The 55180-nt window shown below is 67.3% G+C and carries 54 protein-coding genes and 1 tRNA gene (2 of these 55 only partly in view); 32 read left to right on the plus strand and 23 right to left on the minus strand.

What is annotated here, in order from left to right:
- Positions 1–597, minus strand: partial view of an MFS transporter gene (locus ASE30_RS21135; RefSeq protein WP_057286235.1) — the start only. It extends 627 nt beyond the left edge of the window; only the first 597 of its 1224 coding nucleotides appear in the window; it begins with the start codon at positions 595–597; the stop codon falls past the left edge of the window.
- 99 nt (positions 598–696) lie between these two features.
- Here ASE30_RS21135 and ASE30_RS21140 point away from each other — a divergent pair, with 99 nt between their 5' ends.
- A complete protein-coding gene (locus ASE30_RS21140) occupies positions 697–1665 on the plus strand; it encodes a LysR family transcriptional regulator (protein ID WP_057286236.1) in 969 nt (322 codons plus the stop codon).
- On the opposite strand, the gene ASE30_RS21145 is transcribed toward ASE30_RS21140, so the two are convergent.
- The 3 genes from ASE30_RS21145 to ASE30_RS21155 form a co-directional block, all read right to left on the minus strand.
- Entirely contained in the window at positions 1655–2635 is a 981-nt protein-coding gene (locus ASE30_RS21145) for a quinone oxidoreductase (RefSeq protein WP_057286237.1), read from the minus strand. The two genes, ASE30_RS21140 and ASE30_RS21145, sit on opposite strands and share 11 nt — an antisense overlap.
- On the minus strand, positions 2632–3597 hold the full coding sequence (locus tag ASE30_RS21150; RefSeq protein WP_057286238.1) for an ornithine cyclodeaminase family protein: 966 nt from the start codon (positions 3595–3597) through the stop codon (positions 2632–2634). The genes ASE30_RS21145 and ASE30_RS21150 overlap by 4 nt, the downstream gene beginning before the upstream one ends.
- A 115-nt stretch (positions 3598–3712) precedes the next feature.
- The gene (locus ASE30_RS21155) at positions 3713–4645 is read right to left on the minus strand and encodes an N-carbamoyl-D-amino-acid hydrolase (RefSeq protein ID WP_200964462.1); all 933 of its coding nucleotides are present in this window, start codon (positions 4643–4645) and stop codon (positions 3713–3715) included.
- Positions 4646–5186: 541 nt separating this feature from the next.
- Between ASE30_RS21155 and ASE30_RS21160 the strand changes: the two genes are divergently transcribed.
- Positions 5187–6716, plus strand: coding sequence for an EAL domain-containing protein (locus tag ASE30_RS21160; RefSeq protein ID WP_235515313.1), 1530 nt, complete (start codon positions 5187–5189; stop codon positions 6714–6716).
- Positions 6717–6738: 22 nt separating this feature from the next.
- On the opposite strand, the gene ASE30_RS21165 is transcribed toward ASE30_RS21160, so the two are convergent.
- From ASE30_RS21165 to ASE30_RS21175, 3 genes are all read right to left on the minus strand, one after another.
- Positions 6739–6951: a DUF1059 domain-containing protein gene (locus ASE30_RS21165; RefSeq protein WP_057286239.1), complete on the minus strand. Its 213-nt coding sequence runs from the start codon at positions 6949–6951 to the stop codon at positions 6739–6741.
- 141 nt (positions 6952–7092) lie between these two features.
- The gene (locus ASE30_RS21170) at positions 7093–9201 is read right to left on the minus strand and encodes a bifunctional diguanylate cyclase/phosphodiesterase (protein ID WP_057286240.1); all 2109 of its coding nucleotides are present in this window, start codon (positions 9199–9201) and stop codon (positions 7093–7095) included.
- A 161-nt stretch (positions 9202–9362) separates the two neighbouring features.
- Positions 9363–10472, minus strand: coding sequence for a YcjF family protein (locus ASE30_RS21175; RefSeq protein ID WP_057286241.1), 1110 nt, complete (start codon positions 10470–10472; stop codon positions 9363–9365).
- Positions 10473–10880: 408 nt separating this feature from the next.
- On the opposite strand from ASE30_RS21175, the gene ASE30_RS21180 reads away from it, so the two are divergent.
- Both ASE30_RS21180 and ASE30_RS21185 read left to right on the plus strand, forming a co-directional pair.
- Positions 10881–11879, plus strand: a complete 999-nt coding sequence (locus ASE30_RS21180; RefSeq protein ID WP_057286242.1) for a hypothetical protein — start codon at positions 10881–10883, stop codon at positions 11877–11879.
- Positions 11876–12994: a glycosyltransferase gene (locus tag ASE30_RS21185; protein WP_057286243.1), complete on the plus strand. Its 1119-nt coding sequence runs from the start codon at positions 11876–11878 to the stop codon at positions 12992–12994. The genes ASE30_RS21180 and ASE30_RS21185 overlap by 4 nt, the downstream gene beginning before the upstream one ends.
- On the opposite strand, the gene ASE30_RS21190 is transcribed toward ASE30_RS21185, so the two are convergent.
- The gene (locus ASE30_RS21190; RefSeq protein WP_057286244.1) at positions 12991–14100 is read right to left on the minus strand and encodes an S-(hydroxymethyl)glutathione dehydrogenase/class III alcohol dehydrogenase; all 1110 of its coding nucleotides are present in this window, start codon (positions 14098–14100) and stop codon (positions 12991–12993) included. The two genes, ASE30_RS21185 and ASE30_RS21190, sit on opposite strands and share 4 nt — an antisense overlap.
- Positions 14101–14128: 28 nt before the next feature.
- Complete coding sequence (locus tag ASE30_RS21195) at positions 14129–14419, minus strand: metal/formaldehyde-sensitive transcriptional repressor (protein WP_057286245.1); 291 nt, start codon at positions 14417–14419, stop codon at positions 14129–14131.
- Between the two features lie 211 nt (positions 14420–14630).
- Between ASE30_RS21195 and ASE30_RS21200 the strand changes: the two genes are divergently transcribed.
- Complete coding sequence (locus tag ASE30_RS21200) at positions 14631–15233, plus strand: HutD family protein (RefSeq protein WP_057286246.1); 603 nt, start codon at positions 14631–14633, stop codon at positions 15231–15233.
- 23 nt (positions 15234–15256) lie between these two features.
- Positions 15257–16021, plus strand: coding sequence for a carbon-nitrogen hydrolase family protein (locus tag ASE30_RS21205; RefSeq protein WP_057286247.1), 765 nt, complete (start codon positions 15257–15259; stop codon positions 16019–16021).
- A 24-nt stretch (positions 16022–16045) separates the two neighbouring features.
- On the opposite strand, the gene ASE30_RS21210 is transcribed toward ASE30_RS21205, so the two are convergent.
- The 3 genes from ASE30_RS21210 to ASE30_RS21220 form a co-directional block, all read right to left on the minus strand.
- The gene (locus ASE30_RS21210) at positions 16046–17641 is read right to left on the minus strand and encodes a methyl-accepting chemotaxis protein (protein ID WP_057286248.1); all 1596 of its coding nucleotides are present in this window, start codon (positions 17639–17641) and stop codon (positions 16046–16048) included.
- Between the two features lie 185 nt (positions 17642–17826).
- Positions 17827–19239, minus strand: a complete 1413-nt coding sequence (locus ASE30_RS21215) for an MFS transporter (RefSeq protein WP_057286249.1) — start codon at positions 19237–19239, stop codon at positions 17827–17829.
- 84 nt (positions 19240–19323) lie between these two features.
- Positions 19324–21387 (minus strand): site-specific recombinase, encoded by a 2064-nt coding sequence (locus ASE30_RS21220; RefSeq protein WP_057286250.1) that lies wholly within the window; start codon positions 21385–21387, stop codon positions 19324–19326.
- A 199-nt stretch (positions 21388–21586) separates the two neighbouring features.
- On the opposite strand from ASE30_RS21220, the gene ASE30_RS21225 reads away from it, so the two are divergent.
- Positions 21587–22018, plus strand: a complete 432-nt coding sequence (locus ASE30_RS21225) for a DUF2809 domain-containing protein (protein ID WP_057286251.1) — start codon at positions 21587–21589, stop codon at positions 22016–22018.
- Between the two features lie 81 nt (positions 22019–22099).
- Here the strand turns inward: ASE30_RS21225 and ASE30_RS21230 are convergent, their stop codons facing one another.
- On the minus strand, positions 22100–22315 hold the full coding sequence (locus tag ASE30_RS21230; protein WP_082601664.1) for a hypothetical protein: 216 nt from the start codon (positions 22313–22315) through the stop codon (positions 22100–22102).
- Between the two features lie 228 nt (positions 22316–22543).
- Between ASE30_RS21230 and ASE30_RS21235 the strand changes: the two genes are divergently transcribed.
- Genes ASE30_RS21235 through ASE30_RS21250 form a run of 4 tightly spaced genes read left to right on the plus strand, consistent with a single transcriptional unit; the run spans position 22544 to position 24289 of the window.
- Complete coding sequence (locus ASE30_RS21235; protein WP_057286253.1) at positions 22544–23275, plus strand: TenA family transcriptional regulator; 732 nt, start codon at positions 22544–22546, stop codon at positions 23273–23275.
- Positions 23276–23309: 34 nt separating this feature from the next.
- Positions 23310–23609 carry a 2Fe-2S iron-sulfur cluster-binding protein gene (locus ASE30_RS21240; RefSeq protein WP_057286325.1) on the plus strand — a complete coding sequence of 100 codons (300 nt, stop codon included), beginning with the start codon at positions 23310–23312 and terminating at the stop codon, positions 23607–23609.
- A gap of 4 nt (positions 23610–23613) precedes the next feature.
- A complete protein-coding gene (locus tag ASE30_RS21245; RefSeq protein WP_057286254.1) occupies positions 23614–23940 on the plus strand; it encodes a hypothetical protein in 327 nt (108 codons plus the stop codon).
- Positions 23941–23944: 4 nt separating this feature from the next.
- Positions 23945–24289 (plus strand): 2Fe-2S iron-sulfur cluster-binding protein, encoded by a 345-nt coding sequence (locus ASE30_RS21250; RefSeq protein WP_057286255.1) that lies wholly within the window; start codon positions 23945–23947, stop codon positions 24287–24289.
- A 34-nt stretch (positions 24290–24323) separates the two neighbouring features.
- On the opposite strand, the gene ASE30_RS21255 is transcribed toward ASE30_RS21250, so the two are convergent.
- Both ASE30_RS21255 and ASE30_RS21260 read right to left on the minus strand, forming a co-directional pair.
- Complete coding sequence (locus ASE30_RS21255; protein ID WP_057286256.1) at positions 24324–25040, minus strand: GntR family transcriptional regulator; 717 nt, start codon at positions 25038–25040, stop codon at positions 24324–24326.
- A 79-nt stretch (positions 25041–25119) separates the two neighbouring features.
- Complete coding sequence (locus ASE30_RS21260; RefSeq protein WP_057286257.1) at positions 25120–25863, minus strand: sulfite exporter TauE/SafE family protein; 744 nt, start codon at positions 25861–25863, stop codon at positions 25120–25122.
- 231 nt (positions 25864–26094) lie between these two features.
- Here ASE30_RS21260 and ASE30_RS21265 point away from each other — a divergent pair, with 231 nt between their 5' ends.
- The 4 genes from ASE30_RS21265 to ASE30_RS21280 all read left to right on the plus strand — a co-directional run bounded on the left by ASE30_RS21265 (position 26095) and on the right by ASE30_RS21280 (position 30784).
- Positions 26095–27627: a hypothetical protein gene (locus tag ASE30_RS21265; protein ID WP_057286258.1), complete on the plus strand. Its 1533-nt coding sequence runs from the start codon at positions 26095–26097 to the stop codon at positions 27625–27627.
- 216 nt (positions 27628–27843) lie between these two features.
- Positions 27844–29253, plus strand: coding sequence for an aldehyde dehydrogenase family protein (locus tag ASE30_RS21270; protein WP_057286326.1), 1410 nt, complete (start codon positions 27844–27846; stop codon positions 29251–29253).
- Positions 29254–29282: 29 nt separating this feature from the next.
- Positions 29283–29762, plus strand: a complete 480-nt coding sequence (locus ASE30_RS21275; RefSeq protein ID WP_057286259.1) for a heme-binding protein — start codon at positions 29283–29285, stop codon at positions 29760–29762.
- An 11-nt stretch (positions 29763–29773) separates the two neighbouring features.
- Positions 29774–30784: a 2Fe-2S iron-sulfur cluster-binding protein gene (locus tag ASE30_RS21280; protein WP_057286260.1), complete on the plus strand. Its 1011-nt coding sequence runs from the start codon at positions 29774–29776 to the stop codon at positions 30782–30784.
- Between the two features lie 24 nt (positions 30785–30808).
- Here the strand turns inward: ASE30_RS21280 and ASE30_RS21285 are convergent, their stop codons facing one another.
- Positions 30809–31246 carry a universal stress protein gene (locus tag ASE30_RS21285; RefSeq protein ID WP_057286261.1) on the minus strand — a complete coding sequence of 146 codons (438 nt, stop codon included), beginning with the start codon at positions 31244–31246 and terminating at the stop codon, positions 30809–30811.
- Between the two features lie 209 nt (positions 31247–31455).
- Here ASE30_RS21285 and ASE30_RS21290 point away from each other — a divergent pair, with 209 nt between their 5' ends.
- From ASE30_RS21290 to ASE30_RS21315, 6 genes are all read left to right on the plus strand, one after another.
- On the plus strand, positions 31456–31671 hold the full coding sequence (locus tag ASE30_RS21290) for a molybdopterin-binding protein (RefSeq protein WP_057286262.1): 216 nt from the start codon (positions 31456–31458) through the stop codon (positions 31669–31671).
- A 127-nt stretch (positions 31672–31798) separates the two neighbouring features.
- Positions 31799–33286, plus strand: coding sequence for a DUF3300 domain-containing protein (locus tag ASE30_RS21295; RefSeq protein WP_057286263.1), 1488 nt, complete (start codon positions 31799–31801; stop codon positions 33284–33286).
- A 23-nt stretch (positions 33287–33309) separates the two neighbouring features.
- Positions 33310–34158 (plus strand): DUF2950 family protein, encoded by an 849-nt coding sequence (locus ASE30_RS21300; RefSeq protein WP_082601666.1) that lies wholly within the window; start codon positions 33310–33312, stop codon positions 34156–34158.
- A gap of 174 nt (positions 34159–34332) precedes the next feature.
- The gene (locus tag ASE30_RS21305; RefSeq protein WP_057286265.1) at positions 34333–35313 is read left to right on the plus strand and encodes a beta-propeller fold lactonase family protein; all 981 of its coding nucleotides are present in this window, start codon (positions 34333–34335) and stop codon (positions 35311–35313) included.
- 166 nt (positions 35314–35479) lie between these two features.
- Positions 35480–36256 carry a polysaccharide deacetylase family protein gene (locus tag ASE30_RS21310; protein WP_369819349.1) on the plus strand — a complete coding sequence of 259 codons (777 nt, stop codon included), beginning with the start codon at positions 35480–35482 and terminating at the stop codon, positions 36254–36256.
- A gap of 2 nt (positions 36257–36258) precedes the next feature.
- The gene (locus tag ASE30_RS21315) at positions 36259–37266 is read left to right on the plus strand and encodes a sterol desaturase family protein (RefSeq protein WP_057286266.1); all 1008 of its coding nucleotides are present in this window, start codon (positions 36259–36261) and stop codon (positions 37264–37266) included.
- A gap of 54 nt (positions 37267–37320) precedes the next feature.
- Here the strand turns inward: ASE30_RS21315 and ASE30_RS21320 are convergent, their stop codons facing one another.
- Both ASE30_RS21320 and ASE30_RS21325 read right to left on the minus strand, forming a co-directional pair.
- Positions 37321–37827 (minus strand): acyl-CoA thioesterase, encoded by a 507-nt coding sequence (locus ASE30_RS21320; RefSeq protein WP_057286267.1) that lies wholly within the window; start codon positions 37825–37827, stop codon positions 37321–37323.
- A 77-nt stretch (positions 37828–37904) separates the two neighbouring features.
- Positions 37905–39476 (minus strand): DUF1254 domain-containing protein, encoded by a 1572-nt coding sequence (locus ASE30_RS21325; RefSeq protein WP_057286268.1) that lies wholly within the window; start codon positions 39474–39476, stop codon positions 37905–37907.
- 299 nt (positions 39477–39775) lie between these two features.
- Between ASE30_RS21325 and fdnG the strand changes: the two genes are divergently transcribed.
- The 7 genes from fdnG to ASE30_RS21365 all read left to right on the plus strand — a co-directional run bounded on the left by fdnG (position 39776) and on the right by ASE30_RS21365 (position 48948).
- Positions 39776–42844, plus strand: a complete 3069-nt coding sequence (fdnG, locus tag ASE30_RS21335) for a formate dehydrogenase-N subunit alpha (RefSeq protein ID WP_156407725.1) — start codon at positions 39776–39778, stop codon at positions 42842–42844.
- 10 nt (positions 42845–42854) lie between these two features.
- A complete protein-coding gene (gene fdxH / locus ASE30_RS21340; RefSeq protein WP_057286271.1) occupies positions 42855–43754 on the plus strand; it encodes a formate dehydrogenase subunit beta in 900 nt (299 codons plus the stop codon).
- Positions 43747–44379 carry a formate dehydrogenase subunit gamma gene (locus ASE30_RS21345; RefSeq protein WP_057286272.1) on the plus strand — a complete coding sequence of 211 codons (633 nt, stop codon included), beginning with the start codon at positions 43747–43749 and terminating at the stop codon, positions 44377–44379. The genes fdxH and ASE30_RS21345 overlap by 8 nt, the downstream gene beginning before the upstream one ends.
- Positions 44380–44502: 123 nt before the next feature.
- Positions 44503–45435: a formate dehydrogenase accessory protein FdhE gene (gene fdhE / locus ASE30_RS21350; RefSeq protein ID WP_057286273.1), complete on the plus strand. Its 933-nt coding sequence runs from the start codon at positions 44503–44505 to the stop codon at positions 45433–45435.
- Between the two features lie 28 nt (positions 45436–45463).
- Positions 45464–46894, plus strand: coding sequence for an L-seryl-tRNA(Sec) selenium transferase (selA, locus tag ASE30_RS21355; RefSeq protein ID WP_057286274.1), 1431 nt, complete (start codon positions 45464–45466; stop codon positions 46892–46894).
- A complete protein-coding gene (gene selB, locus ASE30_RS21360) occupies positions 46891–48843 on the plus strand; it encodes a selenocysteine-specific translation elongation factor (protein WP_057286275.1) in 1953 nt (650 codons plus the stop codon). Before selA ends, selB begins: the two co-directional genes overlap by 4 nt.
- Positions 48844–48855: 12 nt before the next feature.
- A tRNA-Sec gene (locus ASE30_RS21365) sits at positions 48856–48948 on the plus strand.
- A gap of 304 nt (positions 48949–49252) precedes the next feature.
- Here ASE30_RS21365 and ASE30_RS21370 read toward each other — a convergent pair.
- Positions 49253–49792 (minus strand): TlpA disulfide reductase family protein, encoded by a 540-nt coding sequence (locus ASE30_RS21370; RefSeq protein ID WP_057286276.1) that lies wholly within the window; start codon positions 49790–49792, stop codon positions 49253–49255.
- Between the two features lie 23 nt (positions 49793–49815).
- On the minus strand, positions 49816–50925 hold the full coding sequence (locus tag ASE30_RS21375; RefSeq protein WP_057286328.1) for a transglutaminase-like domain-containing protein: 1110 nt from the start codon (positions 50923–50925) through the stop codon (positions 49816–49818).
- Between the two features lie 139 nt (positions 50926–51064).
- On the opposite strand from ASE30_RS21375, the gene selD reads away from it, so the two are divergent.
- On the plus strand, positions 51065–52126 hold the full coding sequence (selD, locus tag ASE30_RS21380; RefSeq protein WP_057286277.1) for a selenide, water dikinase SelD: 1062 nt from the start codon (positions 51065–51067) through the stop codon (positions 52124–52126).
- A 67-nt stretch (positions 52127–52193) separates the two neighbouring features.
- On the opposite strand, the gene ASE30_RS21385 is transcribed toward selD, so the two are convergent.
- Positions 52194–53111, minus strand: a complete 918-nt coding sequence (locus ASE30_RS21385; RefSeq protein ID WP_057286278.1) for a LysR substrate-binding domain-containing protein — start codon at positions 53109–53111, stop codon at positions 52194–52196.
- 170 nt (positions 53112–53281) lie between these two features.
- On the opposite strand from ASE30_RS21385, the gene ASE30_RS21390 reads away from it, so the two are divergent.
- The 3 genes from ASE30_RS21390 (at position 53282) to ASE30_RS29290 (ending at position 54425) form a co-directional block, all read left to right on the plus strand.
- Entirely contained in the window at positions 53282–53491 is a 210-nt protein-coding gene (locus tag ASE30_RS21390; RefSeq protein ID WP_156407726.1) for a DUF2917 domain-containing protein, read from the plus strand.
- 66 nt (positions 53492–53557) lie between these two features.
- The gene (locus tag ASE30_RS21395) at positions 53558–54208 is read left to right on the plus strand and encodes a 2-hydroxychromene-2-carboxylate isomerase (RefSeq protein ID WP_057286280.1); all 651 of its coding nucleotides are present in this window, start codon (positions 53558–53560) and stop codon (positions 54206–54208) included.
- A gap of 43 nt (positions 54209–54251) precedes the next feature.
- Positions 54252–54425, plus strand: a complete 174-nt coding sequence (locus ASE30_RS29290) for a hypothetical protein (RefSeq protein WP_200964459.1) — start codon at positions 54252–54254, stop codon at positions 54423–54425.
- Positions 54426–54456: 31 nt separating this feature from the next.
- Here the strand turns inward: ASE30_RS29290 and ASE30_RS21400 are convergent, their stop codons facing one another.
- Together ASE30_RS21400 and adh are read right to left on the minus strand one after the other, a co-directional pair.
- Positions 54457–54834, minus strand: a complete 378-nt coding sequence (locus ASE30_RS21400; RefSeq protein WP_057286281.1) for a DUF779 domain-containing protein — start codon at positions 54832–54834, stop codon at positions 54457–54459.
- 62 nt (positions 54835–54896) lie between these two features.
- Positions 54897–55180, minus strand: the end of a protein-coding gene (gene adh / locus ASE30_RS21405) for an aldehyde dehydrogenase (protein ID WP_057286282.1). The gene runs 1246 nt beyond the window's last position; only the last 284 of its 1530 coding nucleotides appear in the window; its start codon lies beyond the right edge, outside the window; it ends in the stop codon at positions 54897–54899.

The following is a 55180-nucleotide window of genomic DNA, read 5'->3' on the forward strand; positions in this document are numbered from 1 at the left end:
GCGGTAGGCAAGCCGCGTCGACGGCTCGAAGCGCGGCAGGCCGCGCCATAATGCCGCGCCCAGCGCCACGATGCTGGCGGCGGCGGCCGCGAACATCATGCGCCAGCCGAATTGTTCGGCCACGAAGCCGCTCACGACCCGCGACAGCAGGATGCCCAGCAGCAGCCCGGTCATGACGGTGCCGACGATCTTGCCGCGCTGTTCGGCCGGCGCCAGATGAGCGGCCGCCGGCACGATGTCCTGCGCCAGGGTGGCCGACAGGCCGATGGCGAAACTGGCGGCCAGCAGCAGGCCGATGGTTGGCGATGCGCCGGCCAGCAGCAGGGCCAGGCTCAGCACGGCGGCCTTGATGAGGATGATGCGCTTGCGGTCGTAGCGGTCTCCGAGCGGCGCCAGCATCAAAATGCCGAAGGCATAGCCCAGCTGGGTCAGCGTGGGAATCCAGCCCAGCGTTTCGGCGCTGGCGTGGATGTCGGCGCCCAGCACGCCAAGCATGGGCTGGCTGTAATAAAGGGATGCGACGCCCAGGCCCGCGCCGACGGCAAGCAGGAAGACCAGGCCGCGCGACAGGGACGGGTGGGAGGTGGGGGATGACATGATGGGTATCCGGTGGCTCTTGTGTACGGGGCAAATTCTGAGCTTCCCGCCCCGGGTTTGGTAGCCGACCGTTGGGTACATCCGTTATACGATAGGCGTATGACCAACTCCGTCCTCACCGCCGCCGCCGGCAGCGACCGCATGCTGCTGATCGAGACCTTCGTGCGTATCGTCGAAGCCGGCAGCCTGTCCGCGGCCGCCGCCCAGATGGGCGGAACGCAGCCGACCGTGAGCCGCCGGCTGCAACTGCTTGAGCGCACGCTGGGCGTGCGCCTGCTGCAACGGTCCACCCATGCGATCCGGCTGACCGAGGATGGGCAGCGCTGCTATGAACGGGGCAAGGAACTGATCGCCACCTGGCAGTCTTTCGAAAGCGAGGTGCGCGGCGCGGGCGACGAGCCCGTCGGCATGCTGCGGGTGGTGGCCCCGCACGCCTTCGGCCAGGACCAGTTCGTGGAGCCGCTGGCAAAGTATCTGCAGCGGTATCCGAACATGCGGGTGGAATGGCTGCTGCACGACCGCATGCCCGATCTGATCGCCGAGAACGTCGATTGCGCGATCAGGGTCGGCGCCGTGACGGATCCGTCGGTGATCGCCGTGAAGCTGGGCGAAGTGCCGCGCATCGTCGTGGGTTCGCCCGCGCTGCTGCAGGGCGCGGCCGTGCCCCAGGGGCCGTCGGAACTGGCGCGGCTGCCCTGGCTGGCCTTGCGCACCTTCTACCGCACCGAGGTCAGCCTGACGCATTGCGAAACGGGCGAGACCGGACGCTTCGGCATCCAGCCGCGCCTGTCCACCGACGGCCTGCATGCGTTGCGCAACGCCGCCGTGCTGGGCCTGGGCGTGGCGCTGGGATCGGCCTGGGCCATGACGGACGACCTGGCCGCGGGGCGCCTGGTGCATCTGGCGCGGGAATGGCGGGCGGATCCCCTGCCCGTCTACCTGGTGTATGCGCCGTCGCGATTCCAGCCGGCACGCCTGCGCCGCTTTATCGAGATCATGCGCGAGCACCTGCCGGCGGGGCTGGCGGCGGGCCTCGCGGGCGACGCCCGGGGGGCGGTCAGGGCGTGATGACGATGGCGCCCGTGACGGCGCGGCTTTCCGCGGCACGGTGGGCGTCCTGGATCTGCGCCAGGCTGTAGCGGGCGCCGATGACCGCGCGCACGGCGCCGCTTTGCATGGCGTCGAACACATCGGCCGCGTTGGCGCGGAATGTGTCCGTGTCCGCGTTGTGCGGAAAGACCGACGGCCGGGTCAGGAACAGGCAGCCCTTCTTGCTCAGCAGTTCCGGATCGATGGCCGGGGCCGGCCCGGATGCCGCGCCGAACAGCACCACCAGGCCAAACGGCGCGGCGCAGTCCAGCGATCCCATGAACGTGTGCTTGGCGACCGAGTCGTAGACCACGCGCGCCTTCTTGCCGCCCGTCGCCGCCACCACCTGCGCCACCCAATCGTCCTGTGTGTAGTCGATGGCGGCATCGCAGCCCGCGGCCCGGGCGGCCTCGCACTTGGCGGCGGACCCCGCCGTGCCTATCACCGTGGCGCCCAGCGCATGCGCCCAGCCGCTCAGGATCTGCCCCACGCCACCCGCGGCGGCGTGCACGAGCACGATGTCCCCGGCTTGAACCGCATAGGTCTTCTTCACCAGGTACTGCGCGGTCATGGCCTTGAAGAACACCGCCGCGGCTTGCTCGTCGGAGATGCCGGCGGGAATTTTCACGAGCTTGGCGGCGGGCACGTTGCGCCGGTCGGCATAGGCGCCCACGCCGGCGTTCATGTAGACGACGCGGTCGCCGACGCTCAGGTCCGTCACGCCCGGCCCCAGGGCCTCGACCACGCCGGCCGCCTCGTGGCCCAGACCCGTGGGGGTGGGCAGCGGGTACTTTCCGGTGCGCTGGTAGATGTCGATGTAGTTGAAGCCGATGGCCGTCTGGCGCAGTTGGACGTCTCCCGGGCCCGGCGCTGGCAGGTCGGCGCTGACGAGCCGCATGACTTCCGGACCGCCGAATTCGTTCAAGCTGATGGAACGTGCCTGCATCATGCGTTTTCTCCCGTCGTGGTGGCGGCCGAGTCTCGGACCGATTCGTAAACCAGCGTGGCCAGCGTCAGGTCTTCCAGCGCGCTGCCCACGGCTTTGAACACCGTGATTTCCTGGTCGCCGCGGCGGCCCGGGCGCTCCCCTCGCGTCAATTGGTGCAGATTGCCGTGGATGCCCTCGGGCGTCAGCACGCCGGCCTCGAATGCGGACAGCAGGTCGCCTGACTTGGTGGGCGCTTCGTCGGTGTCCACATAGACGGTGGTGCCGTCGAAGCAGGCGGCGTCGGTCTCGCGCATTTCGGGCTTGAAGCTGCCGATCAGGTCCAGGTGCGTGCCGGGGCGCAGCCAGGCGCCCTGGATCAGGGGCTGGGTCGACAAGGTGGCGCAGCTTACGATGTCGGCCTCGCGGCAGGCGGCTTCCAGGTCTGTCACGGCGCGGGCGTCAAAGCCCTGTTCGCGCAGGCGGCCGGCCAGCGCGTCGGCGCCCGCCGGACGCAGGTTCCACACCAGCACGCGCTGGATGGGGCGCACGGCGCGCATGGCCGCCGCGACCAGCCCGGCGATACGGCCGGACCCGACGATCAGGAGGGTGCTGGCGTCGGCGCGGGCCAGGTAGTCCGCGCCCAGCGCCGCCGCGCCGGCCGTGCGGTAGACGGTGACGATATCGCCGTCCACTTGCGCGATCGGCACGCCGGTGGTGGCGCTGTACAGGTTGTACGTCGCGTGCAGGCCAGGCAGGCCCTGGTGCGTGTTCTCCGGAAAGATGTTGATGATCTTGACGCCGAAATAGCCGCGCTCGCTCCAGGCCGGCATGATCAGCGAGGTGCCGTGGGCGTTGCCCGACTGGATGGCGTGGACGTGGCGCGCGGGCACCGTGGCGCTGCCGCGAAACGCTTCCCGCAGGGCGGGAATGACGGTGTCGAAAGACAAGGCGCCGCGGGTCTGTTCTGTGTCGATAAAGCGCATTGGATCGTTGCCTGATAGGGGTCGGTCAATCGAAGGGCCAATGGCAGTCTAGCAGCGCTTGCGGCGGCGCATGGAGGCAATGGCCCGCGATGACGCGGGCCATCATCGGCCGGTGCTAGTCGACTTTCGCCACGGGCAACGGCTCCCCGGCGCCGGTGCGTTCGACGATCAGCTTGTAGTGCTGCGGGCTGCGGTGCTTGGCGAAGTTGAAAACGTGGTCGCGGAAAGTCTTGCCCAGCCCCAGGTCGATGCGCGCCGTGATCACCTCGTCTTCCTCGCCGCTCGCGCGCGCCACGATCTCGCCCGATGGCGCAACGATCATCGAGCTGCCGATCATGTGGTGGCCGTCTTCATGGCCGCATTTGGCGGCGGCGCCGATCCACACCGCATTCTGGTAGGCGCTGGCCTGCAGCACGATCTCGTGCGTCGTGGTGCGCAGGTGCGCGGGTTCGTCCCAGTGGATGTTCAGGGACGGCGTGTTGTAGCCCAGCACGATCAGCTCCGCGCTCTGCAGCGACATGACGCGGTACGTCTCGGGCCAGCGGCGGTCATTGCACAGGCACATGCCGATCTTGACGTCGTTGGTCTCCCATACGCCAAAGCCCAGGTCGCCCACTTCGAAGAACTTCTTCTCCAGATGCTGGAAGGGGGCGTCGGGCTTGTGGTCCGAATGGCCCGGCAGGTGGATCTTGCGGTACTTGCCGACGATCTTCGCGCTGCGGTCCACCAGGATGGCGGTGTTGAACTGGCGGCCCTCCGGCGTCACTTCGGCATACCCGAGATAGAAGCCGATGCCCAGCTCGCGCGCGGTGTCGAACAGCGGCTGCACGTCGGCATTGGGCATGGTCTTTTCGAAGTAGCGTTCCACCGCCTCGGCGTCTTCCATCCAGTAGCGCGGAAAAAACGTCGTCAGCGCCAGCTCGGGAAACACGACGAACTCCGCCTTGCGCGCAGCCGCCTCGCGCATCATCTCGACCATCCTGCGCACGACCGCCGCGCGGGTGTCGGCAAGATTGACGGCGCCCATCTGGGCGACGGCCAGGCCCATTTTGCGGGAAGGGGATGAGTTGCTCACGATATGAATCTCCGGATGATCTTGGCGCGATGGATGGGCGCGCGGGGCGCCCGCTTGCGGACGGGAAATCTTGCGCGGCCGGGCCGCGCGTGGCGCAGGGCTGGCCGAAAGCGCAAGCATGCATGCGCGCGCGCAAAACCGATACCGCGGCGTGGCGCCGTCCGGGCGGGGCGCGATGCCTTGAACCTCGGCGCCAAATCGTTGATACGACGGGGTTTTTCGTGGAAATCCGCGGACCGTGCGCGCCTTGTGCATAACCCTGGATCATGGACGCTGTGCAAAGTTTTATATAGGGTTTGCCCGCACCGCCAGGACCGCAACGGGCGACCGGCGGTTTTCAGGGGCAAGGGTGTCCCGGCGGGGCGGCGCTGGCCCCCGTGGCGGGATGGCCCGAAAGCGTTGACTGGCCCCGCTTTCAACCGCTTTTTTCTCTTTAAGGAATGGGAAGTTCCGGTTACATTGCCTTACGCACAAAATCCCCTGTAACGCGCCGCCAGTGTGTCACCCGGTCCCCATGTCACGATTCAGAATTGCGGCTTTTGTGTTGATGATGGCGACGCTGGGATTCCTGGCTGGCGTGCTGGCCGGACGGCTGGTCGAGCTGGACCAGGTCGACGACAGGCTCGCCGGGCATAATTCCCGGCTGCTCGCCCACGCGCTGCGTGTGGTGCAGGAAAGCCACCGGCTGATGGCCGCGGCCACGCACGCCGCCGCCGACTGCTCGGAATCGGACATCGCGACGCTGCGGGTGCTGCTCTTCAATTCCACCTTCATCCGCGATATCGGCCGCATCCAGGATGGCATGCTCACGTGTTCGGCCGCCTGGGGCAAGCTGCCCGAAGCGCTGCAGCTGCCTCCGCCGGCCTTCACGTTGCGCAGCGGCCTGGTGCTGTGGGTGGGCGCGGCCAATATCGTCGACAGCCGCATCACCGGCGACATGGCTGCGTCGCGCGACGTCGTCGTCTTCACCGCGCCGGGCGCGTTCGAGGGTTTCCCGGAGCCGGGTTCCGGCATCGACGCCAAGATCGTGACGCGCGACGGGACGCATGCGTACCGGCGCTATGGCCGCACCCACGACCTGCACCTGCCAGCCGAAGGGAACGACGGCTACCGCGCGGGCGCGTTCGCGCCGGAACGGCGCGCGTCCGCGTGCGCGCCCGAGTCCGGGGCGGACATCTGCGTGGTGTCGCGCCTCAGGTCCGATGCGTGGTTCCAGTGGCCCGCCATGGTGCTGTCCGTGGCCGGGGCGTTGGCCCTGGCCTTTCTTGCCGGCTTGTGCGTCATGTGGCGGCTGCATGCGGGCAGCGTCAAGACCGATCTGCGCAAGGCGATACTGGGCGGCGGCATTCAGGTCCATTACCAGCCGCTACGGCAGCTTGCGACGCGCCGGCTGGCCGGCTTCGAGGCCTTGGCGCGTTGGCGGACCCGCGGCCGGGATGTGCCGCCGAATCTTTTCGTGCCGCTGGCCGAAGCCATGGGGCTGGGCCGCGACCTGTCGCGTCACGTGACCTCGCAGGCCCTGCGCGATCTGCACGGCCGGCTGCGCAAGAATCCCGCGCTATACGTGAGCATCAACGTGTCGGCCGCCGACCTGAAGGACGCCGAGTACCGGAATTTCCTGCTGGACGCCGTCAGCGAACGCGGTCTTACGCCCGCCAATGTCGCGCTGGAAATCACCGAGGGCACGCCGCTGTCCGACGGCCACGTCCTGGCGATGGTCAAGACACTGCGCGCCAAGGGCTTCAAGGTGTTCATCGACGATTTCGGCACCGGCCATTCGAACCTGAACTACCTGGCTGAAATGCAGGCCGACGCCATCAAGCTGGACCGCCGCTTCACGCACGCCATCGGCGTCGAAGCAGCGGGCACGCTGATCATCGACCATGTCATCGCCATTTCCCGCGAATTGCGCATCAGCCTGATCATCGAAGGCATAGAAACCGAAGAGCAGGCCCGCTACCTGCTCGCCCGCCAGCCCGCCGCCGTTGGGCAGGGCTGGCTGTTCGGACGGCCCGTGCCCATCGGCGACATTGCATCGGAGTAGCGCAACAGGTTCCGCGCCGGCATTACCCTCGGCTGGGCGCGTCGGCGGGCGGCGTGCCGGTATGGAACAGGGATTTGAGCTGCGAGCGCAGTTCGGGCGTATCGCTGTGCTTGTGTACCGCGGTCGCGTGCTGGACGGCGGCTTCAAGCAGTTCTTCGTCCGAGTCCGCGGACAATGCCACCGAGCAGTTCATCTCGCTGGGATACTCGCGGCAATCGATGTATTTGCGTGTCATGTGGCTCTCCCTGCGCAGGCCCGGAAGGGCGCTGCGTGATTGAACATCCGACGCGCCGCGCGGAATGCACCGGGGGCGATGGCGCGTCGCATCGCTGCCGGTGTCTACAAAGTATAGGTCTGGCGCGCGCGGGGCAGGCGGTCAATTTGCGGGATCCGGCCCTGCTAATGACGCGGTGGCCGCGAATCCGCCATGGGATACCGGCCGCCCCAGCAGATACCCCTGGAAGTGCGAACAGCCTTCCACGGTCAGGCGCTCCAGTTGGGCCGGCGTTTCCACGCCTTCGGCCGTGGTGGGAATATCCAGGCTGCGGCCGATGCCGTTGATGGCGCGGATGATGGCCAGCGCCTCCCGGCTGGATTCGACGTCCTGCGTGAACGATTTGTCGATCTTGATCTTGTCGAACCCGAAGGTGCGCAGATAGCCGAGCGACGAGTAGCCGGTGCCGAAATCGTCCAGCGCCACCTTGACGCCCAGTTCCTTCAGGCGGTGCAGCGTGGCGAGATTGCCGGCAGAGTTGATCAGAAGCACCGACTCGGTGATCTCCAGTTCCAGCCGGTGGGCGGGCAGGCCGGATTTGACCAGGGCGGACTCCACCAGCGACACCAGCGCGCCATTGGTGAACTGGCTGGCGGACAGGTTGACGGCGACCGTCTCGTGGCTGTCCCACCGCATCGCTTCCGCGCAGGCCTCGTCCAGCGTGAAAGCGCCAAGCTCGTGGATCAGCCCGGTTTCCTCGGCGATGGGAATGAAGTCCTGCGGCAGGATCAGGCCCTTGGTGGGATGCTGCCAGCGCATCAGGGCTTCCCGGCCCACGATGCGCACATGGCTGACGTCCATGATCGGCTGGTAATACAGCTGAAGCTGCTGCGAGATGATGGCCTGGCGCAGGTCCATCTCGACCTCGTGGCGCTTGAGCGCGGCGGCTTCCATCTCGGGCTTGAAGAAGGCCAGGCAATTGCGGCCGTTGCGCTTGGCCTCGTACAGCGCCATGTCGGCATAGCGCAGCAGGCGGTCGGGAGAGCTTTCGCGCGTGTCCGTCAGCGCAATGCCGATGCTCACGCTGACGGGCACGATATGGCCGTCTATCTCGAAGGGTTGCCGCATGGCGTCGATCAGGCGTTCAGCCATCTTGCGCACATCGTCCCGCTCGGCGATGTTGGGCAGCACCACCGCGAACTCGTCCCCGCCCAACCGCGCCAGCGTGTCCTGTTCGCGCAGGTGCCGGGGCAGGCGCCTGGCTAGCAGGCGCAGGAGCTCATCGCCGCATTGGTGCCCCAGGGTGTCGTTGACGCTCTTGAAATTGTCCAGGTCCAGGCACAGCACCGCCGTGGTCCGCTCGGCCCCCTCGGCGTCCAAGGCCTTCAGCAGCCGGTCCCGGAACAGCCTGCGGTTGGGCATGCCCGTCAGCGTGTCGTGGTGCGCCATGTAGCGGACCTGCGCATGGGCGGCGTTCTCGTCCGTGACGTCGTCCGCGATGAACAGCACATAGCGCGACCGCGGATCGGTGTTGTGAAACGCCAGGGTCTTGGTGCGCAGCGTCCGCAGGCCGCGAGCCGTGGCCAGTTCCTCTTCCTCTTCGCGCATGGCGCCGTCGGAGCGCAGGGCGTCGTTCGTCAGGCGGTCGAAGAACTCGCAGACGGCGGCGGGCAGGCATTGTTGCGCGGTCTTGCCCTGCAAGCCTCCCGGACTGCCGCCGAACGTGTCCGCCGCCTGGCGGTTGGCAAGCAGGAACTGGCGCGACACGGCGTCCAGCACCAGTACGCACGAGGGAATGTGCGATACGACGGCCTGCAGGAAGCTCGACATCGATGTCAGTTCGCCGTTGTAGTGCTCGGCGAGCTGCTTGGCCTTCAGGAGCTGCAGTTCGCGCTCGCGCCGTTCCGTGTTGTCGCGCGTGACCTTGGCGTAGCCGATCAGTTCGCCGGCGTCGTCGCGGATCGCGTCGATGACGACATGGGCCCAGAACAGCGAGCCGTCCTTGCGCACGCGCCAGCCCTCGGCCTCGAACCTGCCAAGCTGGCTCGCGGCGGACAGGCCAAGCTGGGGCAGGCCGGCGGCCCTGTCCTCGGCGCTGTAGAAGCACGAGAAATGCCTGCCGACGATTTCTTCGGCCGTGTAGCCCTTGGCGCGCTGCGCGCCGGTGTTCCAGTTGGCAACGGTGCCATCCGGGTTGAGCATGTAAATGGCGTAGTCGATGACACCCTGCACGAGGTGCCGGTACATGACGTCGGAATTGGCGATGATCATTGGATGCGGCGGGCAGGTGCGCCGGCCGCGTTGCGGCAATGCGCGGGCGCGTCTTCTGCCCTGTGTAAGACCTGGGGATATACGGATTTACGTCGCGGACACGGCAATATTTACCGTGGCGCCAAGAAAAACATCAATCCATCGGGCCGTTACGCGTGAAATCAGAACGCAACGCGCTGCTTCAACGCCTTCGCGATCATCGCGATGTCGATGTCCTTGCCGGGGTTCTTGAGGCAGAAGTCGTACAGCACCGCGACATAGGCATTGCCCATCAGCTTGGTGATGGTGCCGGCGGTCGTGGCCGCGATGGTGCCGCCCACGGCGCTGCCCGCGCCGGGAATGAATTTCAGCAGGCCCGATACGACCGAGCGGCCGATCAGGGTGGCGGCGGATGCGCCCAGGGTGGACGTGACCAGCGTGGTGATGGCGGTGGTGTCCAGTTCCATCCCGAAGGTGATGCCGATCTTGGCGATCATGCCCACCTGGATGGGCACCAGGGCGAAGGCATCGGAGAACGGGATGGGGGCGGCGGCCGCCGACGCGGCCAGGCCGGCGGCGACATTCACCTCGATCTCAGCCCGCTTTTTTTTTACCTCCAGCGCCTTCTTGTTGCGGGTGGACAGCGCGTTCGCGTAGGCCCGCTGCTGCGCCTCGGGGATGTGCTCCGCCGTGACCTCGATCAGCTTGTCCAGCCCCATCGGCGGCAGTTCGGCGTCCAGTTCCTCTATCCATTCCGGCAATGCCCGCACGGCGACGACCTGCTTGGCGCGGGGCAGGAGCTTGCGCGCTTCTTCCACGAAGGGACTGTTCTTGCGCGCCTTCGTCAGCACCACGATGACCGGGATGGCGGCGTTGGCCAGCATGTCGCACAGTTCGATTTCCGCGTCCTCGACCCGATGGCTGCTGTCCTGGATGCAGAGCCAGGCCACGTGCAGGTGTTTTTCCTGGTCGTCCGAGGCCGAGCGTTCAAGAATCAAATCCGCCAACTGCTGGCGCGAGCGCGCGTAGTCGCCCACTTCGAGCCCGCGGGTGTCGATGATGGTCAGCGGATGGCCCGGCTTGGTGAATTCCTGCGTGGACTGGGTGACGGGCTTGCCCGAGCCGGTTCTGGCCAGTTCGCCGCGGAACACGGCATTGATGAGGGTGCTCTTGCCCACGCCCGTCTTGCCGGCGATCAGGATGTTCACGCGGCCGGCGCCGCGCGTCGCGGTGCTGATGGCGTCCGCGATGGCGTCCTGCAGGGCGGGGTGGTCGGGGCGGAGTGCGCTCATCTGGGGGCCGTGGAATGCAAGGGGGGATGCGGGAACGATATCAGAACCTTGCATACCGGACGCCGCGGCCCCGCGCGGCGCGCGGGTTGCCTCGCGCCGGCGCGGCTTCTTTGGCGCAAAAAGTAATCGAAGGGCCGAGCCCCGCAACGGCCCGCGCGGGCCCGCGCCTTGCGCGTTTTTTAGCGCCGGAGATACGCGCATGGCGCGCCGTACCGCCCTGTGCGCGCCGTTCCTCAAGCGATGGGAAAGCCGGCCGGCGCGCGCAGGGGGAAGTGGGGACAATTCAGCAGCGGCAGCGGGCAGCCTTCAAAGCGTTACATCTCATCGTCTTCTCTCGCTTTTTCCGAATGATGGCTGCGTAGAATCGGCCGCTCGTCAGGCTTTGCCGCGGTACCCGCGCAACTGTATATGCATCGTTTTGCGCTCGTTCCCCGCTTGCTGCGCTCGCGCCCCGTGACCAAGGCGCTGCGCTATCTGTATCGCCACACCCGGCCCCGGGCGCTGCGGCACAACGAGACGCTGTGGCCATTCGTGAAGGTGCGCCGGGATGGCGGCGACCGGCTGGTCGGCTGCGATCTGAACGGCGTGCGCGGCCCGCAGACGACCCCGCTGGACCAGTTGCCGCGCGGCCTCTCCGGCGCGGCGCACCTGATCCTGAGCGGGCCGTCGGTGGCGCAGATTGATTACGCGCAGTGCGCCTTGGGCGTGGTCATGGGGGTCAATGGCTCCATCGCGTTGCGCGCCCGGTATCCATCGCTGCGCTTTCATTACTACGCGATGCTGGATGCGGGATTCGTCAAGCGACGCCGCGATCTCGTGGCCGACGTGCTGGCGCAGGACCTGGTGCTGTTCGTCACGCCAGAGGTGTACCGCTGGATCGCCCTGCTGTTCGACAACCGCAGCGTGCGTTGCCGCATCGCGCTCTTTGAAGAAGTCCATCAGCGTTCCCTGCAACCGCGCGCCCGGGCCGACGAGCTCGAAGCGCGGCTTGGTGGCGATCCGGAGCTGGTCCTGTTTGACTCGCCCCACGCCATGCATGCGCAGGGCTTCAGCCTGAACCCGGCGCGCGGCCTGTTCGGCGGGGGCACCGTCGCCTACTCGGCCCTGCAGCTTCTGGCCTGGCTTGGCGCGCAAACGGTCTACCTGCATGGCCTGGACCTGACCACCGCCGCGGGGCCGCGCTTCTATGAAACCGTGGCTACGCAATTGCCCACGGCGCTGGACCGGCAGTTTTCAGCGCATATCGAACCCGCCTTCCGGCAGGCCAGCCGGCTGCTCCACGGGCGCGGAATCAAGGTCTACAACCTGTCTCTCCTCAGCCGACTGGGCGACGACGTGTTCGAAAAGCGGGATTGGAGCTGCCTGCTGGATGCTTCCCCGCCATCGCTAATCCGTTCTGAATCATGAAGATCCTCTACACCAATTTCCACCAGGGCGACGGCGGCGGCCACACGACTTACGTGATGTCGCTGGCGCGCATCCTGTGCCAGAAGTCGCAGGTCACCATCGCCGCGCCGCGCGACAGCAGGCTGCTGGCCGAGGCCGGCGCCCTCCCCGGCGTGGATACCGTCGACCTGGAATTCAAGGGGCGTGTGCTTCAGCAGGTGGACGCGCTGCGCCGCCTGCGTGCCCTGCTGCGCAAGGAGCGGTTCGACGTCATCCATGTCAACGGCTCGGCTGACCATCGCTTGTGCATGCTGGCCACCATGGGCATGGGCGCCAGGCGTCCCTTCATCGTGTACACGCAGCACAATGACCGCAGCGCGAACAGCCTGGGCGCGCGCGTGCGCGCCAAATGGGGCACCAATCGCGTCATCTGCGTTTGCAGCCACACGTTCCGCCGCATGAAGCAGTCCGTGTTCCGGAACGAAGACCTGCGGGTGGTGCACAACGGCGTGGACACGGACAGGTGCCGTCCCGCCGGCGAGAACGAATCGGCGCGCGCGCGCGCCCGCTACCTGCCGCCGTCCCTGCAAGGCCGCCTGGTGATCGGCAGCAATGCCGGCACCGCGGACTACAAGAACTGGATCGACATGGTGGCCGCGGCGTCGCTGCTGCCGCCGGCGCAGCGGGAGCAGATCGTGATTCTCATTGCCGGCAAGCTGCCGGGAGAAGAAAAGATGCGGCAGGTCGCCGAGCTGGGCATGCTGGATCAGGTCGTGTTCACGGGCCTGCTGGACGATGTCGCGCCGTTCTTGGCTGCGCTGGACGTGGGCTTTGTGCTGTCGTCGAGGCTGGAGACGATTTCGTTCGCCTGCCGCGAGATGATGGCGGCCGGCAAGCCGGTCATCGTCACCACGGTGGGAGGGCTGACCGAAAACGTCACCGAAGGCCGCAATGGCTGGATCGTGCCGCCCGAATCGGCGGAGCGCGTGACCCGGACATTGTCGGACATCCTGAGGAACCGCGGCGTCCTGGACGCCATGGGCGTGGACGCGCGCAGCACCGCCTTGAAGGAGTTCTCGCTGGCGACCTTTGTCGGCAATACCGAGCAGGTCTACCGCGAGAACGCCTATTCCTAGAAGTGGATGACCGTGCGGATCGACTTGCCCTCATGCATCAGGTCGAAGGCTTCGTTGATGCGGTCCAGCGGCAGCGTGTGCGTGACGAAGGGATCGAGGTCGATCTTGCCGCTCATGGCGTCTTCCACCATGCCCGGAAGCTGCGTGCGTCCCTTGACGCCGCCGAAGGCCGAACCGCGCCACACGCGGCCCGTGACGAGCTGGAACGGGCGGGTGCTGATTTCCTGTCCCGCGCCGGCCACGCCGATGATGATGCTCTCGCCCCAGCCCTTGTGGCAGCATTCGAGCGCGGCGCGCATCACATGGACGTTGCCGATGCACTCGAACGAGAAATCCACGCCGCCGTCGGTGAGCTCGACGATCACTTCCTGGATGGGCTTGTCGTAGTCCTTGGGGTTGATGCAGTCGGTGGCGCCCATGGCGCTGGCCAGCACGAACTTGTTGGGGTTGGTGTCGACAGCGATGATGCGGCCGGCCTTGGCCTGCACCGCGCCCTGGATGACGGCCAGGCCGATGCCGCCCAGGCCGAACACGGCCACGGTATCGCCTTCCTTGACCTTGGCGGTGTTGTGGACGGCGCCCAGGCCCGTGGTGACGCCGCAGCCCAGCAGGCAGACCTTTTCATGGGGGGCGGCGGGGTTGATCTTGGCCAGCGAGATCTCGTTGACCACCGTGTATTCGCTGAAGGTCGAGCAGCCCATGTAGTGGTAGAGCGGCTTGCCGTCGTAGCTGAAGCGCGAGGTGCCGTCGGGCATGACGCCCTTGCCCTGCGTGGCGCGCACCTTCTGGCACAGGTTGGTCTTGCCGGACAGGCAGAACTTGCACTCGCGGCATTCGGCCGTGTAGAGCGGGATGACGTGGTCGCCGGGCTTGAGCGTGGTGACGCCTTCGCCGACTTCGATCACCACGCCCGCGCCTTCGTGGCCCAGCACGGCGGGGAACAGGCCCTCGGGATCATCGCCGCTCAGCGTGAAGGCATCCGTGTGGCAGACGCCGGTGTGCGTGATCTGCACCAGCACTTCGCCGCGGTGCGGGGGCGCGACGTCGATTTCAACGATTTCCAGCGGCTTGCCGGGTCCGAATGCGACTGCTGCGCGTGATTTCATAGCGGGTGCTCCACGAAGGTCAGATGGGTTATTTCAAGTAGGAACGGACGATGCGCATCAGGTCATCGATCTGCGATTCGGGTTCGATCCTGGGGCCTTGCTGCCCGCCTTGAGCGGATTGAAGAAAGGTCTCTCGAAGATGGCTTTCCAGCACTTCGGCCATCAGGCCGTTGGTGGCGCCGCGCAGGGCGGCCAGCTGCTGCAGCAGCGCCCCGCATTCCGTGCCTTCGTTGACCGCGCGTTCCAATGCTAGCGCCTGCCCCTGTATGCGGCGCAGGCGGGTCACAACGCGTTTCTTCTCTGCTGGGGAGTGCGGCACGGCAAGCTCCGGATCGATACAGGGGGGGAGTATACGGAATCGGGCGGGACGCGTCCAGGCAGCGCCGCGCGGCGCCTGCCGGCGACAGGCCTCCGTACCTGTCTATACTGCGTCCTACAATCCGCCGCAACTCAGCCGTCCATTCCCGCATGTCCTTGAAAACCGGGCTGGCCGGCGAGCCGGACCTTATGCGCAGGGCAACCTTTTCGATATGAATCATCCCGACGTGCGGCTATACAAGGCCGCGGACTACCGGCGCATGCCATGGCGCAATGGCGCGGGCACGACCCAGGAGGTCGCGTGCAATCCGGGCGGCAGCGCCGCCGCGTTCGACTGGCGGCTGTCGCTTGCCGACGTCGGGCAGGACGGGGCGTTTTCCTCCTACGCAGGCTACCAGCGCATCATTACCGTGCTGGAAGGCCAGGGCATGGAGCTGACCGTGGACGGGCGCCGCCACGCGCCGCTGGCGCCGCGCGAGGCCTATGCGTTTTCCGGCGATGCCCAGGTGGACTGCCGCCTGACCGGCGGCCCGATCCGCGACTTCAACCTGATGTATGCGCCCGCGCGCTATCAAGCGCGGCTGCAATGGGTGTCGGGTTGCAGCGAGTGGGTGTTCCACAGCAGCGCCCGCAGCGTGCTGGTGCTGAATGCCGGCGGCGCGCTGTCCCTGAGCGTGGGCGATGCGCAGTACCAGGCGCCGGCGCGCTACGACTGCCTGCATGCCGAAGGCCTGGACCATCTGGCCCGATACCGCCTGAGCGCGGACGCCGGACTCGACGCCTGCGTGATCGAACTGCTGCCCCGCGCCCTTTGACGCGGACAGGTAAAGAGGGACCTATGCGGATCTGCATGATGGAAGGGCCGGCCGATCTGTTGCCGGAAGGCGCGACCTGGGAGGGCATTGCCGAGCGCATCGGCGAACTCGCGCCTGACCTGCTGGTCACCAACGAGATGCCGTTCGGGCGCTGGCTGGCGGCGTCCCCGTCATACGATCCCCTGCTGGCGGCCGAATCCGTGCGCGTCCACGAGGCGGGCCTGGAGGCGCTGGCGGCGCTGAAGGTGCCCGCCATCGTCTCGTCCCGCCCCGTGCCCGTGGGCGGCCGGCTCGCCAATGAAGCCTTTGCGCTGCAGGACGGGCGCTATACCGGCCTGCATCACAAGCAGTACTTCCCGGAAGAGCCGGGCTTCTTCGAAGCCACCTGGTTCCAGCCGGCGATGGACGGCTTCAAGGTCTTCGAGGCGGGCGGCATCCGCCTGGGCGTGCTGCTTTGCACCGAGCTGATGTTCAACGAACGCGCGCGCCGCTACGGCCGCGACGGCGCCGAACTGATCGTGGTGCCGCGCGCCAGCGGCGCATCCACCAGCCGCTGGTTGACGGCGGGCGCGATGGCGGCGCTGGTGTCCGGATGCTATGTGGTCAGTTCCAACCGCGCGGGGCGCACGGCGCAGGGACAGGTGTTTGGCGGCATGGCGTTCGCGTTCCAGCCCGATGGCGAACCGCTGGCGCGATCCACCGATACGGAGTCCATCGTCGCGATCGACGTGGACCCCGCCCGGTCGCGGGCGCAGCAGTCGCGCTACCCCTGCTATGTGCGCGAATAGCCCGGACCGCGCCTGCTTCAGGCGTCAGGCGGCCAGGGCCATCTGCCGGCGTTCCTGAGCCACGGGAGGCAGGCGGAAGGCGCTGACGGCGCCCTGCAGCCGCTGCGCCTGCGTCTCCAATGAGGACGCCGCCGCCGCCGCTTCTTCGACCAGCGCGGCGTTCTGCTGCGTCACCTGGTCCATCTGGTTGACCGCGGTGTTGACCTGGTCGATCCCGGTGACCTGTTCGTTCGAGGCCGTGGCGATGTCGTTGACCAGCAGCGTGAGACGCTCGATGGTGGCCAATATTTCCTCCATCGTGCGGCCCGCGGTTTCGACCTGCGCGGCGCCGGCCTGCACCGTGGCGCCGGAGGTATTGAGCAACTGCTTGATTTCCTTGGCGGCGCCCGCGCTGCGTTGCGCCAGCGACCGGACTTCGGCGGCGACGACGGCGAAACCCTTGCCTTCCTCGCCCGCGCGGGCGGCTTCCACCGCGGCGTTCAACGCCAGGATGTTCGTCTGGAACGCAATGCCGTCGATGACGCCGACGATGTCCTCGATGCGCCCGGAATCCTGGGCAATCTCGCGCATGGTGCTGACCGCCGCCTGCACGGCATCGCCGCCGCGCTGGACGACTTCGGACGCGGTGGCCGCCATCTGGTTGGCCATCCGGGCGTTCTCGGCGTTGCTGGTCACGGTGGACAGCAGCTGTTCCATGCTGGCGGCGGTTTCCTCGAGCGAGGCCGCCTGCTGCTCGGTGCGGCTGGACAGGTCCTGGTTGCCGGCGGCGATCTCGCTGGAACCGGTGTTGATCTCGGCCACGCCGTCGCGCACCGCGTGCACGGTGCGGACCAGGCTGGCCTGCATCTCCTGCAGGTAGGGAATGATCTGGCCCACGCAATTCTTGCCGAAGGGGGCGATGGGGGTGGTCAGATCGCCATCGGCGATGCGCCGGAAATGGCCCTTGAGCAGGTCCAGGGGACGCTTCACGAAATGCGCAACGTAGCGGTCGCCCAGCGCCAGCAGCAGCAGGCAGATGCCCAGCACCACGCCCATGCCGGCGTAGGCCTGGCGGCGCTTGGCGTCCGCGTCGGCCCACAGCTGGACCTCGCGTTCCTTGGCGTAGGCCTCATAGTTCTCGATGCTCTTGCCGAAGCTGCGGCTGGCCGTGACGACCGGACCCGCGGCATGCGCGCGCGCCTTGTCGACGGCTCCGGCTTCCAGGTGCTGGCGCTGCACGGTGATGCCATCGACCAGCGCATCGAAACCGGACCGCATCGCGTCCAGGAGGGCCGCTGGCGCGTCGTGGCGGGCCAGTTCGATGAACAGGCCCTGCTGCTTTCTGGCTTCGGTGAGCGCGGAGTCGATGCTGCGGCCCTCTTCCGCCACCTTGTCCCGCTGTCCTTCGCTGGCGTATTCCAGTTGGCGCGACAGGCGCAGCCGGGCCCGCATGATCTGGTCGTTGACCCGGGAAAGGGTGGATACCTCGTGGAGGAGTTCATTGCTGGCGGCGAGCGCGTCGCCCGCGCTGCGCAAGCCATTGACGCTGATGGCCGACAGGGCGGCGATCAAGGCGCTGATCATCAGCAGCGTGCACGCGATCATGCGGCGGATGGTGATGTCTTTCAGAAACTGTGTCATACGCGTCGTCCCAGGATGCAGCGAGTCTGCATACGGACAACGGCCCGCGCGGAGCGAATATTTAGCCGATGTTGCACATCTTACGAATATGTCGATCCGGCCCGGGAATATATCGAAAGGAACGGCAACAGTGTTGCGGGTTTACGCGGGTCCCGGGGGGCGGACGGGGCCGGCGGCCCCGTCGTTCAACGGGAGGAGGCCGGCGCCTGCGCGGGTTCGCTTGCGTCGAAACGCAGGCGAGCAAAGCTGGCGATGCATGCCAGCCCGGCGCACAGCCCGCCCAGCCATAGCGCGGCGATGGCGCCGTGCGTGCTGGACACATTGAAGCAGGCGGCCACCATGGCCGCGCCGGTGGCCTGGCCGAGCAGGCGCACCGTTCCGATCATGCCGCTTGCGCCGCCGGCCCGCGAGGCGGGCGCCGACGTCATGATGGCGCGCAGGTTGGGAGACTGGAAAAAGCCGAACCCCGCGCCGCAGATCGCCATGCGCCAGGAAATGTCCCACACCGACGGGTCGGCCGGCATCAGCGCCAGCAGCACCATGCCCACCGCCATCAAGGCCAGGCCGACTCCGCCAAGCATGCCGGCCGGATAGTGGTCGGAAAGGCGTCCGGCGATCGGCGCCATCACCGCCACCACGACCGCCCAGGGCGTGATCAGGAATCCCGTTTGCACCTGGGTGTAACCCAGCACGGTCTGGAACATGAATGGCAGCGAGACGAAGGCCAGCGCCTGGGCGGCGAACGCGCACACCGCGGTGGCGGCGGACAGCGCGAACAAGGGCCGGCGCAGCAGGTCCACGGCCAGGATAGGCGCGGGATGGCCGGCCTGACGGCGCATCAGCAGCCACAGGCTGGCCGCCGCCGTGCCGCCTTCCAGCGCGACCCGCGGCCACGGCGCGCCGTGGGCGAGCTCATTCGACGCGAGGACGAACAGGCCCAGCGCCATGGCGCACAACAGCGCGGCCACCCCATCGAACCCATGGCGCGCCCGGGTGGTGTCGGGCAGGCCGCGCAATGCCAGCACCGCCGCGACGATGCCGATGGGCACGTTGACCAGGAACAGCCAGTGCCAGGACCCCAGCAGGAGGATGGCCGACGCCACGGTGGGGCCGCCGGCGAAGGACAGGCCCACCACCATGGCATTCATCCCCAGGCCGCGCCCAAGCATGTGGGAGGGATAGATGAAACGCAGCAGCGCGCCATTCACGCTCATGACGCCCGCCGCGCCCAGTCCCTGCAGGATGCGCGCGGCCACCAGCGTGGGCATCGTGGGCGCCAGGCCGCTGGCCAGCGACGACAGCGTGTACACCACGAGCCCCACGATATAGATCCGCCGATGCCCCAGGATCTCGCCCAGCGCCGCCGCGGGCAACAGGCCGGCCACCATGGCGAGCTGGTAGCCGCTGATGACCCAGATGGAGCCCGCCTCGCTGGCCTGCAGGTCGCGGGCGATGGTCGGCAGCGCGGTATTGGCGATGGCCGTGTCCAGGCTGGCCATGCAGACCGCCAGCATGACGGCCAGGAGCGCGCCCAGGCGCTCGGCTGCGGGCAGGCCGACGCCGGCCGGATACACGGTGCTGCGGGAAAACGAAAGCATGGTTGAGCGGCGATGCGAGGGCGTCCGGGCGGAGCGCCCGGAATCATGAGCCCTGATTCTAATGCGGCACCGGAATCCGGCCGTCTAGGGCTGCCCGGAGGCCTGGCGCGGCTTGACCGGCCAGAACAGGGTCGCCGGGCGCTGCCAGATGCGCTGCCGCACGCCCGCCGACAGGGAATCGCGGTCGCCGCGGCGCAGGTCGCGTGAACGCAGCGCCACGTTGAAGGCCAGCGCAAAGCTCACCACGACATTGAGCACCCCGGTCGCCGCCGTGCCGGCCACGGCCAGCCAGAACGCGTGCGTATGCACGACTTCCCAGCCCAGCGTACCCAGCGCCGCGCCGATCTGGCCCGCGCTCAGGGTGACGTGGCGAACCTCCACGTGCGGCCCGAAGAAACTCACGATGGCCGGGCCGATGCCCAGCATCAGGCCCAGCGACACATTGCCGGCGATATTCGAGATGTTGCGCTGCCAGAAGCCGGCCCAACGGGCCGCGCCGCGTTCGCCAAAGATCTGGCGCGTGCGCCTGTCATAGGCCATCACGTCGTGCACCCGGTGCAGCGCGAACCAGTTGTCGGCCCAGCCCGCGATCAGGCTGGACAGCCAGAGCAGCACGCCGGTCGCCGCCGCATAGATGGGCGTAGGGCCCCAGATGGAAAACGAATCCAGCGTTTCGCGCGCCTTGTCGGCGCCGATCAGCGGATGCTGCAGCGCGTGCGCGGCCACCCATTGCACCGCCCACGCCAGGGGAAACACCACGGCAAGATTGCCCAGGATCGCCGCCGCGTTCGAGCGGATCATGGATAGCGTGTCATCCAGGAAGGCCTCGCGCCCCGGCGGCGTGTTGGCAGCGTCCAGCCGGTGGGCGAGCGCGGGGCCGGTCATGGCCGGCTGCTTGGTGGCCAGGGTGAAGTGCGCGAACTGGATCACAAGAAAGCCGCCGGCGTAATTCAGCGAGGCCAGCAGGCCCTCGATGAACTTGTCCAGGTGCAGCGAAACGATGAAGAACTTCAGGTACACCGTGAACACCATGACGAAGCCGCCGCCCAGCGACGCCTTCAGCATGTCCACGTACTCCACCGCGTCGCGCGCGATGTAGTGCTCGCCGGTTTCGGCGGTGCGCTCCATCACGCGCCGGGCCAGCTGGGCGAACGACGAGGCCGCCAGGTGACGGATGCTGCTGCGCGCCTGCGTGGAGCGGACCAGCTCGGCGATCAGGTGCGCGTACTTGTGGCGCTGCGTGGGATCCACCCATACGCTCAGCAGCAGTTCGATGCGAGCCAGGCGCAGCTTCATGCGCTCGATCTGGAAAACCACTTCGACCGAGACGCCGTTCTGCTCCAGTTCGTCGTACACGCCTTGCGAGGCGGCGCGGCAGCCGTCCAGCAAGGCCCGGAACACGTTCAGCCGCCGCCCGAAGACCTCGCGCGGCGTGTCCGGCGGGCTGTCGCAGAGTTCCGCGGCGGACGTGGCCAGGGCAAAGAACGGCGTGTCCTGCACGCGGCCGGGCAGGCGCGCGCGGATGTCCTGGCTGAGGCCGGTGGCGCGCACCTGGCTGACCAGCACCTGGATACTGCTGGTCAGCGCCTGCACGAGGCGCGGGGAAGGCGGCTCGGGCACGGCGGGATCCTGGCGGGACACGCCGTCGCCCAGGCGCAGCAGCACCCGCATGCGCGCCAGGGTCGCTTCGTCCAGCGATTCGATCCATTGCGCGTCGCCGGCGCGGCGGAAGATCAGCGAAAACAGCGCGAACATGTCGCCTCGGTTCGGCGGCGGCGGCAGGATCCGCGCCTGGAGGCGCTCCCAGAACTCGCCCCAGAAGCCCGGGTGCGAAGCAACGCCGGTGTCGCAGAGCAGGGAGGTGGGATCGTTGTCGGCCAGCAGCGAGCGCAGCGTGGCGGCGGCGGGCCCGGCCATCCCGGGGTTGTTCTCCAGCACCTGCAGCAGATAGCGCAGGCGCGCGTGCTGCGGGGGGCGGCCGTCCGGGGCCGGATCATGGCCGGGCCGGTTCAGCCAGCGGCACAGGTCCACCATCCACAGGTTCCGCTCGCCCAGCGGTGCCTGCGGGTCGGCGTTGGACAGGATGGAGTCGAGCTGTGGCCCGCCATGCCGCGAAGCCCGCCATTTGCGCCAGAGGGAGGTAAGCATGTGCGGGCCTCGCGGTTCATGGGAAGCCCTTGCCGGGCCTGGCCTGGTTCGGTCAATGGTACGCCGAAGGCTTGCGGGTTTGGGACCCCTCATCCTTTTCTAGTACCCTGCCCCGAGCATGGCCACGGCCACGCCGCATGACCCGGCAGCGCGCCAGCCGGCGCGCGCCACCGTTCCACTTATTCTGGTTTCTGTTTCGATGACCCTGACTTTCAATGGGCGCGCCTTCGCCGCCCTGCTTGCCGTGACGGCGCTGCTGGCGCTGATCGCCACCGTGGGTGCGCCCTATCCCTTCCTGCGCGGATTCGTGGGCGATGTGGTGGCCGTGGGCTGGGCCTATCTGATTTACCGCAGCTTCATCCGCGCGGGCGTGCTGCCGCTGGCGTTGGCGGCGCTGTTCACGGGGTATGCGGTGGAGCTGGGCCAGTATCTGGCCCGACATTTTGGCTGGCGCATCGAGCAACCGGTCTTGCGCGTCGTCCTGGGCAGCGTGCCCGATTGGTGGGACGTGCTGGCCTATACCGTGGGCTTCTTGCTGGTGCTGGCGCTGGCGGGCGGCTATGCGCGCCGCCAGCAGGGCGCCGCGCTGCGCAACGCCCGGATGCGGGTCAGCCTGCGCGCCCGGCGCTAGCGGCCGCGCCGCTGGCGGGGGCGGTTTTCCCCCGGGCGTCCCCTGCGCGCGTCCTCTACCGCGCGTTTTCCTGCCTGCCCATCAGCCTGCCTGGCAGACCGCGTCGTCGCCTTGCGCGTGCGTGGCGGACGCGGCTGCGCGCTGCGGTTGCAGGCGGGCATTGCGGAACGGCGCCAGGCACTCGGCCCAGGACGAGGGGAACAGCGGCGTGGCGTGGCGCACGGCATCGCGGCGGGCGTAATGGGCGAGCAACTGCTGACCGATGGGGGCGTCTCCCAGGGGATGCGGGGTATTCATGGTATTTCCGTATTGCATTGAAAGTGTATTCATTGTACGTCGATCGGCGTCGAAGGTCCAGCCCACCGGCCATCCCCGCAAGTGCCTGATTCAGAAGAGACTGTCCCTGTTTTGACGGGGTTTCTCCGGGATTGCCCTAGCAGTTCAAAACAGTAGACGGTATACAATGTTCATCATGCCCGGGCTAAGACAGGCCTGGAATCTCTCCCACTGGACCTGGAGCGCGTCATGGCAGAACTGATGAACCGAGATGAATTCCGTACCGCGTTGGAAAACGCGATCAAGGGCAAGAGCGCGAACGCCTCGCCGTTTTCGATTGCCTGGGCCGAGGGCAAGCTCAGCCGCGAACACCTGTCGCGCTGGGCCGAGAACCACTACCACTATGTCGGTCCGTTCGCCGACTACCTGGGCTACCTGTATGCCCGCACGCCCGACACCTACACCGAGGCCAAGGATTTCCTGCTGGCCAACATGTACGAAGAGGAAATCGGCGGCGATCGCCACACGGATCTCCTGATCCGCTTCGCCGAAGCCTGCGGCACCACCCGCGAACGGGTCACCAATCCCGACAACATGTCGCCCACGACGCGCGCGCTGCAAAGCTGGTGCTATGCGGTGGCCATGCGCGAGGATCCCATCGTGGCCGTCGCCGGCCTGGTGGTGGGCCTGGAATCGCAGGTGCCGTCCATCTATCGCAAGCAGACGCCCACCCTGCGCGAGAAATACGGCTTCACGGACGAGGAAGTGGAGTTCTTCGATCTGCATATCGTGTCCGACGAAATCCACGGCGAACGCGGCTATCAGATCGTGCTGGAGCACGCCAACACGGTCGAGCTGCAACAGCGCTGCCTGAAGATCTGCGAGATCGGCGCGCAGATGCGGCTGCTCTACACCACGGCGCTCTACACCGATTACGTGCAGCAGGAAATCAAGCTGCCCGAACTGGGCCTTGCCGCCTGACGCCCGCCCATGGCCGTTCCTGGATGAAAAGCCCATGCCTACCGTTGTGTTTCATAAAGGCGGCCAGACCTACACCGACGTGGTGAAGGACAACACCAACCTGGTGGTGCGGGCCGGCATCAAGCAGTTTCCGTTTCCGCACCTGCGCTACGAATGCGGCATGGGCAAGTGCGCCAAGTGCGCCTGCCGCGTGCTGTCCGGCGCCGAGCATCTGCCGCCGGTGAACTGGAAGGAAAAGAAGCAGCTTGGCGACCGTATCGACCAGGGCTACCGGCTGGCGTGCCAGCTGTGGCTCAGCAGCGATATCGAGCTGACCCAGGACGTGGAGGCGTAGCCGCATGGAGCCCGTCTACGTCATCCTGACCACCAAGCCCGGCGTCTTCCGCACCGAGGCGGGCGATGGGGCCGAGATCGTCGAAACCTACGACTACGTGTTCTACGGCCGCGCGCTGGCGGTGTTCAGCATCGCCCTGCTGCGCCGCGACACCAAGCTGGTGGTCACCGAGGAAACCCCGCCGTACGTGGTGAACCGCGTGCCGTCCAAATTCCTGGAGAAGTTCGCGTCGGTGGACGCCGCCCGCAAGGAGCTGGCCCACCTGACGCGTTTTGGCAGCATGGAGTCGACGCTGACGCTGAGGTCCGGCGCCGTCGCCGCGGAGCACTGAACACATGGTCCAGATCACTTTCATTTCCAATGGCGGCAAAGTGGCGACCGCGCCCGAAAACAGCAATCTGCTGCGCGTGTCGTTGAAAGAAAAAGGCGGCATCCCGTTCAAATGCGGGGGCGGCCTGTGCGGCACCTGCAAGTGCCGGATAGAAGAGGGGCTGGAACATACCGACGCCATCAAGCCCAAAGAGCGCAAGCACCTGCGGCCCGAGGATTTCGAGGCCGGCTACCGCATGGCCTGCCAGACCTTCGTGAATGGCGACGTCAAGGTGTCGTGGGTGGTGCAGAACGGCAAGGGCGTGGTGGTGGGCGCGGCGTCCGGCCCGGTGCCAGCCGCGGCGTCGTAGCTCGGATGCCGCCGCGCGGACCCGCGGGTCCGCGTCAGGCCACGGACGCGTGCTGCTGCTGCGTTTCGGTGTAGGCCTTGGCGGCGTTGTGCACATGCTGGCTGGCCAGCAACGCCGCCAGATCGCCATTGCCGGCGATGACCGCGTTCAGGATCTGCGAATGCTCGTCCCAATTCTGCTTGGCGCGGTGCATGTTGCTGGGCGCGAACAGCAGGGCGGTGCGGTCGCGCAGCGAACGCATCAGGTCGGTCAGCACCACGTTGCCGCCGATGGTGGCCAGCATTTCGTGGAATTGCGAATTGAGCGCCAGGAACTTGTCCAACTGTTCGCTGCGGGCAGCTTCCGTGCCTTCGCGCAAGAACGCCTGCAGGCGCTCCACGGTTTTTTCGTCGCGGCGCTGCGCCGCCAGCTTGGCGTTCAGCCCTTCGAGCGTGGCGCGCACTTCCACCATGTCGTAGGCCACCGCGTCGGACAGCACCGACACGGATGCGCCGCGCCGGGGTTCGATGGTGACCAGCCCTTCGGCGGCCAGCGCGCGCAGCGCCTCGCGCACCGGGATGCGCGACACGCCCATTTCTTCGGACAGGCGGCCTTCGACCAGGCGGTCGCCAGGCGTGAACTCGCCGCTCAGGATGCGCTCGCGCAGCTTGTCGCGGATGACGGCAAAGAGTTGCGGATGCTGCTCGCCGATCTTCAGCGAGGAGGAAGGCTGCGTCTCTGCGGCTTGCGGGCTGACGGGGGAAGTTGTCATGGCGAGCGGGTTTGGCCTAATGGATACAGTCTCCATTGTATTACCGGGTGTACCCAAGTGTCGCATGTGGCCGGGCGCATCAATTTCCCGAGAAGGACTTGATCAGCACGCCCACGGCGCCCAACGCGCAGGCGGCCAGCAGGACGCCACGCACCGCGCGCGGCGGCAACAGGGTGCGCAGCCGGTTGGAGACCGCAAAACCGGCCAGCAGGAAGGGCGCCAGGCTGAGGGCCAGCCCGGCGTGGTAGCCCGTGTACCGCTTGGCCAGCGCCAGCATGGCAAGCGAGAAGATCGATCCCAGGAACAGCACCATGCCCAGCGTGGCGCGCAAGCGCGGGGGCGCGGCGTGTTGCAGCACGATGGCGATGGGCGGGGCGCCCACCGAGGTCATCGTGCCCATGATGCCCGAGGCCACCCCCGCGCCGGACACCCTGCCGGGCGTGGCCGAGAAGCGCAGGCCAGCCACGCTGAGCGCCACGGCCGCCAGGATCATGCAGGCAAACAGCACGCCCAAGGCCTGCGGGGCAAAGCGCGCCATCGCGTAAATGGCGATCAGCGTCCCCACGGCGCGGCCCGCCAGCGCATAGGAGACGGCCGGCCAGTCGATGGCGGCGCGCTCGCGCAGGGCGGTCAGGAGCGAGATGAAGCCGCCCAGCGTCAGCAGCGGCCCGGGCGCCAGTTGGGGAAAGAACATGGCCGCCACGGGGGCGGCGAACATGGCGAAGCCGACGCCGCCCACGCCCTGCGCCACCGCGGCGCCAAACACCACGGCCGCCATGGCGGCGTAGTGCCACAGATCAGGGAACGTCAGTGGAGCTGGCATGCGTCGTCGATTTGTAAATTATGTATACGATAGTCTATCCATGAATTCGACCGCATGGACGATATCCGAGAAAACCTAGGGTAAGCCCCTGGTTTTTTGGGATTATTCATCGGATTTTCAGAATTATCGCTTTCCCTAGGCGACGCATATTTCGATTGGTATGCCTCACAACGAAATATAGTATACCGATTGTGGCGATCCAACAGCCATGCACAACAAGGGGAATAGCGCATGCAATCGGACGTGGTGCTCAGTGCCGCTCATTGGATCTACCTGATCAGCGTGGCGGCCATCATCTTGACGATGATCCTGCGGGCCAACGTGGTGGTGCCCTCGGTCATCGGTACCTTCCTGGTGGTGCTGGCGATCACGGGCAACCCCATCAGCGCCCTGATCGGCATTTTCTCGGCCAGCTTCGTGGCGGCCAAGGAGCTCTTCAATATCTTCCTGGTCATCACCTTCATGACGGCGCTGCTCAACGCGCTGAAGACCCTGCAGGCGGACGTGCGCATGGTGCAGCCGTTTCGGCGGGTCATGCGGGGCGGGCACTCCTCCTTTCTGATCATCGCCCTCTGTACCTATGTGATCTCCCTGTTCTTCTGGCCCACGCCCGCCGTGCCGCTGGTGTCCGCCATCCTGCTGCCGGCGGCCATCGCGGCCGGGCTGCCGCCCCTGGCGGGCGCCATGGCCATCGCGATCGCGGGCCAGGGCATGGCCCTGTCCTCCGACTATGTGATCGGCGTGGCGCCCAGCATCAGCGCCAAGGCGGCGGGGGCGGCGGTCAGCGCGGCCGTGGTCGCGGACCGCGCGCTGGTGCTGTCGCTGATCACGGGCGCCGTGGCGCTGGTCGCGGCCTACCTGCTGGTGCGCAAGCACATCGTGCCCGCCGATCCGGCGCTGCTGTCGGCCTGGCAGGATCGCGCGCAGGACGGCAGCCTGGCGCGCATGGAGCAGTCCGGCTCCTTCGACAAGGCGGAACTCGCGCGCGGCACCATGGGCGCCGATCCCGCGCTGCCGCGCGGCCCCGCGCTGAGCGATGAAGAGCGCCGCCGGGTGCGCTGGTCCAAGACCTTCGCCGTGGTGACGCCGCTGGCCTTCCTGGCGGTGATCGCGGTGATGGTGCTGCCCCGGCTGTTCCCGGCCCTGCCCGCATTGCGCGGCGGCGACGCGGCGGCGCTGGTGGGCGGCGTGGCCTTCGTCGTGATGATGCTGGTGACCCTGGCGGCCGAAGGGCCGCGCAAGATGCTGGACGTCTGTCCGGAGCACGTGACCGACGGCTTTGTCTTCGCCTTCAAGGCCATGGGCTCCGTCCTGCCGATTGCCGGCTTCTTTTTCGTGGGCGCCAACGAAACCGCGGCCCAGATCCTGGGCGTGCCGCAGGCGCAGGCGCCGGGGCTGCTGTTCGAGGTGATCTCGGCGTCGCAGCACCTGATTCCGGAAAACCACTTCCTGGTGGCCTTCGGCGTGCTCATCGTCGGCATGATCACCGGCATCGACGGCTCCGGGTTCGCCGGCCTGCCGCTGACCGGCACGCTATCCGGCGCGCTGGGCCCGGTGGTGGGCGTGGACCCGGCCACGCTGGCGGCCGTGGGGCAGATGGGGGCGGTGTGGACGGGCGGCGGCACCCTGATCGCCTGGTCGTCGCTGATCGCGGTGGCGGGCTTCGCGCGGGTGAACGTGCTGTCGCTGGTGCGCGCCCTGCTACTGCCGGTGTTGCTGGCGCTGTTCGTATCCACCATCTGCGCCGTGCTGATCTGGAGCTGACGCTCTAGTCACCCGGCGGAAAAGGCTCCCGAGGGGGCCTTTTTGTCGCCGTCCGACTGGGGTTTCCACGTATCGTGGCGCAGTGATTAAAGTATACAATGTTCAGAACCCATCTCAGATAGCCCTCTGTCCGGCCTGGCCGGGCCAGCCCAAGGAAGCGCACCCGTGGACGATCTCTCGCAGCAGACCTTTTTGAACCACATTGGCGGTGCCTGGATGCCCTGCGGCACGGGCAAGACGGCGCCCAACATCAACCCCGCCGACACCGGCGACGTCGTGGGCCACTTCCAGGTGTCGGACGCCGAGGACGCCCGGCAGGCAGTGGAAGCGGCCGACGCGGCGTTCGCAGCCTGGCGCGACACGCCGATCTCCAAGCGCGCGGCGATCCTGTTCCGGGCGGCCCAATACCTGGAAGACCATGCCGAAGCCTTTGCGCGCGAACTGACCCGCGAAGAGGGCAAGGGCCTGAATCTGGCCAAGGACGAAGTGCTGCGGTCTGCCCAGACAATCCGCTTTTACGCCGTCGAGGGCCAGTCCTTCACCGGCGAGACTTTCGTCAACGACGATCCGGACATGATCGTCTACAGCCAGCGCGAGCCGCTGGGCGTGGTGACGGTGATCTCGCCCTGGAACTTCCCCATCTCCATCCCGGCGCGCAAGATCGCCCCGGCCCTGATCACCGGCAACACGGTGGTGTTCAAGCCGTCGTCGGACGCGCCGCTGTCGGGCTATCGCCTGACCGAGGCCTTCGTGCAGGCCGGCCTGCCCGCCGGCGTGCTGAACTTTCTGACCGGGCCGGCCGCGCAGGTGGGCGCGGCGATCACCAGCGGCCGGCAGGTGCGGGCGATTTCCTTCACGGGCTCCACCGCCGCGGGCGAGCAGATACACCGCAGCGCCGGGCTCACCACCCGCACCCAGATGGAACTGGGCGGCAAGAACCCGCTTATCGTGCTGGCCGATGCCGACCTGGACCGCGCGGTGGACCTGGCGGTGAAGGGCGGTTTTTCGTTGAGCGGCCAGGCCTGCACCGGCACCAGCCGCGTCCTGGTGGACGCCAAGGTGCGCCAGGCCTACACGGACAAGCTGCTGGCCAGGATCAAGACGCTCACCATCGGCAACGGCCTGGATGGCAACTTCGACCTGGGCCCGCTGGCCACCGCCCGGCAACTGGACAACGTGCTGGGATACGTGGCGGTGGGCAAGCAGGAAGCGACACATTTGCACGGCGGCGACCGCCTGAAGGGCGCCAGCTTCGACCGCGGCTATTACGTGTCGCCCGCGCTGTTTACCGACGTGACCCAGCAGATGCGCATCGCGCGCGAAGAGATCTTCGGACCGGTGATCGCGTTGATCGAGGTCGACGGCTACGAAGACGCCATCGCCCGCGCCAATGACACCGAGTACGGCCTGTCGGCCGCCATCGCCACCACCGACGCGCGCTACGCGCACCGCTTCGCCCGCGACATCCAGGCGGGCACCGTGAAGATCAACCGCACCACCACCGGCAACCTGATCAATGCGCCGTTCGGTGGACTGAAACACTCCAGCACGTCCACGTTCCGCGAGTCGGGCCGCGTGGGCCTGGAGTTCTACACCCAGATCAAGACCGTCTACCGCGCCGGCTGACGGCCGCCACACCACTAGGGGCTTTGCACATGAAACAGATCTATCGCCTGGAACTTGAAGAAGCGCGCGTGATGGTGCGCGCGGCCATCGCCAAGTCGCAAGAGATCGGCGTGCTGGAATCGATTTGCATCGTGGATGACGGCGGCTACCCGATAGCGCTGGAACGCATGGACGGCGCGCGCATCACCGGTCCGCAGATCGCGTGGAACAAGGCGTTCACCGCGGCGGGCCACAAGCGCTCGACCCATCTGTTCAACACCCCGCCCAACGGCCCCGCGCTGCCCGGCAACGAGGCTTTCGGCATCCAATGGAGCTTCGACGGCAAGTTCGCGGTGTTCGTGGGCGGCTTTCCCATCGTCGTGAACGACGAGGTGATCGGCGGCGTGGGCCTGAGCGGCGGCAACGGCGAACAGGACACCAAGGCCGGGGTGGCCGCGCTGGCCGCGCTGGCCGAACTGCTGGAGCCGCGCGGCATGAGGGTGCTGGTCGAAGCGGACATCAAGAGATAGGCAAGAACGCCATGGCATACCGCGTGCATATCCTGGAAACCGAAGAAGCCTTCGATGTCGAAGCGGGCGAATCCGTGCTGGAGGCCGCGCAGCGGTCGGCGGTGAAGCTGCCGCACGAATGCACTTTCGGCGGCTGCGGCACCTGCCGCATCAAGCTCGCCTCCGGCGCGGTGCGGTACGAGGAATTCCCCATGGCGTTGACGCCCGAAGAGGCCGAAGCGGGTTATGCGCTGGCGTGCCAGGCGCATCCGGTGGCCGACCTGTGCATCAGCGTGGCCGGCAGCCGCCAGGTGTTTCCCGAGCCGCGCCGCCTCCCCGCCACCGTTCAGCGCATCGAATCCTATTGCGATGACGTCATTCACCTGACGCTGGCGCTGCCCGCCCAAGGGCTGGACTATGTGCCCGGGCAGTACATGAACGTCGTGCTGCCCGACGGCGAAACGCGCAGCTTCTCCATGGCTTCGGCGCCAGCCGGCAACCTGGTGGATTTCCATGTGCGCCGCATTCCCGGCGGCCGTTATACCGACCATTGGCTGGGCCAGGCGCGGGCGGGCGCGCACGTCGAGATCGAAGCGCCGCTGGGCGTGTTCAGCTATCACGAGGAAGACTGGCGTCCCCTCATCATGATGGCCACGGGCACGGGCATCGCGCCAATCAAGGCAATACTCGAATCCCTGCTGGACAACGAGGATTGCCCGCCCGTCACGCTGTACTGGGGCATGCGCACCGAAGCCGACCTATACCTGCGCGATGAAATCGAAGCGTGGACGGGAAGGCTGTACGAATTCAACTTCGTGCCGGTGCTGTCGCGCGCGGGCCCGGCGTGGCAGGGGCGCCGCGGCCATGTGCAGCAGGCCGTCATGGAAGACCACCAAGACCTGTCGGAACACGCCATCTATCTGTGCGGCGCGCCCCAGATGATCCAGCAGGCCAAGCGCCTGCTGGCCGAGCGCGGGGCGAGCCTGGACCACATGTATTCGGACAGCTTCACGTTCCAGCATGCGCTGGCCCCGGCGGGCTGACCGGCCGGCATCCACGCGGCCGCGTCAGCGATACACCAGCACCGGCAGGCGGGTGCGCGCCAGCACCCGCTGCGTTTCGCTTCCCAGCAGAAAACCTGTCATGCCGTGCCGCCCGTGCGACCCCATGATGATGAGGTCGCAACCGAGTTTCTGCGACGTTTCCACGATGGCTTCGTGCGGATGGTCGTTGACCGTCACGACAACGTTGCACGGCACCAGCGCGTGCCGCGCCTCGGTTTCCAGCCCTTCCAGATAGGCTTCCGCATTCTTGCGCGCCTGGTCGGTGTGATGCGTCTGCGTGGTGCCCAGCATTTCGGCCTGGTAGACCAGCAGGTGATCCTCCGGGATGGCTCGGATAAGGGTGATGGTGGCGCCCATTTCCTTGGCGAAAACGAGCGCGCGCTTGAAAGCCGATTCGGACAGCAGGGAACCGTCCACGGCGATGAGCAAGTGCCTGTACATGTTGCCTCTCCTTTAGGAAAAGGAATGTCGAGCAACGGCAAATCCAGTATAGGCTCGCCGCGAGGCACGATCCAGTCCCGCATACGGACGAGGCGCGCCGAGCCTGTCTGCTTCACATATACCGATTTCAACTATCCCCATGCGAAATCGGTTCTTCCTTGTTCTGTGCCGCAAACGTAGGCTGGACTTTTCACTTCAGGAACAAGGCCATGAGCATTCAATCCATCAACGCCCGCAACCAGTTTCGCGGCAAGATCAAGGAAATCGTCCTGGGCCCGGTGGTGTCCGAGGTGGACGTGGACACGCCCGCGGGCATTGTCACGTCGGTGATCACCACCCGTTCGGTGAAGGAACTGGACCTGCAGGTAGGCACGGAGGTGCTCGCCTTCGTCAAGGCAACCGAGGTTTCCGTCGCCAAGCTGTAATCCGAGGGGGGGTGAAAACATACCCCGCCCGCGCTTCCAAAGCGCCAGCCAAAAGGATATATTGGGTACGCGATTTGGCGATTCCCTCCAGGCTTGTGGCTTCCTGCTTTGCGAACGGAGAACGGAAATGCGGCGACTGCAAGAATGGCTGATCGGCTTGTTTTGCCTGGGGCTGGCGGTCTGCTTGCCGGCCGGGGCGCAGACCAAGCTGACCAACGCGCAACTGGACCAGCTGATGGCGCCCGTGGCGCTGTATCCGGATTCGTTGTTGTCCCAGATCCTCATGGGGGCCACCTATCCCGACGACGTCGCGGCGGCCGCGAAATGGTCGGCCGCGCACACTTCCGAATCCGGCGACCAGGCCGCCAAGGCAGTCGAAGGCGAGACGTGGGATCCCAGCGTCAAATCCCTGGTGGCGTTCCCCTCGGTCATGGACATGATGGGCCGGGAGCCGAAATGGGTGAAGTCCGTCGGCGACGCCTTCCTGGCGCAACCGGAGGCCGTCATGGATTCTGTCCAGCGGCTGCGCGCCCAGGCCCAGAAGGCGGGCAACCTGAAGAGTACGCCGCAGCAGACGGTGTCGACCAGCACGGCCAATGACAAGACCGTCGTGGTGATCGAGCCTGCAGATCCGCAAGTGGTCTACGTGCCCAGCTACAACCCGACGGTGGTGTATGGCGCCTGGGCGTATCCGTCGTATCCCCCCTATTACTATCCGCCGCCGCCCGGCTCGATGTTCGCGAGTTCGCTGGTCGCCGGCATCGGCTTCGGGCTTGGCGTCGCGGCGATCAATTCGATGTGGGGCGATGTCAATTGGGGGCATGGCGACATCGATATCGACGTCAACCGCTATAACAATGTCAACGTCAATAATCGCATTGACCGCAACAACGTCAACAACCAACGGGCAACATGGCAGCACAATGCCGCCAATCGCGGCAACACGCCCTATGCGGACCAGGCAAGCCGCCAGCGCTTCGACAGCCAGCGGCAGGCAGGCCTGCAGAACCGTTCCCAGGGCGCCGGCCAGGCAGGCCGCACGCCAGGCGGGGCGCCGGCGGCAGGTTCTCGCGACGCGGCCCGCGACCGAGCGGCCCAGTCTTTCGAAGGCCGCACCGGCCAACCGGTTGCGGGCCACACCGGCACGGGCGGCGCGCGCGGCCAGGGCGCGGGCAGAACGGAAGGCGCAGCCGGCCGGGGGCAGGGCCAAGGGCCGCAGGGCGGGCAGGGCGCGCGGGATCGCTCGTCCAGCGTTTCCACTCAGGACAGGGCGCAGGGCCGTGCGCCCGGGGCGTCCACCCAGGACCGGCCCGGTGATCGCGCCGCCAGCGTATCCACGCAGGACCGGCAGGCCGCGGCCCAACGTCAGCGCGCCGACGAATCGGCCGCCCGCGACCGGGCCCGCGCGTCCAACAGTCACAGCGCGCTCAGTGGCGCGGGCGATGGCGACCGGATGCGGCAGCAGAATCAGCGCGGAGAAATGAGCCGGGGCGGGACCTCTCACCGTGCCAGCGGCGCCAGCGCGCCTCATCGCGGTGGCGGCGCTAGCGCTCCACATCGCGGGGGCGGCGGCGGCGGACGGGGCGGTGGCGGTGGTTTCGGCGGCCGCAGATAAGCACCATGGAACACGGAGTCCTTATGACGATTGCTCGTTTGCGCGCGCTGGGCGCCGCGTCGGTGCTGGTCCTGGGGCTGACTGCCCCCGTCATGGCGCAAAGCCTCTACCCCAGCGCGCAGGCGGCGGCCCAAGCCTTCACCGATGCGCTGGCCACGAATGACGTCGATGCGCTGGCCAAGGTATTGGGGCCGAATCACCGGCAGATCGTGCCAGGCGGTGTGGCGCAGGACGACATCTACAAATATCTCGCGGCCTGGGTCCGCAAGCACGACATCGTGGCCGACGGCAGCCGCTCATGGGTGGCCGTCGGCGACTCGGGATGGACGCTGCCGGTGCCGATCGTGCGCGCCGGACAGGGATGGCGCTTCGATCCGGCCGCGGGGAAGGCGGAAATCCGCCGCCGCGCCATCGACCGCAACGAACTGACCGCCATCGAAACCCTGCAGGAACTGCAGGCCGCGCAGACCCGTTACAAGCAGGGTGTGGGCCAGGGCCGCTACGCGGCCCGCTTGGTCAGCCGCCCGGGCGAGCGCGACGGCCTCTATTGGCCCGAGCTGCCCGACGCGCCGCCACAGGCCTTTGGCGCGGACGCGTTGGCGATGGGCCCGGATGTGCCGCTGGACGATGCCTTTTATGGCTATCGCTACAAGGTGCTTCCGGGCGGACAGGATAATTCCTACCGCATCGTTGCCTGGCCTGCCCGCTACGGCCAGACCGGCATAGGAACCTTCGTCATCGGGCCCGAAGGCGAGGTGCTGGAAAGCGACCTGGGCCCGTCGTCCGCGGCGCGCGCGGCGGCCCTGCGCGAACACGATTTGCGGCCGGAAAATTGGGTGCAAGCCAGCGGGCAACCCGCGGGCGCCAAATGATTTTTTAGGGGCCAAATCGCGTGGCCCGCACACGCCTGTTGCGGGGTCGCAACAGGCGTGTGCGTTTGTCTCCAAAGGCGGGCTTGTGACCCTTTTGTCAGGCGCCTGTGCATAAAATGGCGAGCACCGGGACCCTGCCCGATTCCCCCTTGCCGGATCTTCAAATTGAACCCCATGCATTTTGTCCGCTGCGCCGTGTTCGGCGTAGGGATGGCGCTTAGCGCAGCGGCGGCGTCAGCCCCGATCTTTGTCCTGAATTCCCTGGACGCAAACGTCAGCATCATCGATCCGGCCACCTACAAGGAACTGCGGCGCGTGCCGACCGGCAAAGAGCCGCATCACCTGTATCTCACGCCCGATGAAAAGTCGCTCATGGTGGCCAACGCCACCGGCGACTCGATCACCCTGATGGATCCCAAGACCGGCGACGTGCAGCGCACGCTGACCGGCATCGTCGATCCCTACCAATTGCAGTTCTCTCCGGACATGAAGTGGTTCGTCACGGCGGCCAACCGCCTGGATCACATCGACATCTATGCCTGGAAGCCGCTGGAAACCGGCTTCGACCTGAAACTGGTCAAGCGCATCCCGGCGGGCAAGACGCCCAGCCACATCATGATCGACAAGCACAGCACGACGGCCTACGTGTCGCTGCAGGACAGCGATCAACTGATCGCCATCGACCTGGCCACGCAGACGCCGAAGTGGACGGTGCCGGTGGGCAAGACGCCCGCCGACGTGTTTTTGACGCCCGACCAGAAGACCCTGCTGGTGGCGCTGACCGGCGATTCGTTCGTGGAGGCCTACGACGTCAGCAACGGCCCCGCCAAGCTGGTCAAGCGCATCCCGACCGCCGCGGGCGCTCACGCCTTCCGCGCGCAAGGCGACCACCGCCACCTGTTCGTCAGCAACCGCACCGCCAACTCCATCAGCCGCATCGACCTGCAGACGCTGACTGTCGTCGACACCTTCCCGGTGCCGGGCGGCCCCGACTGCATGGACGTGCTGGCCGACGGCAAGACGCTGCTGGTCACCTCGCGCTGGGCGCGCAAGCTCACCGTGGTCGACCTGGAGCAGAAGAAGGTGGTCAATCAGGTGACCGTGGGCAAGTCGCCCCACGGCGTCTGGACACTGAACCATGCACCAACGAGGTAGGGTGGGCCAGGTGGTGGGCCCCAAGGTGGTGGGCCCCAAGGTGGTGTGCCCCCACGCCGCGCCCGCTGGCGCGGGCTTGCTGCCCCCCGAGGGGGCTGCCCCGTCTTGGGGCGGCCCGGCGGCGGGGCGGCTGTTCTTGCGAGGGTTCGTGATGGCGAAGCGGCGCCTGGCTGGGGCGCTGTGTCTGGCGCTCGCAACGTCGGCGGTCGGCGCGGCTTCCGCGCCGGGCACGTGCGACAAGCCTGTCTATCTGACGTTCGACACCGGCCATATGGGCGTGGCCCCGCTGATCGCCGATGTGCTGGCCCGCCACCACGTCAAGGTCACCTTCTTCCTGGCCAACGAGCGCACGCTGACCGAAGGCTCCAGCCTGGACGATGTGTGGGCGCCCTGGTGGAAGGCGCGCGCGGCCGAAGGCCATGCCTTTGGGTCGCACACTTACGATCATGTCTATTGGCAGGGCGATCTGCCGGGCGGCGGGTTCCGCGTCAAGCCCAGCGCCGGTCCGGACGCCGGCAAGCGCGCCGAATGGACTGCCGAACAGTATTGCGCCGAGATCAAGCGGTCCGTCACCCGTTTTCACCAGATGACGGGCCAGAACATGCTGCCGCTTTATCGCGCGCCGGGCGGCAAGACGTCGCCCGCCTTGCTGAAGGCGGCCAAGGCCTGCGGTTTCGAGCACGTGGGCTGGGCGCCCGCGGGCTTTCTGGGCGACGAACTGCCCAGCGGTAAATACCCCAACGCCAAACTGCTGGACCAGGCGCTGCGCACCATCAAGCCAGGCGACATCCTGCTTGCCCATCTGGGCATCTGGTCGCGCCAGGACCCCTGGGCGCCCGCCGTGCTGGAGCCCCTGATTGTCGGCCTGCAGCGCAAGGGCTATTGTTTCGCTACCTTGAACACCCATCCGGCCTACCGCGACTGGATCGCCACGCATCATTGATCATGGATACGCTTAGCCAATTCTTCGGGAATTGCCAGCAATGGCTTTTCGAGACGGCGATTCAGCCCGCGCTGTTCCACCTGGGCATGAGCAACTTCATCGAGGACGGCTACGACGCCACGATGTGGCTGCTGGTCGGCCTGCTGCAGGTCGCGGTGCTGGTGCTGGTGTTCGGCCCCTTGCAGCGCCTGCGGCCCGTGGAACCCGTCACGGACCGCCGCCAGATCGGCATTGACGTGCTGTACACGCTGATCCACCGGCTGGGCGCGTTCCGGCTGGTGCTGTTCTTCACCATCGATCCGTTCTGGGACAGCATCTTCGGCCAGTTGCATATCTGGGGCTTCGCGCCGTTCCAGCTCGACCAATACTGGCCGGGCGTGACGGACAAGGCCTGGGTCAGCCTGATCATCTACCTGCTGCTGTTCGACGCGGTGGACTACTTCTATCATCGCGCGCAGCACCGTTATGGCTGGCTCTGGGCGCTGCATGCCGTGCATCACAGCCAGCGCCAGATGACCATCTGGAGCGACGACCGCAACCATTTGCTGGACGACATGCTGCGCGATGTGCTTGTCGTGTTCGTGTCGCAGCTGGTCGGCGTGCCGCCGGCGCAGTTCGTGGTGGTGGTGGCCATCACCCAACTGGCGCAGAGCTTCTCGCACGCCAATCTGCGCATGCACTTCGGCGCGCTGGGCGAACGCCTGCTGGTCAGTCCGCGCTTTCACCGGCATCACCATTCCATCGCCTACGACGCCTCGTCGCCCGGCCCCGCCGGCGGCTACAACTTCGCAGCCCTGTTTCCCATCTGGGACGTGCTGTTCCGCACCGCCCGCTTTGGCGTGGGCTACGGCCCCACCGGCATCCACGACCAGCAGGCGGAATTGGGCGGACGCGACTACGGGCGGGGCTTCTGGTCGCAGCAATGGCTCGGCGTCAAGCGCCTGGCGGGCCGCGACCGCGATCGTGCCGCCGCGCCGCCCGGCCCGCCCGCGGGCGTGGAACGCGCATGAAAAAAAACCGGGTCCGCGAAGACCCGGTTTTGCATTCTGGCGGCCGCGCGGGCTTCAGGCGCCCGGCGCGTCGTGCGTGGTTTCGCGCTTGATGTCGCCGTGCCGGCGTTCCATGTCCTGGCGCAGTTCGCGGCGCAGTCCGGCCGCCTTGAAGCGTTGCTTTTCTTCGAGCGTGCGGGGTTCCAGCGGCGGCACCGCGGTGGGGGCGCCCTGCTGGTCCACCGCAACCATCGTGAAATAGCAGCTATTGGTATGGCGCACCAGCTTCTTGCGGATGTCCTCGGTGACCACCTTGATGCCGATTTCCATCGACGTGCGGCCCGTGTAGTTCACCGCGGCCAGAAACGTGACCAGCTCGCCCACGTGGATCGGTTCGCGGAACACGACCTGGTCGACGGATAGGGTGACGACATATTCGCCGGCGTACCGGCTGGCACAGGCGTAGGCCACCTGGTCCAGGTATTTGAGGATAGTTCCACCGTGTACGTTTCCTGAAAAGTTCGCCATGTCTGGCGTCATCAGGATGGTCATCGACAATTGGTGGCTAAAGGCGTCGTCCATGGCGGGCGGCTCGTTCGTGAATAGAACGCCTATGGTAGCGGCTGGCGCCTGTCATGGCGCCGACTTCCTGGCGCTGTTCAGGGTTTCTTGGCGGCGGCGGCCGCACGGCCGGCTGGAGCCGCGACCGCAGGGGCAGAGGGCGCTCCCGCGGCGGGCGATCCTGTGGCAGCCGCTCCCGCATCCCGAGCCTCGTTCACCGGCGTCTCGGCCAGCGTGCCCGGGGCGGCGGCCGCCTCCGGCTGGTCCCGGACGACCGCGGGCGGCGTCCACAAGCCATCGAGCACGGCCGGGCCCGGCGTGTACACGCGCAACAGCACGCCCACCGGTCCGGAAGGCGGAATGGGCAGCCAGTTGGGCTGGTCCTCGGGCTCGGGCGCGGCGTGGCTGAAGATCACGTCCAGCGAACCGTCGGCGTTGTAGCGCAGCGGATCGCGGTCACCCAGCGACTGGCGATTGATCGGGTTCGGCACCGGCATGCCCTGGGCGTCATAGACCGCCAGCGACCACAGCGCATCCGCGGGCGGCAACTGGCCACTTTCGAAATGAAGTGCGTATCGGTGCGCGCCGTCCAGCAAAGCGCCCTGGCTGTCGGTGGCAAGCAATAGCACCGACAGGTCTTCGGGCAGGCCCGCGCCCGGCTGCGCCTGGGCGGCCAGCGCGCGCCGCAGATAGGAATTGCCATAGACGCCGATGCTGGCCGTTTCCTGCTGCCAGCCGTTCGCGCCGCGCAAGGAGTTCCCCGCGGCGGCTTCCATGCGTTCGCGCGCGGCGCGCATACCGCGGCGCATGCCCTGCTTGGCGGAGTGGTCGAGCTTGGCGAAATCGAACGCGCGGCCCGGAATCAGCCCGACCCGCCTCAGCGTGGCCAGCACGGGCTGGTCGGTGGCATGCGGCGGGTGCTTGCGCAGCAGCTCCGCGGCGTAGGTGAAGAACGCATCGGTGGGCATGGAGTCCACCTGCTCGCGCACGGAGATCTTCAGATCCAGGTTCGGGTCCGACTTCACGCGCTGCGGCTGCGCCGGCAGGTTCCATTGCGCCAGCGGCGTCAGGAGGAAGCCGTCCTGCAGCGCGTTGACGGCCGGATACTCGGCGGCTCCGCCGGTCTGGATCAGGGTCTTCACCCAGGCATGCGGGGTCGGCGCGTCGATGCGCGCCATGCCGGAAGGCAGGGTGCCCGTCCAGCCCGGCGGCACGATCACGGTATTGCCCTTGGCCGTGCCGGTGCTGCGCTTGCCCAGCGTGGCGAACACGTCCGTCCACATGTCCAGCAGCGTCAGCGTATAGAGCCGCCCCTGCGTGTCGGGCACGGACAGCACCACCGGCCCGGCCGTCAGGTCCAGCCAGGCGGCGCCGCGCAGCATGTCCGGATTGGCCCAGGGCGCGGCGGCGCCTGCCTGGGGCAGGACGCGCCCGTGCAGGAAGGTATTGGCTGGCGCGCCTTGCGTTCCTTGCGCGGGATGGGTGAACTGGCGCCGCGTCAGGTCCATGGTGACCAGCGGGTAGAAATAAAGATACCCCTCGGCGGCCGCCTGATAGGCCGCTTCGGTGGCGGCGGCGGCAGGGGTCGGCGCCGCGTGGAGGACGGGGGATGCAGTCCAGGCCAGGATGGCAAACGACAGGGACAGGGCCAGAGGGGCAAAGCGGCGCATTCGGCGCTCCAACGGTCGTGCGGGGAAGAGGGGACAGCCGGCGGCGGGCGTCCACGGCCAGAGCAGGCCGGGCGCGCGAGGCCGCCAGCAATGGTAACCGCGCGGGGGCCGCCCAAAATCCGCGAAAAGCGCGTATTTTGCCGTCAAATCCCGGTCCCCCGAACAAAAACCTTGGGTCCCCGGCCATGGCACCTGCCACATTGTGGGCATATACTTGTTTGCAGATCCTCGGAAGCCGTAGGGCTTTTCTCCTTGCGGGCAGGGCCAGCTTCCTTCATACACCCGGAGAGGAGTGCTTCATGGTCAACATGAATCGCCGCCAGTTCTTCAAGGTGACCGGTGCGACGCTGGCAAGCTCCAGCCTGGCCTTGCTGGGGGCTGCCCCCGGTACGGCCATGGCCGAAGTGCGCCAGTTCAAGCTTGCGCGCATGACTGAAACGCGCAACACCTGTCCCTACTGTTCGGTCGCCTGTGGCTTGCTGATGTACGGTCTGGGCGATGGCTCCAAGAACGCCCGCGCCAGCATCATGCACATCGAGGGAGACCCCGACCACCCCGTCAACCGCGGCACCCTCTGTCCGAAGGGCGCGGCCCTGATCGACTTCATCCACAGCCCCAACCGCCTCAAGTTCCCGGAATACCGGGCGCCCGGGTCGGACAAATGGGTGCGGATGTCGTGGGACGACGCCCTGACCCGCATCACCAAGCTCATGAAAGCCGACCGCGACGCGAACTTCGTCGAGAAGACCGCGGACGGCAAGACGGTCAACCGGTGGCTGACCACCGGCATGCTGGCGGCCTCGGCAAGCAGCAACGAGGTTGGCTACATCACGCACAAGGCCGTGCGCTGCATGGGGATGCTGGCGTTCGACAATCAAGCCCGTGTCTGACATGGCCCGACGGTGGCAGGTCTTGCCCCGACGTTTGGCCGTGGAGCGATGACGAACCATTGGGTCGACATCAAGAACGCGGACATTGTTTTGATCATGGGCGGCAATGCCGCCGAAGCCCACCCGTGCGGGTTCAAATGGGTCACGGAAGCGAAAGCCCATAACAAGGCGAAGCTGATCGTCGTGGATCCGCGCTTCACGCGCTCGGCATCCGTGGCGGACTTCTACGCGCCCATACGGACCGGCACCGACATCATCTTCCTGGGCGGCGTCATCAAGTACCTGCTGGACAACGACAAGATCCAGCACGAGTACGTGCGCAACTACACCGACTTTTCCTTCATCGTCCGAGAGGACTTCACCTTCGACGCGGGCCTGTACTCCGGCTACAACGCCGAGAAGCGCAGCTACGACAAGGAAAGCTGGGACTACGAGCGCGGCGACGACGGCTTCGTCAAGACGGACGCGACGCTGCAGCACCCGCGGACGGTCTATCAGCTCCTGAAGAAACACTATTCGCGCTACACCGAAGACATGGTGGAACGCGTCTGCGGCACGCCCAAGGACAAGTTCCTGAAGGTGTGCGAGATGCTGGCGTCCACGGCCACCACCAACCGCGCGGCCACGGTCCTGTATGCCCTGGGCTGGACGCAGCATTCCATCGGGTCGCAGATCATCCGCACCGGCGCCATGGTGCAGTTGCTGCTGGGCAATATCGGCATCGCGGGCGGCGGCATGAACGCGCTGCGCGGGCACTCGAACATCCAGGGCCTGACCGACCTGGGCCTGATGTCGAACCTGCTGCCCGGCTACCTGACGCTGCCCAACGAACCGGAGCAGGACTACGCCCAGTACATCGATTCGCGCACGTTGAAGCCGCTGCGGCCCAACCAGCTCAGCTACTGGCAGAACTACCACAAGTTCCACGTGAGCCTGATGAAGTCCTGGTGGGGCGAGGCGGCCACGGCGCAAAACAACTGGGCGTTCGACTACCTGCCCAAGCTGGATAAGCTCTACGACATGCTGCAGGTCTACGAGCTCATGGTCCAGGGCAAGATGAACGGCTACATCGCGCAGGGCTTCAACCCGCTGGCCGCGGCGCCCAACAAGGCCAAGCTGAACGACGGGTTCGCCAAACTGAAGTTCCTGGTCATCATGGACCCGCTGGTCACCGAGACCTCCGAGTTCTGGCGCAACGCCGGCGAAGCCAACGACGTGGATCCGTCCGCGATCCAGACCGAAGTCTTCCGCCTGCCCACCACCTGCTTCGCCGAGGAAGACGGCACGCTCGTGAACTCCGGACGCTGGCTGCAATGGCACTGGAAGGGCGCGGAACCTCCGGGCGAAGCCAAGAGCGACATTGAAATCATGGCGCTCATCTACACGCGCCTGCGCAAGATGTACCAGGACGAGGGCGGCAAGTATCCCGATCCCATCGTGAACCTGTCGTGGCCCTACGCCAACCCGCAGAACCCCACCGCCGAGGAACTGGCCAAGGAATACACCGGCAGGGCGCTGGTGGATCTGGCCGACCCCAAGGACCCCGCGAAAGTCATGCGCAGGGGCGGCGAGCAGCTCGCCGGCTTTGCCGAGTTGCGCGACGACGGGTCCACCGCCAGCGGCTGCTGGATCTTTGCCGGCGCCTGGGGGCCGGGCGGCAATCTCATGGCGCGCCGCGACAACAGCGATCCCACCGGCATCGGCCAGACCCTGAACTGGGCCTGGGCATGGCCGGCCAACCGCCGCATCCTGTACAACCGCGCATCCTGCGATCTGACCGGCAAGCCATTCGACCCGCGCCGCAGCGTCATTTCCTGGAACGGCAAGATCTGGACGGGCGCGGATATCCCCGATTTCAAGGGCGACGAAAATCCCGATGGCGGCATGGGCCCGTTCATCATGAACCCGGAAGGGGTGGCGCGCTTCTTTGCGCGCGCGGGCCTGGCCGAAGGGCCTTTCCCGGAACACTACGAACCCTTCGAAAACCCGCTGGGCTACAACCCGCTGCATCCAAAGGCCAAGGGCGTCACCAGCAACCCGGCCGCGCGCATCTTCAAGGATGACCTGGCCGCGATGGGCACCGTGGAAAATTTCCCCCACGTGGCCACGACCTACCGCCTGACCGAGCACTTCCACTACTGGACCAAGAACGTCCGCATCAACGCCATTCTCCAGCCCGAGCAGTTCGTGGAGATCGGCGAGGCGCTGGCCCAGGAATTGGGCATCCCCAACGGCTCGCGCGTGAAGGTGTCGTCCAACCGCGGCTACATTAAGGCGGTGGCGCTGGTCACCAAGCGCCTGCGCGCGCTGACCATCGAAGGCAAGACGGTGCATCAGGTCGGGATCCCCATCCATTGGGGCTTCGTGGGCATCGCCCGGCCCGGCTTCCTCACCAATACCCTGACGCCATTCGTGGGCGACGGCAATTCCCAGACTCCGGAATTCAAGTCGTTCCTGGTGAAGGTCGAAAGAGCCTAGGAGAACCGACATGTCCATGCAATCCCTAGACATCCGGCGGCGCTCCGCCACGACCACGCCGCCGCCCGGCATCCGCGAACCCGTTACCGGCTCGGTGGCCAAGCTGATCGACGTCTCCAAGTGCATCGGCTGCAAGGCCTGCCAGAGCGCCTGCATGGAATGGAACGATCTGCGCGACGAGATCGGCTTCAACGTGGGCGTCTATGACAACCCGGCGGACCTGACCGAGCATTCGTGGACGGTGATGCGTTTCTCGGAATTCGAAAACCCCGCCGGCGACCTGGAGTGGCTGATCCGCAAGGACGGCTGCATGCACTGCGAGGATCCGGGCTGCCTCAAAGCCTGCCCTTCGCCGGGCGCCATCGTCCAGTACACCAACGGCATCGTGGATTTCCACGAAGAAAACTGCATCGGTTGCGGCTATTGCATCACCGGCTGTCCGTTCGACGTGCCGCGCATCTCCAAGAAGGACAACAAGGCGTACAAGTGCACCCTGTGCTCCGACCGTGTGGCGGTCGGCCTGGAGCCCGCCTGCGTCAAGGCCTGTCCCACGGGCGCCATTGTCTTCGGCACCAAGGACGACATGCATCAGCACGCCGCCGAACGCGTCGTGGACCTGAAGTCGCGCGGCTTCGAGCAGGCGGGCCTGTACGACCCGCCGGGCGTGGGCGGCACCCACGTCATGTATGTGCTGCATCACGCCGACCAGCCCGGGCTGTACCACGGTTTGCCGGCCGATCCGCGGATCAGTCCCATGGTGGCCGTGTGGAAGGGGCTGGCCAAGCCGCTGGGCCTGGCCATGATGGCGCTGACCGCGTTGGCGGGCTTCTTCCACTACGCCCGCGTGGGCCGCAACGAGGTGTCCGAGGAAGACGAGCGCCGGGCCGAAGAGGAGGTGCGCCATGACTGAAGACCGCCACTATCGCCGCATCCGCCGCTATACGCCGGGCGAGCGCACCAACCACTGGATCATCGCCCTGACGTTCATCCTGCTGGCGCTGTCCGGGCTGGCGCTGTTTCATCCGTCCATGTACTGGCTGGCCAACCTGTTCGGGGGCGGGCCCTGGACGCGGATCCTGCATCCGTTCATAGGCGTGGTGATGTTCGTGTGCTTCGCCGTGTTCGCCGGTCACATGTGGCGGCACAATCTCATGACCAAAGCGGATCGCCAATGGCTCAGGCAACTCAACGACGTGGTCGAGAACCGCGAAGAGAAGCTGCCCGAAGTCGGCAAGTACAACGCCGGCCAGAAGCTGCTGTTCTATGTGCTGATCCTGTGCATGCTGGGCCTGTTCGTCAGCGGCATCGTGATCTGGCGCGAGTACTTCGCGTTCTATTTCCCGATCTGGGTCGTCCGCGCCGCCTCCGTGCTGCATGCGGTTTGTGCGCTGGTGCTGATTTGCGCGATCATTGTGCATATTTACGCGGCGATCTGGGTGAAGGGTTCGTTGACGGCAATGCTGCGGGGCTATGTCACCGCCGGCTGGGCATGGAAGCACCATCGCGCCTGGTTCCGGGAGCAGGTGAAAAAGTAGGCCCGCGGGGCGCGGGCGCCCATTTCCCGAGCCGCCTTTTTTATCGGGCTGACCTGTTTTGATCGCACGGCTGCTATCCTCCCCTGGAGGCTCGCAGCCGTGTTTGTTTCTCTGGAGACGCAATTGCAGCGAATTCTTCCGCGCGGCGAAATCGAAGCGCTAGACCACAACGCCATTCCCCGCGTCACCCTGCCGGAGCGTGGATCTGTCTTTGCCGCGCGCGCGGCCCGCCTGCGCCAACTGGCGGCCGACAATCCCGTTTCCGACTATCTGCTGCTGATGGCGCATCTGGTCCACGCCCAGCAGCAGGCCCTGCAAGCGTGCACGGCGCCCGAAGCAAGCGCAGACCGGATTTCGCTAGCCCAGGCGCATGGCATGCCTCCCCTGCAGGCCGTGGGCTGGCCGCGGGACCCCTTGTGGCGGCGCATCCTGATCCAACTGGTGGATGACGTGTCGCGCGCCCCGGGCGTGCCTGCCGAGGCCGTCGAGGTCTGCGCCGCGCTGCGCCGCGCGGTGGACGAGGACCCGGACTCGCTCGAAGAACTGGCCGACGCCGTGCTGTCCGAGCAGGATCAGGACGTGGACAGCGCCGCCGCGCCCTTCGTGATGGCGGCCCTGCAGGTCTACTGGACGGATCTGGCCAGCCGCTTCGACGCGAAGCAGCTGCCGGTCGCCAGCCCGTTTGGCGTATGCCCGGTCTGCGCGAGCCTGCCGGTTGCCAGCATTGTGCGCGTGGGCGGGCAATACGAAGGCTACCGCTACCTGTGCTGCAGTCTCTGTTCGACCCAGTGGCACATGGTGCGGGTGAAGTGCTCGCATTGCGAAGACGTAGAAAACGTGGCGTACCAGGCCATCGAAGGCCGCTCGCCCGCCATCAAGGCGGAAACCTGCGACCACTGCCATACCTACCGCAAGATCTTTTATCAGGACAAGGATCTGTACGTGGAGCCGGTAGCGGACGATCTGGCCAGCCTGATGCTGGACGTTCTGGTCGGCGAAGCGGGATATTCCCGGTCCAGCGGCAATCCGCTGCTGTGGCACGGCGCCGAAGACTAGGGCCGCTCATACGGCAAGGAGGCCTTGCATGGCAGATCACCCGTCCGGTGCCGGCACGGCCGCCGCGGCCGACATTCCTTCGCTGGACCGCCTGTTGAACGCAGAGGCGCTGCGCCCGGTGCTCGACACCCATGGCCGCACCCAGGTGGTCGCGGCATTGCGGCGGGACCTGGACGCCCTGCGGCGGCGCGCGTTGGAAGGCACGCTGCCGAGCCGGGAACTGGATGCCGAGGCGGTGGCGGCGCGCGCCGCAGCCGCGCTGGACAAGGCGGCCGAACCCCGCTTGCGCGCCGTCCACAACCTGACCGGCACCGTGCTGCACACCAACCTGGGCCGCGCCTTGCTGCCCGACGAGGCGGTGGCGTCAGTGCTGCGCGCGCTGAGTTCGCCGGCCAACCTGGAATTCGACCTGGACACCGGCGGCCGTGGCGATCGCGATGATCTGATCGACGATCTGCTGTGCGAGCTGACCGGCGCCGAGGCCGCCACGGTCGTCAACAACAACGCGGCCGCCGTGCTGCTGATGCTCAACGCTCTGGCGGACCGCCGGGAAGTGGTGGTGTCGCGCGGCGAGCTGGTCGAGATCGGCGGCGCGTTCCGCATCCCGGACATCATGAAGCGCGCGGGCGCCAGGCTCGTGGAAGTGGGCACCACCAACCGCACGCACCCGGCCGACTACGAAACCGCCATCGGTCCCCGCACCGCGATGCTGATGAAGGTCCATTGCAGCAACTATGCGGTCACCGGCTTCACCAAGAGCGTCGGCGTGGCCGAGGTGGCGGCGCTGGCGCACGCGCGCGGCCTGCCGGCTACGGTGGACCTGGGCAGCGGCACGCTGGTGGACCTGACGCAGTACGGACTGCCCAAGGAAGACACGGTGCGCGAGACCATCGCGGCGGGCGCCGATCTGGTCACGTTCAGCGGCGACAAGCTGCTGGGTGGCCCGCAGGCGGGCTTGCTGGTGGGGCGGGCCGACCTGATCCGCAAGATCAAGAAGAATCCGCTCAAGCGCGCGCTGCGCGTCGGCAAGCTGACGCTGGCGGCGCTGGAACCGGTGCTGGGCCTTTACCGCGCGCCGGAGTTCCTTGCCCAGCGGCTGACCACGCTGCGCCTCTTGACGCGTCCGCAGCGCGACATCCTGCCCCAGGCCGAACGGCTGCGCGGCGCGCTGGCGCATGCGGCCGGGCCGAACTACGTGGTGGAGGCCGTGCCGATGTTCAGCCAGATCGGCAGCGGCGCGTTGCCGGCCGATCAGTTGCCCAGTTATGGACTGGCGGTGCGCTTCGCGGGCAGCGGACGGCCTGGCCGCCACCTGGCCAGGCTGGAGACTTTGCTGCGCGGCCTGCCCGTGCCCGTCATCGGACGCATCGCGGACGACGCCCTGTGGCTGGACCTGCGCTGCCTGGAAGCGCGCGACGAAGCCGCGTTCGCCGCACAGTTGGCGGAGCCGCTGGCATGATCGTCGGTACCGCAGGCCATATCGACCACGGCAAGACGACGCTGGTGCGCGCGTTGACCGGTGTGGATACCGACCGGCTCAAGGAAGAGAAGGCGCGCGGCATTTCCATCGAGCTGGGCTATGCGTACACGCCGCTGGCCAATGGCGATGTGCTGGGCTTCATCGACGTGCCCGGCCACGAAAAACTGGTGCATACGATGGCGGCCGGCGCCAGCGGCATCGATTTCGGATTGCTGGTGGTGGCGGCGGACGACGGCGTCATGCCGCAGACGCGCGAGCACTTGGCCATTCTTTCCCTGCTGGGACTGGCGCGGGGCGCGGTGGCGCTGGCGAAGGCCGACCGCGCCGATGCCGCGCAACTGGCGGCGGTGCGCGACCAGATCGCGGCGCTGGCGGCGGGCACGTTCCTGGAAGGCGCGCCGGTGTTCGGCACGAATGCACCGCAGGACGGCGATGCGGGCGTGGCGGCGCTGAAATCCTATCTGCACGAGCAGGCGCAGGCCCATGCCTGGGGTCGGCGCGGCGCGACGGGCCTGTTCAGGCTGGCGGTGGATCGCACGTTCACGCTGGCGGGGCACGGCACGGTGGTCACCGGCACGGCGCACGCGGGGCAGGTCCGGGCGGGCGACGACACGGCGGACCTGAGGTTGATGCCCGCGGGCACGCGGGTGCGGGTGCGCGGCATTCATGCGCAGAACCAGCCCAGCGAGACGGGCGTGGCAGGACAGCGCTGCGCATTGAATCTGGCGGGCATCGACAAGAGCGCGATCGCGCGCGGCGACTGGATCGCGGACGCGCGCTGCTTTCTGCCGTCACGGCATGTGGATGTGGCGTTGACGCTGCTGCCGTCGGCGGATGCGCCGGTGCGCGCCTGGGCGCCGCTGCATGTGCACATCGGCGCGGCGCGCCATGTGGCGCACGTGGTTCCGATCAGCGCGGAGTCGCTGGCGCCGGGGCAGTCGGGCTGGGTGCAACTGGTGTTCGATGATCCGATATGCGCGATGCCGGGCGACCGCTACATTGTGCGCAACGCGCAGGCGACGCGCACGGTGGGCGGGGGGCGGGTGCTGGATCCGAACGCGCCGGACCGCAAGCGCCGCGCGGCGGCGCGGCTGCAGGGCTTGCAGGCGCTGGCGGACATGCTGGACGGCGCGGGGCTGGGCCCGGTGCTGGAGCACGCGCCGCTGGGCCTGGACGAGGCGGCCTTGCAGCGGCTGACCGGGATGCCGGTGCGTGAGATCGAGGCGCCTCCTGGGGCGTTGTGGGTGGAGCCGCGCAATGCGCAGGCGTCGCGCACGCTGTTCCTGGGCACGCAGTGGGATGCGTTGCGGGTGCGCGTGGTGCAGGCGTTGGCGGCATTCCACGAGGCAGCGCCCGACGAGCCCGGTCCGGACAGCGCGCGCTTGCGCCGGATGGCGATGCCAGTGGGACCGGATGCGCTGTGGGTGTCGGTGCTGGATGATCTTCAGCGCGATGGGCGGATCATGCGCAATGGTCCGTGGCTGCATCTGCCGGCGCATACGTCGGCATTGGCGGAGGCCGAGGCTGCGCTGGCGGCGCGTTTGTTGCCGCTGCTGGCGCAGGGGGCGTTCGATCCGCCGTGGGTGCGGGATCTGGCGCGGATGCAGGGCGAGCCGGAAGACGGGGTGCGGCAGTTGCTGCGCAAGCTGTTGCGGCGGGGGGAGGTGGCGCAGGTGGTGAAGGATCTGTTCTATCACCGGGATCAGGTGCGGGCGATGGCGGGGCTGGCGGCGGAGCTGGCGGCGCGGCCGGAAGGCTTGAATGCGGCGGCGTTCCGGGATGCGACGGGGCTGGGGCGCAAGCGGGCGATCCAGGTGTTGGAGTTCTTTGACCGGGTGGGGTTTACGCGGCGGGTGCGGGATACGCATGTGCTGCGCGCGGATAGCGCTTATGCGGCGGCGCCGGGGACTAGCGAGCCGGTATCATAGGCGCTCCGCCATGGAAGGCATTCGTGCCCGGTGGCACGGCCGGGCTTCAAACCCGGTTGGGGGCGTCAGACGTTCCCAGGTAGGTTCGACTCCTGCTGCCTTCCGCCGGATTCTTCCGGGATGCTTGCTTGGCGCGAGTTCTTTTGCCGCCTGCGGCTTCGGGGGCTGCGAGTGTGGGCCTCCGATTGCGGTCCGGAGCCTTCGCTCCGGACTTCCCCGTTGTCATCCTCGTCCGCCTTCGGCTCCCTTCGGATTCCCTCGGGCGCATCTAAACGGCCCACACTCGCAGCCCCCGAAGCCACAGGCTCCGGCGGTGTCTGATCGGGCGGCTGATGGTCGAGGGCGTTGGTATGCGTGCGTCCCGGGCCGCGGTACTAAGACGCTTCTGGCGCGTAGCATTGAGACGGCTTTATGCACGCAGCATGCGCGTCACCACGCCGGCCACCGAGTTCGACTTCCAGTCCAGTTCGCCCAGATGCCAGTACCTGACGGTGCCAACGCGGTCCACCAGGTAGTTGGCGGGCAGTCCTATTGCTTCCCACTTCTTCGATGCGGTGCTGTTGCGGTCGTGCAGGACCGTGCCGGAGACGGGCCATTTTTTCAGGAAGGCGGAGATCTTGGCCGGGGATTCGCCGACGTTCACGGCGATGAGGCGCAGCCCCTCTTCGCGGTGGCGCTTGGCCATGGTGGACATGATGGGGATTTCGTCGCGGCAGGGGTCGCACCAGGTGGCCCAGAAGCTGACGATGACGACATTGCCTCGCCAGGCCGAGAGCTTCTGTTCGCGGCCGGAGAGGTCAGGCAGGATCAGCGGAGGAGTAGGGGCGGTCCAGGGGGCCCAGTCGGAGCCGGTGGCGGTTTTCAGGGCGGAGTCGCCGGCGGCCCGGGCCCAGAGGGGCAGGGCCGCCAGCGACAGGCCGGATTGCAGGAGGCGGCGGCGGCTGATCAAGGCGTGTCCGGGCGCGGAGGGGATCAGATGGGAATGGGTTTGGCGCTGATGCGGTAGCTGAAGCCGTCGGGGTCCAGGCTGTCGAGGCGGCCGTCCGAGGTTTCACCGTTGGGGTACATCAGGAAGGGCACGGGGCCGTGCGCGGTGCCGGGCAGGGCGATGTCGTGGCCGTGGTTGTAGGCGACCCAGTTCATTTCCCAGGCGCCGAACAGCATGACGCGCGCGGCGCGCACCTTGGCGTCGGTCAGGGGCAGGTCGCCGGGCGGCTCTTCGAGCATGACTTTGCGCACGTCGGCGGGGTCGACGGGGATCCAGCCGTAGCCGGCGGCGTAGAACTCGGCGCGGCAGTGTTGGGCCTTTGTGACGTCGCCGGCCTTGCCGAGGCTCTTGTAGCCCAGTTCGGAGTTGGCCACGCGCAGGCCGTAGGCGTCGCGCGCGGGGATGCCGGCGGCCCGGGCCAGCGCGACGAACAGGGCGTTGATGTCGGCGCATTTGCCGTTCAGGTCGTTGGCCGTGAGCATGTAGCGGACGTCGCCGACGCCGCAGCCGCGGGTGGAGGCGGTGCGGCAGGTGTTTGCAACGACCCATTCGTAGATGGCGCGGGCGCGGGCCAGGTCGCCCTGGTGGCCACGGGTGATCTGGTCGGCGGTGGTCTTGACGATGCCGTCGGTGGGCAGCAGCGCGGTGGGCTTGAGGAATTCGCGCAGGGCCGCGGGGCTTTCGATCTGGGCGTCGGCGGGCGGAGGCTGGGTCAGGTCGACGCGGCGGTTGCGGGTCTGGAAGCGGCTGGTCAGCGTGACGTTGCGCGGCGCCTGCGCGTCCGGCCATTGCACGGCCAGCATCTGGACGCCGTAGCCCGGTGCCTGCAGCAATTGCGCGGTTCCGCCGCTGCTGACCTGCCAGGTGTTGTGTACGCCGCGCTGGTAAGGCGTGCCGGTGGCGTAGGGCACCGGGATCCAGATGCGCGTGTGGGCGCCGGGATCCTTGACGTCGACCGCGGTGGTCAGTTCGAAGGCGCGCCATGCCGTGGTGACGGTGGTGACGGGCGCTTGCTGGGCGCGCGCGGCGTAGGGCAGCGCGGCGGTGGCGGCGCACAGGGCGCTCGAGAAACGGAGAAAGTGTCGGCGGTCCATGAAGCCCCCACGCACGGTGAAGAGTGGCTGTCGGTGCGCCCGGAGCCGGGCGGCCGTCCGTTGCTGCATGCTGCGATTCATCATAGGGCGATTTCCAGGGGCGGTGCTATCCTTTTTCGACTGATCAACGGAGACTGAGATGACCCAGGATGTTGCGTCCGCGGATGTGCCGCGCTTGACCTCGCTTTCCCATGGCGGAGGCTGCGGGTGCAAGATCGCGCCCGGCGTGCTGTCGGCGCTGCTGGCGCGCTTCGGGCCCGCGGCCAGCTATCCGAACCTGATGGTGGGAACGGAGACGGCCGACGATGCGGCGGTGTACCGGCTCAATGACGAGCAGGCGCTTATCGCCACCACGGACTTCTTCATGCCCATCGTCGATGATCCGTTCGATTTCGGCCGCATCGCGGCGACGAATGCGCTGTCGGATGTGTATGCCATGGGCGGCACGCCCATCATGGCGCTGGCCATCGTCGGCATGCCGATCAATGTGCTGCCGCACAGTGTCATCGCCGATATCCTGCGGGGCGGCGAATCGGTATGCGCGGATGCGGGCATTCCGGTGGCGGGCGGGCACAGCATCGATTCCGTCGAGCCCATCTATGGCCTGGCGGCGATGGGGCTGGTGCATCCGGCGAAGGTCAAGCGCAATGCCGATGCGCGCGCGGGCGACGTGCTGATCCTGGGCAAGGGGCTGGGCGTGGGCATCCTGTCGGCGGCGTTGAAGAAGAACCGGCTGGACGATGCCGGTTACCGCGTCATGATCGACACCACGACCCGCCTGAATCGGCCGGGGCCGGCGCTGGCCGCGCTGGATGGCGTGCATGCCATCACCGACGTGACGGGCTTCGGCCTGCTGGGCCATGCGCTGGAGATGGCGCGGGGCGCGAAGCTGACGGCCCGCCTGCGGCTGGAGGCGCTGCCCTGGCTGCCGGGCGTGCAAGCCTTCGCGGCGGATGGCGTCATCACCGGCGCATCGGGCCGCAACTGGGCGTCGTATGGCGAATCCGTGGGTCTGGGGGCGGGCGTTTCCGATATGCATCGCGCGCTGCTGACCGACCCACAGACCTCGGGCGGCCTGTTGGTGTCGTGCGCGCCGGAGGCGGCCGATGCCGTGCTGGAGATCTTCCACGGCCAGGGTTTCGGCCAGGCGGCGGTGATCGGCGAGATGACGGCAGGGGACCCGCGGGTGCGGGTGGACTGAACGGCGCGGCGTCCGGCGCCGCGGGGCGGCGGGGACGCGGTTCCGCGCCCTGCCCGCGCGCGGCGGCTCAGGCGGTCAGGTCGCGCGCGGTGCCTGCCGCCTGCTCCACCAGCCATTGCGTGACGACGTCCGCGTCGGGCGTGCTGCGGCGCGCGTTGCGCACCAGCCAATAGGCATGCTCGGTGGCGCTGGCCGCCTGGTCTCCGACGATCGTCAGGCGCCTGTCCGCCAGCATGGGCGCGATCAGCGCCAGCCTGCCCAGCGCGATGCCGTGGCCCGCCAGCGCGGCGTGCACGATCTGGTCGTACTGGTTGAAGCGCAGCATGCCCTTGGCGCGCATGCGGCCCAGGCCGCGCGCGTTCAGCCATTCCGACCATTGCAGCCACGGGCGCGTCGGGTCGTCGAATTCCAGCAGCACATGGCGCTGGAGCTCCCGTGCGTCGAGTTCGCGCACATTGAGCGACGGATGCGCGACAGGAAGCACCGCTTCGCCGAACAGCCAGACCGCGCCGTCCGGCACGGTGCCGCGCTCGCTGTAGCGGATGGCGATGTCCACGGCCTCGCGGTCGATATCGATGAGCCGGTTGTCGGCCGCCACGCGCACATCGATGTGCGGATGGGCCGCCTGGAAGTCGCCCAGCCTGGGCAGCAGCCACAGCGAGGCTACGCCTATGGTGGTGGTGACGGTGACCGGCGTGCGGCGTTCGGGCGCGCGCAACTGTTCGGTCAGGTCGCCGAGCTGGCTCAGCCAGACGTCGGCCATGCGGAACAACTGCGCGCCTTCGGAGGTAAACGACACGCTGCGAAAGCCCCGCACCAGCAACGGCACGCCCAGGTGGCCCTCCAGCGCGCGGATCTGGCGGCTGACGGCCGATTGCGTGACGTGCAGATCCTGCGCGGCCAGCGTGATGCTCATGCGGCGCCCCACGGCGACAAAGCCTCGGACGAGATCAAGCGGCGGTAGCTTGGCCAGCGGATATGGCATTCTTGAAACTCATGCGTATCGGACGGAAATGTCGCTTGAGCAATAGTATGCCAAGGCGTCCAATGTCATTCAGACGATGGGTGCCGGGACGAAAATTCCGAGCATCCGCCGCGATAGCCGCTGCCGCGGCCGGGAGGTACGCCATGACCCAGCTATGTTGCACTGCGGGAATGTCATTCCGTTTGGCCGGCGGCTCGACTATGCTGCTCAAGCGCGCTTCGGGCGTCCGCATCGTGTGCCACGCCGGCACCGTGTGGATATCCGAATACCGCCGCTTCGATGACAGCGTGCTGCAGGCGGGTGAAGCCCTGACCCTCGGCAGTGATCGCGACGTCGTCCTCAGCGGCCTGCCGGATGCGCAGGTCGCGCTACTTTCCTAGGCTGGCGCGGCGCTGTTTTGCAGCGCGGCCAGGCCCAGGTCCCGCAGGCCATCCGGAGCTCTTGTCATGACCACGCCCTTGCCCGATTCGCCCCGCATCGAAATGTGGTTCGACTTCGCCAGCCCCTATAGCTACCTGGCGATCGAGCGTATCGACGGCCTTGCGCGGGCGGCGGGCGTGCGGGTGGATCTGCGGCCTTTCCTGCTGGGTCCGATTTTCCAGGCCCAGGGATGGAACGACACGCCGTTCCGGCTGTTTCCGGGCAAGGGCGCCTACATGATGCGAGACATCGCCCGGCTGGCCGAGAAGTACGGCGTGGTCTACAACCGCCCGCGCCTGTTTCCGCGCATGAGCGTGCTGCCGGCGCGCATTGCGCTGCTGGGCCAGGACGAGCCCTGGGGGCGTGATTTCTGCGTGGCCGTGTTCCGGGCCAATTTCCAGCACGATCTGGACATCCAGGCCGAAGACGTCGTGCATGAACTGCTGACCGGCCTGTCGCTGGATGCCGACGCGCTGATCGCCCGCGCCAAGTCCGAAGCCGCCAAGGAAGCGCTGCGCCGCCAGGTGGACCAGGCGCGCAATCTCGGCCTGTTCGGCGCGCCCACCTTTTTTGTGGACGGCGAGATGTTCTGGGGCAATGACCGCCTGGAAGACGCGCTGGACTGGACCCGCCGGGCCGCGCCCGCCAGCGCGTGGACGCCCGCTACCCGCGCCTGATCACCCACGCATCCCAAGTTTTCTCGTCAACGCACCATCAGCAATGAAAAACGCTAGCAGCGCCTATCGCGGCGCGCCCATGCCGGGCGGCCGCTCGTTCACGCAATTCCGTGCCGCCCGCATCCGGCGGGTGTCGTTCCAGTGGAAGCAGGCCGATCGCGCCGATGCGCAGGACGACGGAACCCCCAAGTCCGCCCGCTGCGGCAAGCGGGGGTGACAGGGGGCAATGAGGCGGGTGTCCGGCGCGTTCACCCTTTCGTGACCGGCGCGATGTTCGCCCACTCCTCGTCCGAGTACAGCCGCGACCGCAACAGAAAGCGTTTGCCTTCGGCGCTGTCCAGCGAAAAGGCGCCGCCGCGTCCCGGCACGGCGTCGATGACAAGCTGGGTGTGCTCCCAGTACGCGAACTGGTCCTCGCCCATGTAGAAGGGGCAGCCTTCCAGCTCGCCCAACAGCACGTCCGAGCCGCCCACCATGAACTCTCCCTGGGGATAGCACATGGGCGAGCTGCCGTCGCAGCAGCCGCCGGACTGGTGGAACATCAGCGGGCCGTGCTTGGCGCGCAAGGTATCGATCAGGTGGCGCGCCTCGTCGGTGGCGACCACGCGCGGCGTGTGCTCTGGCATGGCTGAAATCCTGGCAGGCGCGCCGGGCAGGCCCGGCGCGCACGGTTGCTCCGTCGGACGGATCAGAAGAAACCCAGCTTCTTCGGCGAATAGCTCACCAGCAGGTTCTTCGTCTGCTGGTAGTGATTGAGCATCATCTTGTGGTTCTCGCGTCCGATGCCGGATTGCTTGTAGCCGCCAAATGCCGCGTGCGCCGGGTAGGCGTGATAGCAGTTGGTCCACACGCGGCCGGCCTTGATGGCGCGCCCCATCCGGTAGCAGGTGTTCGCGTCGCGCGACCACACGCCCGCGCCCAGTCCGTAGAGCGTGTCGTTGGCCAGCGCCAGCGCGTCATCGGCGTCCTTGA

The sequence above is a fragment of the Achromobacter sp. Root83 genome (assembly GCF_001428845.1).
Classification (GTDB): domain Bacteria; phylum Pseudomonadota; class Gammaproteobacteria; order Burkholderiales; family Burkholderiaceae_B; genus Achromobacter.

What these genes read in the sequence shown, in the direction of transcription:
- ASE30_RS21140 (WP_057286236.1), top strand. Translation starts at nt 697, where the DNA reads ATGACCAACTCCGTCCTCACCGCCGCCGCCGGCAGCGACCGCATGCTG.
- ASE30_RS21145 (WP_057286237.1), bottom strand. Translation starts at nt 2,635, where the DNA reads ATGATGCAGGCACGTTCCATCAGCTTGAACGAATTCGGCGGTCCGGAA.
- ASE30_RS21150 (WP_057286238.1), bottom strand. Translation starts at nt 3,597, where the DNA reads ATGCGCTTTATCGACACAGAACAGACCCGCGGCGCCTTGTCTTTCGAC.
- ASE30_RS21155 (WP_200964462.1), bottom strand. Translation starts at nt 4,645, where the DNA reads ATGGGCCTGGCCGTCGCCCAGATGGGCGCCGTCAATCTTGCCGACACC.
- ASE30_RS21160 (WP_235515313.1), top strand. Translation starts at nt 5,187, where the DNA reads ATGTCACGATTCAGAATTGCGGCTTTTGTGTTGATGATGGCGACGCTG.
- ASE30_RS21165 (WP_057286239.1), bottom strand. Translation starts at nt 6,951, where the DNA reads ATGACACGCAAATACATCGATTGCCGCGAGTATCCCAGCGAGATGAAC.
- ASE30_RS21170 (WP_057286240.1), bottom strand. Translation starts at nt 9,201, where the DNA reads ATGATCATCGCCAATTCCGACGTCATGTACCGGCACCTCGTGCAGGGT.
- ASE30_RS21175 (WP_057286241.1), bottom strand. Translation starts at nt 10,472, where the DNA reads ATGAGCGCACTCCGCCCCGACCACCCCGCCCTGCAGGACGCCATCGCG.
- ASE30_RS21180 (WP_057286242.1), top strand. Translation starts at nt 10,881, where the DNA reads ATGCATCGTTTTGCGCTCGTTCCCCGCTTGCTGCGCTCGCGCCCCGTG.
- ASE30_RS21185 (WP_057286243.1), top strand. Translation starts at nt 11,876, where the DNA reads ATGAAGATCCTCTACACCAATTTCCACCAGGGCGACGGCGGCGGCCAC.
- ASE30_RS21190 (WP_057286244.1), bottom strand. Translation starts at nt 14,100, where the DNA reads ATGAAATCACGCGCAGCAGTCGCATTCGGACCCGGCAAGCCGCTGGAA.
- ASE30_RS21200 (WP_057286246.1), top strand. Translation starts at nt 14,631, where the DNA reads ATGAATCATCCCGACGTGCGGCTATACAAGGCCGCGGACTACCGGCGC.
- ASE30_RS21205 (WP_057286247.1), top strand. Translation starts at nt 15,257, where the DNA reads ATGCGGATCTGCATGATGGAAGGGCCGGCCGATCTGTTGCCGGAAGGC.
- ASE30_RS21210 (WP_057286248.1), bottom strand. Translation starts at nt 17,641, where the DNA reads ATGACACAGTTTCTGAAAGACATCACCATCCGCCGCATGATCGCGTGC.
- ASE30_RS21215 (WP_057286249.1), bottom strand. Translation starts at nt 19,239, where the DNA reads ATGCTTTCGTTTTCCCGCAGCACCGTGTATCCGGCCGGCGTCGGCCTG.
- ASE30_RS21220 (WP_057286250.1), bottom strand. Translation starts at nt 21,387, where the DNA reads ATGCTTACCTCCCTCTGGCGCAAATGGCGGGCTTCGCGGCATGGCGGG.
- ASE30_RS21225 (WP_057286251.1), top strand. Translation starts at nt 21,587, where the DNA reads ATGACCCTGACTTTCAATGGGCGCGCCTTCGCCGCCCTGCTTGCCGTG.
- ASE30_RS21230 (WP_082601664.1), bottom strand. Translation starts at nt 22,315, where the DNA reads ATGAATACCCCGCATCCCCTGGGAGACGCCCCCATCGGTCAGCAGTTG.
- ASE30_RS21235 (WP_057286253.1), top strand. Translation starts at nt 22,544, where the DNA reads ATGGCAGAACTGATGAACCGAGATGAATTCCGTACCGCGTTGGAAAAC.
- ASE30_RS21240 (WP_057286325.1), top strand. Translation starts at nt 23,310, where the DNA reads ATGCCTACCGTTGTGTTTCATAAAGGCGGCCAGACCTACACCGACGTG.
- ASE30_RS21245 (WP_057286254.1), top strand. Translation starts at nt 23,614, where the DNA reads ATGGAGCCCGTCTACGTCATCCTGACCACCAAGCCCGGCGTCTTCCGC.
- ASE30_RS21250 (WP_057286255.1), top strand. Translation starts at nt 23,945, where the DNA reads ATGGTCCAGATCACTTTCATTTCCAATGGCGGCAAAGTGGCGACCGCG.
- ASE30_RS21255 (WP_057286256.1), bottom strand. Translation starts at nt 25,040, where the DNA reads ATGACAACTTCCCCCGTCAGCCCGCAAGCCGCAGAGACGCAGCCTTCC.
- ASE30_RS21260 (WP_057286257.1), bottom strand. Translation starts at nt 25,863, where the DNA reads ATGCCAGCTCCACTGACGTTCCCTGATCTGTGGCACTACGCCGCCATG.
- ASE30_RS21265 (WP_057286258.1), top strand. Translation starts at nt 26,095, where the DNA reads ATGCAATCGGACGTGGTGCTCAGTGCCGCTCATTGGATCTACCTGATC.
- ASE30_RS21270 (WP_057286326.1), top strand. Translation starts at nt 27,844, where the DNA reads ATGCCCTGCGGCACGGGCAAGACGGCGCCCAACATCAACCCCGCCGAC.
- ASE30_RS21275 (WP_057286259.1), top strand. Translation starts at nt 29,283, where the DNA reads ATGAAACAGATCTATCGCCTGGAACTTGAAGAAGCGCGCGTGATGGTG.
- ASE30_RS21280 (WP_057286260.1), top strand. Translation starts at nt 29,774, where the DNA reads ATGGCATACCGCGTGCATATCCTGGAAACCGAAGAAGCCTTCGATGTC.
- ASE30_RS21285 (WP_057286261.1), bottom strand. Translation starts at nt 31,246, where the DNA reads ATGTACAGGCACTTGCTCATCGCCGTGGACGGTTCCCTGCTGTCCGAA.
- ASE30_RS21290 (WP_057286262.1), top strand. Translation starts at nt 31,456, where the DNA reads ATGAGCATTCAATCCATCAACGCCCGCAACCAGTTTCGCGGCAAGATC.
- ASE30_RS21295 (WP_057286263.1), top strand. Translation starts at nt 31,799, where the DNA reads ATGCGGCGACTGCAAGAATGGCTGATCGGCTTGTTTTGCCTGGGGCTG.
- ASE30_RS21300 (WP_082601666.1), top strand. Translation starts at nt 33,310, where the DNA reads ATGACGATTGCTCGTTTGCGCGCGCTGGGCGCCGCGTCGGTGCTGGTC.
- ASE30_RS21305 (WP_057286265.1), top strand. Translation starts at nt 34,333, where the DNA reads ATGCATTTTGTCCGCTGCGCCGTGTTCGGCGTAGGGATGGCGCTTAGC.
- ASE30_RS21315 (WP_057286266.1), top strand. Translation starts at nt 36,259, where the DNA reads ATGGATACGCTTAGCCAATTCTTCGGGAATTGCCAGCAATGGCTTTTC.
- ASE30_RS21320 (WP_057286267.1), bottom strand. Translation starts at nt 37,827, where the DNA reads ATGGACGACGCCTTTAGCCACCAATTGTCGATGACCATCCTGATGACG.
- ASE30_RS21325 (WP_057286268.1), bottom strand. Translation starts at nt 39,476, where the DNA reads ATGCGCCGCTTTGCCCCTCTGGCCCTGTCCCTGTCGTTTGCCATCCTG.
- fdxH (WP_057286271.1), top strand. Translation starts at nt 42,855, where the DNA reads ATGTCCATGCAATCCCTAGACATCCGGCGGCGCTCCGCCACGACCACG.
- ASE30_RS21345 (WP_057286272.1), top strand. Translation starts at nt 43,747, where the DNA reads ATGACTGAAGACCGCCACTATCGCCGCATCCGCCGCTATACGCCGGGC.
- selA (WP_057286274.1), top strand. Translation starts at nt 45,464, where the DNA reads ATGGCAGATCACCCGTCCGGTGCCGGCACGGCCGCCGCGGCCGACATT.
- selB (WP_057286275.1), top strand. Translation starts at nt 46,891, where the DNA reads ATGATCGTCGGTACCGCAGGCCATATCGACCACGGCAAGACGACGCTG.
- ASE30_RS21375 (WP_057286328.1), bottom strand. Translation starts at nt 50,925, where the DNA reads ATGGACCGCCGACACTTTCTCCGTTTCTCGAGCGCCCTGTGCGCCGCC.
- selD (WP_057286277.1), top strand. Translation starts at nt 51,065, where the DNA reads ATGACCCAGGATGTTGCGTCCGCGGATGTGCCGCGCTTGACCTCGCTT.
- ASE30_RS21385 (WP_057286278.1), bottom strand. Translation starts at nt 53,111, where the DNA reads ATGCCATATCCGCTGGCCAAGCTACCGCCGCTTGATCTCGTCCGAGGC.
- ASE30_RS21390 (WP_156407726.1), top strand. Translation starts at nt 53,282, where the DNA reads ATGTCATTCCGTTTGGCCGGCGGCTCGACTATGCTGCTCAAGCGCGCT.
- ASE30_RS21395 (WP_057286280.1), top strand. Translation starts at nt 53,558, where the DNA reads ATGACCACGCCCTTGCCCGATTCGCCCCGCATCGAAATGTGGTTCGAC.
- ASE30_RS29290 (WP_200964459.1), top strand. Translation starts at nt 54,252, where the DNA reads ATGAAAAACGCTAGCAGCGCCTATCGCGGCGCGCCCATGCCGGGCGGC.
- ASE30_RS21400 (WP_057286281.1), bottom strand. Translation starts at nt 54,834, where the DNA reads ATGCCAGAGCACACGCCGCGCGTGGTCGCCACCGACGAGGCGCGCCAC.